At 44.1% G+C, this 48,242-nt stretch carries 38 protein-coding genes and 1 pseudogene; 19 read left to right on the top strand and 20 right to left on the bottom strand.

What is annotated here, in order from left to right; translation table 11 throughout:
- Nucleotides 1–130: 130 nt before the first annotated feature.
- The 7 genes from AB6E52_RS13765 to AB6E52_RS13795 form a co-directional block, all read right to left on the bottom strand.
- The gene (locus AB6E52_RS13765; RefSeq protein ID WP_017060433.1) at nucleotides 131–604 is read right to left on the bottom strand and encodes a DUF2947 domain-containing protein; all 474 of its coding nucleotides are present in this window, start codon (nucleotides 602–604) and stop codon (nucleotides 131–133) included.
- 152 nt (nucleotides 605–756) lie between these two features.
- The gene (rimJ, locus tag AB6E52_RS13770; RefSeq protein ID WP_065584184.1) at nucleotides 757–1,344 is read right to left on the bottom strand and encodes a ribosomal protein S5-alanine N-acetyltransferase; all 588 of its coding nucleotides are present in this window, start codon (nucleotides 1,342–1,344) and stop codon (nucleotides 757–759) included.
- Nucleotides 1,345–1,362: 18 nt separating this feature from the next.
- The gene (tyrR, locus tag AB6E52_RS13775; RefSeq protein WP_017067720.1) at nucleotides 1,363–2,907 is read right to left on the bottom strand and encodes a transcriptional regulator TyrR; all 1,545 of its coding nucleotides are present in this window, start codon (nucleotides 2,905–2,907) and stop codon (nucleotides 1,363–1,365) included.
- Nucleotides 2,908–3,030: 123 nt separating this feature from the next.
- Complete coding sequence (locus AB6E52_RS13780) at nucleotides 3,031–4,083, bottom strand: YcjF family protein (RefSeq protein ID WP_102320446.1); 1,053 nt, start codon at nucleotides 4,081–4,083, stop codon at nucleotides 3,031–3,033.
- Nucleotides 4,084–4,097: 14 nt separating this feature from the next.
- Nucleotides 4,098–5,471, bottom strand: a complete 1,374-nt coding sequence (locus AB6E52_RS13785; protein WP_102320447.1) for a YcjX family protein — start codon at nucleotides 5,469–5,471, stop codon at nucleotides 4,098–4,100.
- A 217-nt stretch (nucleotides 5,472–5,688) separates the two neighbouring features.
- Nucleotides 5,689–5,874: a hypothetical protein gene (locus tag AB6E52_RS13790; RefSeq protein WP_004734731.1), complete on the bottom strand. Its 186-nt coding sequence runs from the start codon at nucleotides 5,872–5,874 to the stop codon at nucleotides 5,689–5,691.
- Nucleotides 5,875–6,038: 164 nt separating this feature from the next.
- Nucleotides 6,039–7,556: a fumarate hydratase gene (locus AB6E52_RS13795; RefSeq protein WP_102320448.1), complete on the bottom strand. Its 1,518-nt coding sequence runs from the start codon at nucleotides 7,554–7,556 to the stop codon at nucleotides 6,039–6,041.
- 254 nt (nucleotides 7,557–7,810) lie between these two features.
- Between AB6E52_RS13795 and pabB the strand changes: the two genes are divergently transcribed.
- Nucleotides 7,811–9,190 (top strand): aminodeoxychorismate synthase component I, encoded by a 1,380-nt coding sequence (pabB, locus tag AB6E52_RS13800; protein WP_102320449.1) that lies wholly within the window; start codon nucleotides 7,811–7,813, stop codon nucleotides 9,188–9,190.
- 142 nt (nucleotides 9,191–9,332) lie between these two features.
- Here the strand turns inward: pabB and AB6E52_RS13805 are convergent, their stop codons facing one another.
- Nucleotides 9,333–11,051: an ATP-binding protein gene (locus AB6E52_RS13805; protein WP_102320450.1), complete on the bottom strand. Its 1,719-nt coding sequence runs from the start codon at nucleotides 11,049–11,051 to the stop codon at nucleotides 9,333–9,335.
- Nucleotide 11,052: 1 nt separating this feature from the next.
- Nucleotides 11,053–11,595 (bottom strand): heme NO-binding domain-containing protein, encoded by a 543-nt coding sequence (locus tag AB6E52_RS13810; RefSeq protein ID WP_065584176.1) that lies wholly within the window; start codon nucleotides 11,593–11,595, stop codon nucleotides 11,053–11,055.
- 303 nt (nucleotides 11,596–11,898) lie between these two features.
- On the opposite strand from AB6E52_RS13810, the gene AB6E52_RS13815 reads away from it, so the two are divergent.
- From AB6E52_RS13815 to AB6E52_RS13825, 3 genes are all read left to right on the top strand, one after another.
- On the top strand, nucleotides 11,899–12,498 hold the full coding sequence (locus AB6E52_RS13815) for a CoA pyrophosphatase (RefSeq protein WP_102320451.1): 600 nt from the start codon (nucleotides 11,899–11,901) through the stop codon (nucleotides 12,496–12,498).
- Nucleotides 12,499–12,807: 309 nt separating this feature from the next.
- The gene (locus AB6E52_RS13820; protein ID WP_102320452.1) at nucleotides 12,808–14,061 is read left to right on the top strand and encodes an aromatic amino acid transport family protein; all 1,254 of its coding nucleotides are present in this window, start codon (nucleotides 12,808–12,810) and stop codon (nucleotides 14,059–14,061) included.
- Nucleotides 14,062–14,181: 120 nt separating this feature from the next.
- Nucleotides 14,182–15,543, top strand: coding sequence for an L-serine ammonia-lyase (locus tag AB6E52_RS13825; RefSeq protein WP_017060420.1), 1,362 nt, complete (start codon nucleotides 14,182–14,184; stop codon nucleotides 15,541–15,543).
- A 119-nt stretch (nucleotides 15,544–15,662) separates the two neighbouring features.
- On the opposite strand, the gene AB6E52_RS13830 is transcribed toward AB6E52_RS13825, so the two are convergent.
- Nucleotides 15,663–16,805 (bottom strand): amino acid permease, encoded by a 1,143-nt coding sequence (locus AB6E52_RS13830; protein ID WP_017060419.1) that lies wholly within the window; start codon nucleotides 16,803–16,805, stop codon nucleotides 15,663–15,665.
- An 81-nt stretch (nucleotides 16,806–16,886) separates the two neighbouring features.
- Nucleotides 16,887–17,084: a hypothetical protein gene (locus AB6E52_RS13835; protein WP_048611631.1), complete on the bottom strand. Its 198-nt coding sequence runs from the start codon at nucleotides 17,082–17,084 to the stop codon at nucleotides 16,887–16,889.
- 501 nt (nucleotides 17,085–17,585) lie between these two features.
- Here AB6E52_RS13835 and AB6E52_RS13840 point away from each other — a divergent pair.
- Nucleotides 17,586–19,221 (top strand): annotated as a pseudogene (locus AB6E52_RS13840) (methyl-accepting chemotaxis protein).
- Nucleotides 19,222–19,331: 110 nt separating this feature from the next.
- On the opposite strand, the gene AB6E52_RS13845 reads toward AB6E52_RS13840, so the two are convergent.
- A complete protein-coding gene (locus tag AB6E52_RS13845) occupies nucleotides 19,332–20,822 on the bottom strand; it encodes a SulP family inorganic anion transporter (RefSeq protein ID WP_102320454.1) in 1,491 nt (496 codons plus the stop codon).
- A gap of 557 nt (nucleotides 20,823–21,379) precedes the next feature.
- Here AB6E52_RS13845 and asnS point away from each other — a divergent pair.
- Complete coding sequence (gene asnS, locus AB6E52_RS13850) at nucleotides 21,380–22,780, top strand: asparagine--tRNA ligase (protein ID WP_017060416.1); 1,401 nt, start codon at nucleotides 21,380–21,382, stop codon at nucleotides 22,778–22,780.
- 133 nt (nucleotides 22,781–22,913) lie between these two features.
- On the opposite strand, the gene AB6E52_RS13855 is transcribed toward asnS, so the two are convergent.
- Complete coding sequence (locus AB6E52_RS13855; RefSeq protein ID WP_004734707.1) at nucleotides 22,914–23,120, bottom strand: hypothetical protein; 207 nt, start codon at nucleotides 23,118–23,120, stop codon at nucleotides 22,914–22,916.
- Between the two features lie 127 nt (nucleotides 23,121–23,247).
- Nucleotides 23,248–24,651 (bottom strand): PLP-dependent aminotransferase family protein, encoded by a 1,404-nt coding sequence (locus tag AB6E52_RS13860; RefSeq protein ID WP_017065418.1) that lies wholly within the window; start codon nucleotides 24,649–24,651, stop codon nucleotides 23,248–23,250.
- 218 nt (nucleotides 24,652–24,869) lie between these two features.
- On the opposite strand from AB6E52_RS13860, the gene AB6E52_RS13865 reads away from it, so the two are divergent.
- The 3 genes from AB6E52_RS13865 to AB6E52_RS13875 all read left to right on the top strand — a co-directional run bounded on the left by AB6E52_RS13865 (nucleotide 24,870) and on the right by AB6E52_RS13875 (nucleotide 28,353).
- Complete coding sequence (locus AB6E52_RS13865) at nucleotides 24,870–25,169, top strand: hypothetical protein (RefSeq protein WP_017060414.1); 300 nt, start codon at nucleotides 24,870–24,872, stop codon at nucleotides 25,167–25,169.
- Nucleotides 25,170–25,418: 249 nt separating this feature from the next.
- On the top strand, nucleotides 25,419–26,960 hold the full coding sequence (locus AB6E52_RS13870) for an HD-GYP domain-containing protein (protein WP_102320455.1): 1,542 nt from the start codon (nucleotides 25,419–25,421) through the stop codon (nucleotides 26,958–26,960).
- A gap of 202 nt (nucleotides 26,961–27,162) precedes the next feature.
- Nucleotides 27,163–28,353 carry an amino acid aminotransferase gene (locus AB6E52_RS13875; protein WP_102320456.1) on the top strand — a complete coding sequence of 397 codons (1,191 nt, stop codon included), beginning with the start codon at nucleotides 27,163–27,165 and terminating at the stop codon, nucleotides 28,351–28,353.
- A 124-nt stretch (nucleotides 28,354–28,477) separates the two neighbouring features.
- On the opposite strand, the gene AB6E52_RS13880 is transcribed toward AB6E52_RS13875, so the two are convergent.
- A complete protein-coding gene (locus tag AB6E52_RS13880; protein WP_102320457.1) occupies nucleotides 28,478–29,119 on the bottom strand; it encodes an outer membrane beta-barrel protein in 642 nt (213 codons plus the stop codon).
- 150 nt (nucleotides 29,120–29,269) lie between these two features.
- Here AB6E52_RS13880 and AB6E52_RS13885 point away from each other — a divergent pair, with 150 nt between their 5' ends.
- Complete coding sequence (locus AB6E52_RS13885; RefSeq protein WP_017060410.1) at nucleotides 29,270–31,159, top strand: DUF294 nucleotidyltransferase-like domain-containing protein; 1,890 nt, start codon at nucleotides 29,270–29,272, stop codon at nucleotides 31,157–31,159.
- 5 nt (nucleotides 31,160–31,164) lie between these two features.
- Nucleotides 31,165–31,881 (top strand): 3'-5' exonuclease, encoded by a 717-nt coding sequence (locus AB6E52_RS13890; RefSeq protein WP_102320458.1) that lies wholly within the window; start codon nucleotides 31,165–31,167, stop codon nucleotides 31,879–31,881.
- 210 nt (nucleotides 31,882–32,091) lie between these two features.
- On the opposite strand, the gene AB6E52_RS13895 is transcribed toward AB6E52_RS13890, so the two are convergent.
- The 4 genes from AB6E52_RS13895 to AB6E52_RS13910 all read right to left on the bottom strand — a co-directional run bounded on the left by AB6E52_RS13895 (nucleotide 32,092) and on the right by AB6E52_RS13910 (nucleotide 38,022).
- Nucleotides 32,092–33,981: a GGDEF domain-containing protein gene (locus tag AB6E52_RS13895; protein ID WP_102320459.1), complete on the bottom strand. Its 1,890-nt coding sequence runs from the start codon at nucleotides 33,979–33,981 to the stop codon at nucleotides 32,092–32,094.
- Nucleotides 33,982–34,001: 20 nt separating this feature from the next.
- A complete protein-coding gene (locus AB6E52_RS13900; RefSeq protein WP_372055821.1) occupies nucleotides 34,002–35,150 on the bottom strand; it encodes an extracellular solute-binding protein in 1,149 nt (382 codons plus the stop codon).
- Between the two features lie 351 nt (nucleotides 35,151–35,501).
- A complete protein-coding gene (gene serC, locus AB6E52_RS13905) occupies nucleotides 35,502–36,596 on the bottom strand; it encodes a 3-phosphoserine/phosphohydroxythreonine transaminase (protein WP_017065411.1) in 1,095 nt (364 codons plus the stop codon).
- 163 nt (nucleotides 36,597–36,759) lie between these two features.
- Complete coding sequence (locus AB6E52_RS13910) at nucleotides 36,760–38,022, bottom strand: DUF945 family protein (protein WP_017068763.1); 1,263 nt, start codon at nucleotides 38,020–38,022, stop codon at nucleotides 36,760–36,762.
- Nucleotides 38,023–38,205: 183 nt separating this feature from the next.
- Between AB6E52_RS13910 and AB6E52_RS13915 the strand changes: the two genes are divergently transcribed.
- The 3 genes from AB6E52_RS13915 to AB6E52_RS13925 all read left to right on the top strand — a co-directional run bounded on the left by AB6E52_RS13915 (nucleotide 38,206) and on the right by AB6E52_RS13925 (nucleotide 41,468).
- Entirely contained in the window at nucleotides 38,206–40,149 is a 1,944-nt protein-coding gene (locus AB6E52_RS13915; RefSeq protein ID WP_102320461.1) for an ATP-binding protein, read from the top strand.
- Nucleotides 40,142–40,639 carry a response regulator gene (locus AB6E52_RS13920; RefSeq protein WP_017065410.1) on the top strand — a complete coding sequence of 166 codons (498 nt, stop codon included), beginning with the start codon at nucleotides 40,142–40,144 and terminating at the stop codon, nucleotides 40,637–40,639. Before AB6E52_RS13915 ends, AB6E52_RS13920 begins: the two co-directional genes overlap by 8 nt.
- 286 nt (nucleotides 40,640–40,925) lie before the next feature.
- The gene (locus AB6E52_RS13925) at nucleotides 40,926–41,468 is read left to right on the top strand and encodes a hypothetical protein (RefSeq protein WP_017065409.1); all 543 of its coding nucleotides are present in this window, start codon (nucleotides 40,926–40,928) and stop codon (nucleotides 41,466–41,468) included.
- 150 nt (nucleotides 41,469–41,618) lie between these two features.
- Here AB6E52_RS13925 and AB6E52_RS13930 read toward each other — a convergent pair whose 3' ends face one another.
- Nucleotides 41,619–42,200 (bottom strand): TfoX/Sxy family DNA transformation protein, encoded by a 582-nt coding sequence (locus AB6E52_RS13930; RefSeq protein ID WP_017060401.1) that lies wholly within the window; start codon nucleotides 42,198–42,200, stop codon nucleotides 41,619–41,621.
- A 358-nt stretch (nucleotides 42,201–42,558) separates the two neighbouring features.
- Here AB6E52_RS13930 and AB6E52_RS13935 point away from each other — a divergent pair, with 358 nt between their 5' ends.
- The 5 genes from AB6E52_RS13935 (at nucleotide 42,559) to AB6E52_RS13955 (ending at nucleotide 48,117) form a co-directional block, all read left to right on the top strand.
- Nucleotides 42,559–43,479 (top strand): HDOD domain-containing protein, encoded by a 921-nt coding sequence (locus AB6E52_RS13935; protein WP_102320462.1) that lies wholly within the window; start codon nucleotides 42,559–42,561, stop codon nucleotides 43,477–43,479.
- 54 nt (nucleotides 43,480–43,533) lie between these two features.
- The gene (locus tag AB6E52_RS13940; RefSeq protein ID WP_017071961.1) at nucleotides 43,534–44,439 is read left to right on the top strand and encodes a lysine exporter LysO family protein; all 906 of its coding nucleotides are present in this window, start codon (nucleotides 43,534–43,536) and stop codon (nucleotides 44,437–44,439) included.
- 174 nt (nucleotides 44,440–44,613) lie between these two features.
- The gene (locus AB6E52_RS13945; protein WP_017066066.1) at nucleotides 44,614–45,141 is read left to right on the top strand and encodes a hypothetical protein; all 528 of its coding nucleotides are present in this window, start codon (nucleotides 44,614–44,616) and stop codon (nucleotides 45,139–45,141) included.
- A 118-nt stretch (nucleotides 45,142–45,259) separates the two neighbouring features.
- Nucleotides 45,260–46,903: a pyridoxal-dependent aspartate 1-decarboxylase PanP gene (gene panP, locus AB6E52_RS13950; protein ID WP_102320463.1), complete on the top strand. Its 1,644-nt coding sequence runs from the start codon at nucleotides 45,260–45,262 to the stop codon at nucleotides 46,901–46,903.
- A gap of 359 nt (nucleotides 46,904–47,262) precedes the next feature.
- Entirely contained in the window at nucleotides 47,263–48,117 is an 855-nt protein-coding gene (locus AB6E52_RS13955; protein ID WP_004734686.1) for a MurR/RpiR family transcriptional regulator, read from the top strand.
- The last annotated feature ends 125 nt before the right edge of the window (nucleotides 48,118–48,242 follow it).

A 48,242-nucleotide genomic window follows, 5' to 3' on the forward strand; every position in this document is an offset into this window, starting at 1 on the left:
GACAGCTCTGAAGGATCCTTCAACCGATCGCTTTGGCTTTAACTGATCGGCATTAAGCTCGATGCTCGCTTTTTGTTTTTCTATCTGTTGATCGAAACACCAACACTCACTCGATTAAATCACACCGAGATTAAGCACGGTTACCGATTTTCACCTTGCCATTGGTAGCAAACCAAAGGGCTTCTGAACGACGACGACCGATTAAAATCGGGCCATCATCGTAGAACAAAAAGTTCTTCCAATGCTTCTTGAAAATCGCCCATTTGGTTTCAAGAACATTGTACTTTTCATAACAAAAATAAACAGTTACGTCATCTTGCCAATCAATAAAGTTAAGAATCTCTTCTGGCATTTCAGGCTCATCCGCTTCCCAATGCGCCATCCAGCTGATCTCTTCATTCCAGTTCGATGCTTTGCTTGGCCAGTCTTGCGAGCTCAGTCGTTCTGCGTCTGGGCTTTGAGGGCTCACGTTCTCTTTCCAGAACTGAGAAGCTCTCGCCTGTGTCATTGGCTTAATCTTTTCCAAGTCCTCTGCCGGCAGCGGCATTGACTGGTGTGTGAAAATCCATTTTCTTTGGTATTCGTCCAAAGTTGTGTATGACATCAAAATTCCTCAAATATCTTCTCAGGCTGATGGATTTACCATGCCTATCTGTTCTTTTTGATGCAGTGACGGTTTCATTTTATCTATGTCGTCACTGCCTCTAAATCTGTATTTACGCTTAATTGGTACTTACGCCTAATGACTATTGATCTCTATACAGCGCGTCTATCTTCCCAGTTTGGGTTAACTAATGCCGTCAGTATATGGTCTTCCCATTTACCGTTAATCTGTAGGTAGTCTTTAGCAAAACCTTCTCGGACAAAACCAAGATGTTCTAATACGCCAGCACTGCGTTCGTTGTGAGGCATGTAGCCCGCCATTAAGCGGTGCATGTTCTGCACATCAAACATGTAGTCTTTGGCCATGTTCAAACCTCTGCGCATGTAACCGTGGCCCTGTGCACTTTGCGCCAATGAGTAACCGACATTACAAGCGTAGAACGGGAAACGAGACAAATTACTGAACGATATGGTGCCTAACATTTCATTAGAGTCAGCGTTAATCAGTAAACAGTAATAGCCTAGCCCCATTTTATGAAGCTCGTTTAACTTGATCAGTCGCTGCGCCCAACTCGCTCTATCAAAGAACGCGTCTTCGCGAATCGGTTCCCAAGGTTTCAGATACTCTCTGTTAACCTGAAAGTACTCGCTGATCATGCCAGCATCATCGATTTCAGCCGTGCGTAGAATCAGATTACCATCATGCTTATAAATGCGCTCTGGTGTACTCAAATCTTCCATAATCTTGTTCTTATTCGATCAGTTCTTTCTGATACCGTAATCACGAAGCTTATTCGCAATTGAGGTATGAGAAACATTCAAACGTTTTGCTAGCTTACGGCTTGATGGGAAAGACTGATAAAGCTTCTCTAGAATCTGAGATTCATAGTCTTTCATGATCTCATCGAGCGAGCCGTCTAAGCTCAGGTTCGCCATTCCAGCCGTCATTGTTTCAAGCTGTGGCAAGTGGAATTGCTCAACCGTTAGCGTGTCTGAATCCAACTCTGTTAGTGCGCGTAGAACCATGTTGTCTAACTGACGAATGTTGCCCGGCCATTGGTAATTACCAAGCTGGTCGACTAACTCTTGAGTCAGTTTTGGTTTTAACATACCTAACTGCTGCGCGTACTTTGCAACGAACAGTTCCAACAGTGGCGCTACGTCGTTTGAGCGTTCACGCAATGCTGGAATAGACAGAGTCAGTACATTCAAGCGGTAGAACAAATCTTCACGGAACGAACCCGAGTCGGCTAATTCAGAAAGACGGTGGCGCGTTGATGCAATAATACGAACATCCGCGTGCATCTCTTCTTCTTCACCAACACGACGGAATGAACCATCTTGTAGGAAACGCAGCAGCTTGATTTGAAGATGCGGGCTCATCTCGCCAATTTCATCTAAAAATACCGTACCGCCATTCGCTTGTTCGAAAATACCTTTATGACCTTGCTCATGGTTGAATGAACCCGGTGCATGACCAAACAATTCCGTTTCCGCTACGTCATCAGGCATCGATGCACAGCTTAGAATCAAGAATGGGAAAGACGATCGATTTGAACGGTTATGACACGCTTTTGCCAACATCTCTTTGCCTGTCCCTGTATCGCCTTCAATTAATAGAGGCTGATCCAGCATAGCCAATTTCTTAGCTTGGCTGATCAAGGCTTTATGGCGATTAGAGACACCAACAAAGTGTTCGAAACCTAGGTTGTTCTGTTCTGGGATTGAATCTGGCGAGTTCATCTCTTGATTACAAGAGCGAATCGTCATTACTGCGCTTGCCAGTACCGCTTCGTTGACATCACCACCAAGGTAAATCGGCAGGATCTCAATAGAGAAATCTAAACCATCTAACACGACAACTTCACGATGACGCGTTACATCGCCTTCGATCCAGCGAGCAAAGTTAAAGCTAGGAACAAACGTCGCTAGCGGTTCACCGATGACTGCGTCTTCTTGCTTATTAAAAAGGTTCAATGCAGCGTGGTTAGCCATATCGACTGAGCCTTTAAGGTCAATCGCAATCACAGGATCAGGTAGGTTTGCCAGCAGAGCAATCAGCTCTGTGTTATGCCTTTCGCTTGGCATAAATTGGATTTTACGTACATCCTTCACACCTGAAATTCGGCGAATTTCAGCCATAAGTTCACTAAAAGCATCAAAATCAATATCAGGGCAGTTTAGATAAATAATACCTTTAACATCAATTTCGATTCCTCTTAAATCAATGCTTTTTGAGGCCAAGATATCGAGCAACTCACGCGTTAAGCCGAGTCTGTCTTCACACAATACTTCAAGACGCACAAATAGTCCTATTATAGGTGTCAGGATAAGTTGACAGTAGTGTGGATTAAGCTCTGAGTTCAGTCAAGAAGAAGAGTAAACATATGTTTACTCTTCTTCTCAAACTATTGAGCTTCAAATGCTTTATTTAAGAGTGATACGCTTTATTTCAGATAGGACGGCTTTGCGGAGGTCTGCCAATTTTACTTTTCGTTCGTTATGCCAAGGCATAGGACGCAGTAATGTCATGGCTTTTAAGCCCAATCTTGCAGTAAGGATACCGACACCTAGACCCTGCCCTGCTCGAGCTGAAACCTTGCCTGCAAGATCCATCGAGACGAGGTCCATACTCGCGTCTATCGCAAGTTCACTGGCACCCGCTGCTGCCATGTTGATTAACACCAATTTAAATAGCTTAATCCTAGACCAGTAGCCAAGCTCAATGCCATACACATCAGCAAGCTTGTCGATCATGGTGAAATTTCGCCAAGCCACCAGCAACATATCAGCCGCCGCCAATGGACTCACTGCAACCAAAGCCGCCGATTCGGTCGAAAACTTAGTGACGATTTGAGTCGCTACTTTGTCTTGTTGACTCACGACTAACGCATCGTACATATCCAACACTTCTGCATCACTGTGTGCTGGGTTAATGCTGTTTCGCCACTTATCGTGAGAAGGAGACTCAGCGATAATGCCACCTTGCTTGGCGATGTTTTCACAGAACGCTTTGCCCTTGCCGACACTTTGACTTTGGAGTAGCTCTTCACTCTGCTCTTGGACACTAAAGTGATCTTTAAGTGAACGCAGTTTCCACAGCTCTTTGCCTATCGCGCCTGAACCCAATGAAGCAATGGCAGCAATAAAGCCTGCCCAACCTAACGCAAGCCAGTCAGCGGTTTGAATAGCAGTAATGACCGATTCAATTGCTTGCCATCCAACTAGGCCAGAAAAAGCGACCAATAAACCCGTTCCAAACCACTTCTTCTTTTTGCTCGGTCGAATCACTTGTTCCAATTGCTGCTCAGCTTCACCATCAAGTTCGGCTTCCACTTGCGGTGCGACAGGGACAAATTTCTCTTGCTCTGTGAACAGTTGTTGAGCACCTAAATCCGGGCCAACGTCGGTCTTGTCTTGCTCATCAAAAGAGGTCTTCAACGGTTCATTAAAGACCTGCTTTGTTTTTAATTCACTCATTTTGATTGCCTCAATTACTTCAACTTGTCGCCAATGAGATACTCTAAAACCTTGTCGACTCTTAGATGTTGGCAAGGCTCATCGGAATGTTGCTCCATCGGTCTAAAGCTCGTGAAATCAAACTGGTTGGTTTCCCAATACTGTTTGTTGGGCAACTTACGCGGCACCTCTCCCGGATACATGGTTTGAGGGACATTATCCAAAGTCACACCTTGCAACGCCGGAACATTGTCTGAGCCAGACGAGATATAACCCGCGCTGGTCGCTTGAATAGACGCGATACTCATACAACTCATGTCGATGTGTTCAAACGCCGCCTGCTGCCAAGCCGGATGTACCATCTGTTGTAACAGTGACACCAAGTTCGGATGTTGATCCGGTGTCACGTGGTCAGCCTTGGTGGCTGCAAACAAGATCTTGTCGATCTTCGGCGCAAATAAACGTCTTAAGATATTGCTTCGACCGTACTTAAAGCTCTTAAGTAACTGTTCTAACGCGCCACGCATATCCATGAAAGAGTCATAGCCCGCATTAAGTGGCTGTAAGCAATCCACCAACACGATTTGTCTGTCGAACGTCGCGAAGTGATTCTTGTAGAACGCTTTCACGACCTTCTGTTGATACTCTTCATAACGCGCTTTCAGTACCGCATAGTTACTTGTTTTTGAGAACTTACCCTCAGGTGCGAGACACGGGAAGAATTGCAACACAGGCGCGCCTTCAAGCTCACCCGGTAATACGAATCGACCCGGTTGTACCCAATGCAGTCCGTTACTTTTACAAGTATGAAGGTACTTGGTGTAACTATCGGCAATCGCGACCAGTTTTTTTTCGTCTGCTTCTGCTAGCAAATCGATATCACCACGCATGGCGTTCCAATGTTGCGAGTAGGTTTCTCTGTCACCTTTCAATGCGGCAAACTGAGATTGGCTCCAGGTATCGAAGTCCATGTCCAGTAACGGCAAATCAAGCAGCCATTCACCTGGATAATCGACAATATCGAGGTAAAGGGTGCTGTTTTTACTCAGCAGCTTTTTCGCGCCCTTCGCAGGCTTATATTTGATGGCTAGACGAATCTCACTGACATCACGCGTTGGCACTGGCCATTCTGGTGGCTGTGCATTCAACGACTCCATCGCTTCATCGTAAGAGAAGCGTGGAATCATCATGTTGTGTTGCGGGATGCGCTTTGCGCCAATAATTCTTCCATCTCTCGCAGATGCAAGCAGTGGCAAGTTTTTGTGGGTAGACGTATGAAGAAGCTGATTAACCAGCGAAGTAATGAATGCTGTCTTACCCGCACGAGAGAGCCCCGTGACCGCTACTCGAATATGAGAATCCGTTCCTCTGCTTATAAAGTCACTCATTTCTTGAGTTAGGTGTTTCATTTGAACGACTCCGTGATAGTTAGGCTAGCTGGTTATGATAATAGAAAGGCAAGCCTATGTTCTTTCCCAATTGGGATAGTTTGTATGCTTTTGCTTATGTTGATGTTGATGTTGATGTTGATGAGTATGCAATACACATTCTTAATGCTAGATGAATAAAAGCCCCTGACTACATTCATAATCAGGGGCTTTAGAATTTTTGCACGATATCCGACGTCTAATCGTCTTCAATCAACTTGTAGATAACAAACAGTGCAATCTCTGCAATTAGCCAAAGCGCACATGTAATCGTCACGTATTTATTATCAAAGATACTGATCCCTTTCAAGATCAGGTCGTAGCCAACAAAAGCACCAATCACCACTGCCAAGATAATCTGTAGGATCTGAATAAAACGAGGCATTCCTCTCTCCTATGTTCTTATATCAAACTATGTGTTTATCACTATATCATTGATAATAAGACAAAAGTGCAGATAATGCTGCACTTTTGTCTTTAACTTTCTGTCAAAAATTGCAATTCAAACGCTGAAGTTAGCGACAATTACGATTTTTTGGCATCGATTAATTACGCTTTCTCAGCTTCAGCAATCTTCACTTTCCACGTGTCAGGGCCGATCTGGTGTGCGTTCACGCCGTTAGAGTCAACCGCTACCGTTACAGGCATATCTTCAACTTCAAACTCGTAAATCGCTTCCATACCGAGATCTTCAAACGCAACAACGCGTGCTTTTTTAATTGCTTTTGCGACTAAATAAGCTGCACCACCAACCGCCATTAGGTAAACCGCTTTGTGCTCTTTGATTGATTCAACCGTTGCAGGGCCACGTTCCGCTTTACCGATCATGCCCATAATGCCAGTTTCGTTCAGCATCATGTCAGTGAACTTATCCATACGTGTTGAAGTTGTTGGGCCCGCAGGACCTACCGCTTCATCACCTACAGCATCAACAGGACCCACGTAGTAAATGAACTTGCCTTTGAAATCAACGCCGGCTGGTAAGCCTTCGCCGCTTTCTAGCATGCCTTGAATACGTTTATGAGCAGCATCACGACCGGTTAAGATCTTACCTGACAGAAGAACCGTTTCGCCGGTCTTCCACTCTTGTACGTCTTCTTTAGTCACTTCATCAAGGTTAACACGGCGTGTATTTGCGCCCGCTTCCCAAGTGATGTCTGGCCACTCTTCTAACTTAGGTGGCGTTAGCTCTGCTGGGCCGCTGCCATCTAGCGTGAAGTGAACGTGACGCGTTGCTGCACAGTTCGGGATCAAGCAAACTGGCTTAGATGCTGCGTGTGTTGGTGCTGTTTTGATTTTTACGTCAACCACAGTCGTTAGACCGCCAAGACCTTGTGCACCAATACCTAGCTTGTTTACACGGTTGAAGATGTCTAGGCGAAGCTCTTCTTCTGCGTTCTCAGGGCCTTTTTCGATAAGCTCTTGAATATCGATGTGTTCCATCAAAGATTCTTTCGCTAGCACAGCTGCTTTCTCAGCCGTACCGCCAATGCCTATACCTAGCATACCCGGTGGACACCAGCCTGCACCCATTGTTGGTAACGTCTTCTCTACCCATTCTGCAATATCATCAGAAGGGTTCAGCATAACCATCTTGGTTTTGTTCTCAGAACCGCCGCCCTTAGCCGCGATTTGAATTTCAACTTTGTTGCCTGGAATCATATTAATGTGGACAACCGCTGGTGTGTTGTCTTTGGTATTAATACGCTTACCTGCAGGGTCCATTAGGACAGATGCACGCAATGGGTTATCTGGGTTGTTGTAAGCTTGACGAACGCCTTCATCAACCATCTGTTGTACTGTTTGATCCGTTTCCCACCTAACATCCATACCGATGTTCACGAAACAAGTAACAATACCCGTATCCTGACAAATTGGACGATGGCCTTCCGCAGACATGCGCGAGTTGATAAGAATCTGAGCGATCGCATCTTTAGCTGCTTGGCTCTCTTCTTTCTCGTACGCTTTTTCTAGGGCTTGGACAAAGTCTAAAGGGTGATAATAAGAAATGTACTGAAGTGCGTCAGCGACACTGCTGATCACATCTTGCTTACGAATAACCGTCATTGCATGCCTCTTTATTGTTCTGGTTCCATGTGGGTTCACAGTTTGACTATATGTGCCAAATCGAATTAGGTGGTTTAGCTTTTTATTGTGTTGAGCTGTATTTAGTTGCTTTAGCAATCACTTGCATAGCTTTAAACTAAACCACTTGGATTACTCCGTTCTAATCAAGAACCCATTTTATTTTCAATTTATGATACTCTTGCTTCCTCTCACACGCCATGCAGTGATCGAACTCTTTGTCACAAATTAAACAAATGAATAACAACGAATTTCGCTCTATCCAAATCAAGCCGCTTGAATATCAATCAACTTTAGCTAAACAGCTGTTTTCCCATATTGAAAACCTGCCGTGGGCAATGCTATTACGCTCCGCTTCAGAAAGCCACGTTGATAGTCGATACGATATTTTAGTTGCTCAACCCATCGCCACCTTCGAGACAATCGGTGCAGAAACGACCGTTAATGTTAATGAGACGTGCGAGGTTTCAGACTCTGATCCTTTCGAACTACTCGACCAATATCAGCAACAATTATTGCCTGCGACTAAAGAGCACACTCAGTTGCCATTCGTTGGCGGCGCTTTAGGCTATTTTAGCTATGATTTAGGGCGCAGAGTCGAGACACTTCCATCACTCGCAAAGCGTGATATTGAAGCACCTGACATGGCAGTTGGCTTGTATGAATGGGCTGTTATCGTTGACCACCAATTGAAAACGGCGTGTATTGTCGGTAGCAATATCGATGAACATCATGATTGGCTAATGCAGCAGATGGCTCAATCACACCTATCACATGCGCCCTTTGGGTTAACCACACCGTGGCAATCCAATATGAGCGAAGAGAGCTACGCCACTAAGTTCGATAGTGTTCAAGAGTACCTGTTATCCGGGGACTGCTATCAGATTAACTTAGCTCAGCGCTTCAATGCCCAATACCAAGGTAGTGAATGGCTGGCTTATGACAAGTTAGAACAGTACAACTCAGCGCCCTTTTCGGGTTTTATCCGTTTGGCCGACTGCGCAATCATCAGTGTTTCGCCAGAGCGTTTCTTAGAACTCAAAGACAACGTCATTGAAACCAAGCCAATCAAAGGCACACGACCTCGTTCTGAGGACCCGATGATTGATAATGCCAACGCGCAAGACCTAGCAAGCGCCGATAAAGATCAGGCGGAAAACTTGATGATCGTCGACCTACTTCGTAATGACATTGGCCGAGTAGCAAAACCGGGCACAGTGCATGTACCAAAGCTCTTCGATATTGAAAGCTTCCCTGCCGTGCACCACTTAGTGAGCACGATACGAGCGGACCTTGATGACCAATACTCTGCAACTGACCTTCTGAGAGCCTGTTTCCCTGGAGGATCGATTACTGGCGCACCAAAAGTTCGCGCGATGCAGATCATTGAAGAGTTAGAACCGCATCGACGTTCAGCGTACTGCGGCAGTATTGGCTACATCAGCCGAAATGGCAGAATGGATACCAGTATTACCATTCGTACATTAGTCGCCGAGAACAACACGCTTTATGCTTGGGCTGGCGGTGGTGTGGTATTTGATAGTGATTGTGCTTCTGAATACCAAGAAACACTGGATAAGCTGAGTCGAATTCTACCGATACTTGAAGATTGCTAAACCTAGTGTCATTAACTGCGAGTTCCGTAGCTTAACGGCTAGCAAAAGTTCGATATAAAAAGAAACCGAAGGATCGTAAGATCACTTCGGTTTTTTAGTCTGTAAGTTAGAGTACATAACTCACAACGCTTTATTCGCGTGTTTAAGCGACCTTCACCGCAGATACACCCCACTTCTTAAGCATCTCTTTCAGATCGTTGGCGGTGTAAGGTTTACTCAAGATGTCATCCATCCCACACTGAATACAACGTTCGCGTTCTTCCAATGTCGTTCCGGCGGTCAGTGCCACAATAGATTTAACGTAACCCTTCTCTCTTAGCTTCTCTGTTGCTTCAAACCCGTCCATAACAGGCATTCTGCAATCCATGAATACAATATCGTATTCATTGTCTGACGCGAGTTCAAACCCTTCGACACCATTGCTTGCGATAGCAGGTTCAATCTCATGTTTACGAAGCATTTGCTGGATGATGATCTGGTTCATCTTAATATCATCAACCACCAGCACTTTAAGTAGTGACAATTCCGCCTCATACTCAAAGCCCTTGGCGACACTATCACTCTCTGCCGGAACATCGACAACTTGAAGAGGAATCGAGATGGTAAAGGTCGTGCCTGAACCAACGACACTGGTCACCCCAATATCACCATTCATCAGAGCCACCAGTTTGCGACAAATCGCTAACCCAAGTCCTGTACCCTCATAGTTCCGACTACTTGAGTTATCTGCCTGCGTAAAAGGTTCAAACAGCGTCTTATGTGCTGATTCAGCAATTCCGACTCCAGTATCTTCTACAGAGAAAACAAATTGGTTTTTGTCCCATTCGATATCGACATTCACATGTCCTTCTTCTGTAAATTTAATCGCATTACCGATTAAGTTCACAAACAGCTGAGTGATGCGCTCTAAATCACCTTGGAAATGGGAGGGAACATTTGACGCAACACTGATATTAAATTCAAGCTGCTTCTCGATTGCTCGATTGACGAAAATACTATCAATCGTGTTTCGCAAGTCATTCAGGGCAAATTTCTTTGGAATAAGCTCTAACATCCCTGCGTTAATTTTGCTGTAATCCAATAGATCATTAATGATGGTTCGGAGAAACTCTCCAGATTGGCTCAGGTTGTTCACTATCTCACGCTGAGAGCTATTCAGTTCGGTATCACTGATCAACTCGGCACTGCCTAGTAAGCCATTAAGTGGAGTTCTTAACTCATGATTAATCATGGCCACAAAGTCACGCGTTGCCCTTTCGGACTCTTCCGCTCGTTTACGTGATTCAATATTTCGGTTGATTGCTAGTTGATGGGTTAAGGCACTGCAGATAAGGTCCGTGACCAACAACAGTTGGCTTTGGATAAACTCGTAGTCTTGGTCTAACAACCTGACTCTGACGATTAACGCACCAACTATGACTTTTTCAACCTCTAAGGGCACGGTCAGTAGGTTGTCTTGCCAATGAGGTTCTTGAATGTCTTGCTCTAACACCTCGACAGTCTCATCGCCATAATCATAGGTCTGTAACTGAGGGATGAGCTTGGGAGGTAGAATCAAACGACTGGCTTCGATTAAGTAACTGTTAGTCACGTTGGTCGTTAGTTCAGATAGCATGACATCATCGAGATCATTTCTTAGAAACGCGCGCCCAAAATCAATCAACAGGTTGTCGATTTGTTCTTGGAATTCAATGCGGCGTATATTCGCGTTGGAGCGCTTTTCTAACTGACGCAAAGCAAGCTCAAGCTGTTGGTTAGCCTCGAACAGTTCGAGGCTCTTCTGTTCCAACAATCCTTCAGCCGCTTTCCTTGCCGCGATTTGACGCTTAAGCTTCTTCTCTAGGGCAGATGCCAGATCCATATTACTTTTCTACTTTGAGATTAAACCTAACCACGCTTTGGTCATCATTTTGTGGCGTCATCTCCACCGCGATAGATTCACCGTGGTATTCAGCACATCCTTCAATAAGCCCTAAGCAAACATGAGACATACACCTTGCGCTTTTGTAGTCAAAAACAAGTTGTGCTTCGTTCGTGGTGATAAAACTGAATTCAGGTGGCTCAGCATCTGGATAGAGCTTCTTCACTTCAACATGAATGTAACGCTCTACGTGCTGAATAAATTGAAAGGTGGTATTGCTGTGAGCAAGGCTCGCTTTATTCGGTAATGAGGCCAGTAAGTTCTTAAATACAGACTGCCCAAACACGCGTTGCAAGCTTGCCGCATCAATATCGGTTTTCTTACTCAAGTTGATAATCAACCTGACAAGGTCTTTGTGGTCGTAACTGCCGACCGACGTATAGATCCCTTCATCTTCTGACATTTCTAGAACTTCTTCCAAAAGCTCTAGCCCAAACTTGTCTTCAACAAGCTCTAAAAATTCGGTGAATATGATTCCTTTCATCTCATACCTTTTCTTCTATTTCTTTTTAGAATGGTCCACTAAGTTATTGTTATCAAATTCTTAAACAAAAAATCTACGTTTCGTCACCCAATTTTATGACATGGGTAACGCTTACTCGCCTGTATGCACATATTGAATATAGCAAAAATCGTCATTTTGAGGAGATTCATCGGTAAACAGCCTCTCATGACGCCCAATTGATAACTAAAAGAGGGAAAGTGAATGAAGAAAAACTCGATATTGGTAATCAACCCACGGTTATGTCTATACTTAAAATCATAATAATCAATATATTGGCTTGATATGAATAAAGAAAACTTCCTTCAGCAATTCCAACTTAACCCTACCGTTGGCTATCATCCTGAGTCAGTAGAGCGTGTTTCGCACATCAGTGGCGAGCAATTACGTAAAGCGGCAGTGGTGGTAGGTTTAGTTGAAAGAGAAGATGGTTTACATGTCATTTTTACTAAAAGAGCGGCTCATTTAAAGCATCACCCCGGCCAAGTCAGCTTTCCTGGTGGTAAACACGAACTTTCTGACCCTTCTATGCAATTCACTGCACTCAGAGAGCTCCATGAGGAGGTGGGAATTCGATCGGATCAAGTTAAAATTATTGGGCAATTACCAGCATTGAGTACTATTAGTAAATTTTCTGTGACGCCGATTATTGCCATGGTCGATCCTGACTATGAAGCCATCATTGATGAGAACGAAGTTGCCTCAATTTTTGAGGTACCCGCTACCTATGTTTTAGACCAAGCCAAGTTACACAGCCACACTGTTAACTTTAAACAAATCAAGCATCGGGTTTTTGCGATGCCTTTCCAAGAGCACCTAATTTGGGGCGTTACGGCGCAAATTATCCAATCGCTGCAGCAACACGTACTGCAACGAATCACATAGCAACTACGTTTTGTTTAATCTCTGTTAACAAAATCCAGACTTTCTATGGAACAGATTTATTAATGCAATTTTACGCAAACGTTTCCCTGGTATAAATCTATACAACCCCGCCTTTCGCATAAATAAAACTAATACCAGGCATAAACATAAATCACATGTAGCACGCTATTTTCGTGATCAAAAATTCGTTTTTCGCATATCATGTGACACGCCGTTTCATTACATGATTTAGATCTATTTTTTGCAGAAGAAAATTCTGCAGAATTAGCCCCGACTTATTTCCTGTTCCCAAAAAATGAGTAATTTAACATGAACACAACAACTTCTTCGGCAAATGCCGTTAAAGATTCAAGCAAGTTTAACTATAAAGATTTTACCTGGTGTTTATCACTATTCGGTACAGCAGTTGGTGCTGGCGTACTATTCCTTCCAATCAAAGCTGGTGCGGGTGGTTTTTGGCCATTAGTTATCCTAGCTCTAATTGCGGCACCAATGACTTGGTTCGCACACAAATCTCTAGCTCGTTTCGTACTGTCTGCTAAAAACCCTGAAGCTGATATTACAGACACAGTTGAAGAGCACTTCGGTAAGACTGGCGCAAACATTATTACTTTTGCTTACTTCTTCGCTATCTACCCGATCGTTCTTATCTACGGTGTTGGTATCACAAACACAGTTGATTCTTTCCTAGTAAACCAAATGGGTATGGAATCTATTCCTCGTCCTCTTCTTTCTGGTGCACTTATCCTTGCTATGACAGCAGGTGTTGTATTCGGTAAAGAGCTGATGCTTAAAGCAACTTCAGCAATGGTTTACCCACTAGTATTCATCCTACTAGCGCTATCTTTTTACCTAGTTCCTGATTGGAACACTTCAATGATGGACGTAAGCCCAGAATGGTCAACAATGCCTTCTATTATCTGGCTTGCTATTCCAATCATCGTGTTCTCTTTCAACCACAGCCCAATCATTTCACAGTTCTCTAAAGAGCAACGTCGTGTATACGGTGATGACGCAGTTAAGAAAACTGACGCGATCACTGGTGGCGCAGCAATGATGCTGATGGGTTTTGTAATGTTCTTCGTATTCTCTGTAGTGCTTTCTCTATCTCCAGAGCAACTAGCAACAGCACAAGCACAGAACATCTCTGTTCTTTCTTACCTAGCAAACGTACATGAGTCTCCACTTATCTCTTACATGGGTCCTCTAGTAGCGTTCGCAGCGATTACTTCTAGCTACTTCGGTCACTTCCTAGGTGCTCACGAAGGTCTTGTTGGTCTAATCAAGTCTCGCTCTGGTTCTTCAGTAAGCACTATCGAAAAAGCATCTCTAGCGTTCATCGTTGTTACTACTTGGATTGTTGCGGTAGTTAACCCAAGTATCCTAGGTATGATTGAAACAATGGGTGCTCCAATGATTGCAGCTATCCTGTTCCTAATGCCTGTATTCGCGATGCAAAAAGTACCAGCAATGGCTAAGTACAAAACTTCAGCACCTGTACAAATCTTTACAGCTTTATGTGGTCTAGCGGCTATTAGTTCTGTAATCTACGGCGCTCTTTAATCTCAAGCCCTTTTTATAAGATGGCATCCATCTTATATCACGAGATTAGACAAAAAATATAATGATAATAAATGAGCCTCCCTACTCCCCTTGGGAGGCTCTCTTTTTGAGGTAATCGCTATGATTAGTGTATTTGATATCTATAAAATCGGTGTTGGTCCATCGAGCTCACACACAGTTGGACCAATGAAAGCGGGTAAAGAATTTATTGATGACCTACGTTCAATGGGAAAATTGCGCGACATCACTAAAATCACCGTGGACGTATATGGATCACTATCACTGACAGGGAAAGGTCACCACACAGATATCGCAATCATCATGGGTCTTGCTGGCAATACTCCTGAGCGTGTTGATATCGATTCTATTGCTGGCTTCATTGCTCGCGTAGAAGAAACTGAGCGCCTTCCTGTTGGCATGCACTGTCATACAGTATCGTTCCCACGCGATGGCGGTATGAACTTCCACACTAGCAACCTTTCTCTACACGAGAACGGCATGAGCATTCATGCATGGGTTGGTGACGAAGTTGCATACTCAAAAACGTACTACTCAATTGGTGGCGGTTTCATCGTTGACGAAGAGAACTTCGGCAAAGAAGAAGAAAACCCAATCAAAGCACCTTACGAATTCACAACAGCTGAAGAGCTGGTTAATCAGTGCAAAGAAAGCGGTCTTTCTATCAGTACACTGGTTATGAAAAACCAAGCAGCGTTCCACTCAGACGAAGAGTCTCGCACTTACTTCGCTAACATCTGGAAAACTATGCGTGAGTGTATGGATCGCGGTATGAATACTGAAGGTATCCTGCCTGGTCCACTACGTGTTCCTCGCCGTGCAGCAGCACTTCGCCAACAGCTAATGACTTCAGAAAAAACAACCAATGATCCAATGTCGGTTGTTGACTGGGTAAACATGTTTGCTTTCGCAGTAAACGAAGAAAATGCAGCTGGCGGCCGTGTAGTAACGGCACCAACAAACGGCGCATGTGGCATCATCCCTGCTGTATTGGCTTACTACGATAAGTTCATCCAAACAGTGACAGAGAAAGATTACATCCGTTACTTCGCAGCTTCTGGCGCGATCGGTGGTCTTTACAAGCGTAACGCTTCAATCTCTGGTGCTGAAGTTGGCTGTCAGGGTGAAGTTGGTGTGGCATGCTCTATGGCTGCTGCTGGTCTTGCTGAGCTTATGGGTGGTAGCCCTGAGCAAGTATGTATGGCTGCAGAAATCGGCATGGAGCACAACCTAGGTCTAACATGTGACCCAGTTGCTGGCCAAGTACAAGTACCATGTATCGAGCGTAACGGTATTGCTGCAGTTAAAGCAATCAACTCGACTCGTATGGCGCTTCGTCGCTCTTCTGCTCCTACTGTTTCTCTAGATAAAGTTATCGAAACAATGCTAGAAACAGGTAAAGACATGAACGCTAAATACCGTGAGACATCTCAAGGTGGTTTGGCTGTTAAGGTTGTTTGTTAATCATTCTGAATTAATAAACCGATAATAAAAAAGGAACGCCGCGGCGTTCCTTTTTTGTATCTGAAGCTTTTGGAGCTAAAGCTTGGTGACTGATTGATTCAACCGACCAAATTGTTTTGTTAAATCACTTGCGAGATAAGCAGGAAACAACCAAACAGCAGTGAGAACAACATCATTGCGCTGCCACCTTCTGCTCGGTATCGGTCATCAGCAACTTTCATGAAGCGCTGCTTGTGAACCATAACCAGAGGAACAAACACCGCTAGGAACACCAAGATGATGCCTGCGTAATTCAGCACTTGTAGGAACTTGTCTGCAGCAAGCAATGAACCCGCCAACGGCAAGATAAAGCTAATGCAGTACGTTACCGCTGTATTTTGGTTGAACATGTCTTTGTTCTGGTTGAACAACGCCATTGCTACGCCAAAGAAAGAAGTCAACAACGCCAAGCCAGTGAAGGTAGACAAGACGTTACCCACCCAAGGAGACTGAGCCTCAAACGCCGCCATCAAATCTGATACGTTCTCAAAGCTACGGAATTGCTCTTCACTCAAGTTACCCACTACCGCAAACAACCAACACAAGTAACACACTAATGGGATCAGAGAACCGATGATCACCATGTTACGCAGCTGTTTGTCTGTCGCTTCGTGGTTGTAAGAAACCAAGGTTGGAATCACCACCATAAAGCCAAAGCTCGTAAACAGGATGGCACTGGTTTTGATTAGGTCAACGTGGTCATGGCTGGTTACCTGCATCAAGTTTTCTTGAGTCATGCTCGGCGCTAAGAAGGCCATGGTTGCAAACAAACTAGCAAGCATCACGAAGAACAATGCTCGATTGAGCTTATCAATCACACCAGTACCACTTGCGACTACTGCGCCAGCAAGCAAGGTAAACACGGTTTGGCTGGTAGTCGCGGTAATTTCGACGCCAAAGTTAGACAGTAACTTACTCAGCAAGTCACCTGCGCCCAGAATGTAAGCCATTAATAGGCAAATCAACAACGCGTATAGCAAGCCGTTGGTAAGCAACTGACCTTGTTTACCCAAGGTTTTTCGGGCAATAGAGTTTAATCCTAGACCGCCACCCGCTTTGATGGTCGCTTCTAGAAGTAGTAATGCTGCGTAAGTCGTACCGAAACAGATCAGTACCATAAGCAGTGTGCCGTAAAGCAATCCGAATTGAGCTAATACCATTGGGATCGCAAGCATACCAGCACCGAGAGCGGTACCAGCGATAATTAGGGAGCTACCCATCATTTTAATATTCATTGTTTTTAACTTATTTGTTTAGTTTTTATAGATGTGAGTCTTCGTTCATCGAGCGGATGACAAAGGAGTTCAGATAGAAATAAAGTTATAAAACGAATAACAATAGGAGCGATAAGCGGTAAAGAAGCGTGCAGAGACGTTGTCGAACAGGGCGTTCAAAGGGGAGCTTGTCTTAAAAGAGGTAAAACGAGAAGCGTGAGTAAGCATTAACTGATGTGGTGAACCTTCCGTAGGTTCAATAATCGGTGATGTAATCTTGAATTTCATGTATGTGTCCAATAAGTCACATTCCATAGTATTTGAAGCAGCGTATCCGTTGCTGCCCTACCTCTATCATAGAGGTCTTTTCATCTTATCGAATGAGCCTCGAAACACAACGCTATAACCACAATTTTTGCTATTAAATTGAACAAAACAACCATTTGGATATAAATTGACCACTAAGTCGTCTAAAACAATAGTCTTTATTGATAAAAGACAAGCGGACAAATACATCGAGCTAATTAACAACCTAGGCTTTTCTAATTATCAGCACAATCAAAACTCGATGCTGCACTTCAATTTTCCCAAAACAACAGTCTGTTTTAAGAACAGCGAGGAGCTTGAAGCGCGTTCCATTTCAACATCAGGTTCCGCACAAACTTGCTACATCACAGAAGCATAACCACAACCGGAGTGTGGTCACACAATTCGTTATACCCCATAGGTGGTAGGAATTCTTACTAGTACAGTATTTGCGTCATTATAATTAATAAAAACAAACACCTTATGCGCTCAACAATCACCTTTAAAATCCTAGTGGCCCTCGCCATCGTGTTCACCTTTTTGCTGGCAATATCGACCTATTTCCAATATTCGCAACAAAAGCAACTTGTAAACTCAGTGTTAAGTGAGCAGCTTCACGACAAAGCAAGTAACTACTTCGATAGCCTCAATATGATGATGCTCACCGGCACCATGGCACAAAAAGAGACCCTTCGTCAGAAAGCACTGGCTCAAGAAGGCATTGAAGACGTTCGTGTTTTACGCGCCGACGCTGTCAGCAAGTTATATGGCCCAGGTAATGACAACCAAACACCGGTTGACGATATTGATAAACGAGCGCTAGCGGGCGAAACCGTTATCGAACCTTTTTCTGCTGATTGGGGCAAAGGCTTGGTTATTGCTCTGCCAATGAAGTCGAGTGAAGATTACCGAGGAACCAATTGTGTCGCCTGTCATATGGCACCAGAAGGTGAAGTCTTGGGTGCGATTCGTCTCGAATATAACCTTAACCATGTTAACTCGCTGATTAACACTCAAACCATGGCTGCTATTGGCATTATGGCAGTGATCTCGTTTGCCGGATTTGTCCTTACGATGGGATTAATTCGTAAGATTATCGTGCGCCCGCTGCAACAGACTTCTCGCTTTATGACCCAAGTCAGCAACGATAAAAACCTATCCACTCGCCTGCCGGAACAAAGCAAGGATGAGATTGGCACGCTGGCTAACTCCATCAACTCGTTCATGGGAACCGTATCTGACAGCTTAGAAAAGGTACAAAGCACCTCGCACAAGTTAAATGCGTCTGCCAACCAACTGACTAGTGTCGCGCAAATTACCGAGCAAGCCGCCAGCGACCAGCAAAGCGAAACCGCAGAAGTGCAACACAATGTCGAAGGAATACAGGCACAGCAAGTCAATGTAGAACAAGCGACTTTAACAGCTTCAGAGCTTATCAATCACACCGCTGATGTGGCGTGTAAGAGTGCCAACCAAGCACACGAAGCAAGCACACGAAGCAAGCAGTGAGATAAAAAACCTCGTTAGCAGCATAGAAGAAGTGAAACACAAAATACTGACACTCAATGAGCAAACCGGAGAGGTCTCTTCAATATTGAGTGTGATTCGTGGCATTGCTGACCAAACCAATCTTCTGGCCTTGAATGCAGCAATTGAAGCGGCACGTGCGGGAGAACAAGGTCGTGGGTTTGCGGTGGTGGCTGATGAAGTTCGCCATCTTGCATCACGAACCGCTGAAGCAACAGGCAGTATTGAGTCAATCATTCATCAGTTCCAGCAAGGCAGCGAAGAGTCGCTGACTTCTGCCGATCGCGTTTGCGAACAAGCCCATCAAAGCTCAACCGATATCGACGCACTTTCAATTGAAATGAATGGTGTGGTCGAAGAGATGAAACAGGTGCTGGCTCACGCACAGAATATTCAGCAGCAAACGCAATCCACCACACAAGCGACTCAAGATGTTCAACAAAAGGTTGAAACCATCACCTCTCACGCCAACAACACATCGCAATCCGCGGCTGAAACTCGCAACATCAGCAATGACTTAGAAGAGCTATCTGATCATCTTGAATCGCTGATTAATCAGTTTACTTTGTCGAGTACAAAGAAGAAGTCATAGATCGCCAACAAAAAAGCGCTCAACAATGAGCGCTTTATCTTCATAGCAACGTCTAATTCAGGCTTTCAGGCTTTCAGGCTTTCAGGCTTTAAAAGAACCGTAAACCAAGATTAGTGCGTAATGGAAACCGCGGTTAAGTCTTTATGCTTGTGATACATCGCGTGTTTGACTATCAGGTTCGCACTCACGCTATCCATTCCTGACACTTCAACGTAAGCCCCTTTTTTACGGAACTTGAACACAACCTTATCAAGCGCCTCGACCGAGGTATTATCTAAGAATGACGCATCCGATATATCGATGGTCACTAAAGAGGTCGCGTTGTCATAATCAAATAAGTCGACAAACGCATCTGACGAAGCAAAGAAGACATGGCCTTTTACTCGGTGAATGGTGTGCATTTCGTTTGTCACGACTTCATCGGATATAAACACCATGGATTTGCTGGCATGTGCATAAAACAGAGCCGACAGCACCACGCCAACCGCAACACCTATTGCTAAATTATGAGTAAACACCACCACCGCCACGGTTGCTAGCATGGTTACATTGGTTGGCAGTGTGTGATCTTTAAGCTCAACAATGGAACGCCATGAGAATGTGCCGATAGAAACCATGATCATCACAGACACTAAAGCGGCCATCGGTATCAGCTTCAACCAATCAGAAACAAACACCACCATTAGCAACAAAACCACCCCAGCGATCATGCTGGACAATCGGGTTAAGCCACCTGATTTGATGTTAATGATCGACTGACCGATCATTGCGCAGCCCGCCATTCCACCAAAAAGGGAAGCCACGATGTTCGCAACGCCCTGCCCTTTACACTCATTGTTTTTATTGCTTTCAGTATCAGTCAGGTCATCGACTATGGTCGCTGTCATCAAGGATTCCAACAAGCCAACCAGAGACAGAGCAATCGAATATGGCAGGATGGTTGCAAGCGTCTCAAACGTGAATGGAATATTAGGAATCAAGAACACAGGCAGTGAATCGGGAAGCTTTCCCATATCGCCAATCGTTCTCACATCTAAGCCGAAGAGCAAACTAATGATTGTCAGAGCAACAATCGCGACCAGTGGGGAAGGTATTGCACGACCAAACTTGGGAAAATAAGGAAGCAGATAAATGATCGCCAAACCCAAAGCGACTAACACGTAAACGCTTGACGGGAAGTTGATTAATTCAGGAAGTTGAGCCATGAAAATTAGAATGGCGAGCGCGTTAACAAATCCAGTAATCACCGATTTGGAAACGAAATTCATCAGGTTACCAAGCTTGAGATACCCAGCTGCGATCTGAATGACGCCAGCTAGAAATGAAGCGGCGAGTAGATATTCTAGTCCGTGCTCTCTCACTAAAGTGACCATTAGTAGCGCCATAGCGCCTGTTGCACCGGAAATCATTCCCGGACGACTGCCAACCAAAGCAGTGACGACACAAATACAGAACGAGGCATAGAGCCCTACTTTAGGGTCAACGCCTGCAATAATTGAAAATGCGATGGCTTCAGGGATCAATGCGAGTGCAACCACAATCCCAGATAATGAATCTCCTTTAACGTTTGATAAGCAATGTTTTTTTAAATAATTAAGCATGTAATTCTCTTTTACTTGTACAGCCAGTCCTGCCTTGTTGAGACATAATTTGATCGACTGTTTTTCTTGAATGAGCGAGCGCTCGAAAAGTGCGGGTGTAGAGAGAATGCAGGGGTTAAGGCGGCGTAATTAACACGTAGATATTAAACTCCTCTTGTACTTTAGTGGGAAATTAAGAAGGTGATCAAGTCCAAAATGACTGAATCCGCGCCAATATAGAGTGAGTCTCAACACAATCACACTCCCATTATTGAAAACAAAGGTTTCGATTACCCCATGCTCGTTCAGCAGCTCACATAGGGTGAAAGGTAAGGCTGACGCTAAGATCGAACAAAAAACACACCCTCAAACCTATTTATCGTCAGTAGACACAATATTTCTTTCACCAAGCAAGAATAAAGGTTGAAGCTGTCGGTATGACAGGTAATATGTTCAATCGATTTAAAAAGTTTATACAACTTAATGTTTCGGCTAATTATTGTGCAAATGTATATTTATTTGCAGCAATGCCAGAGACTTTGAGTTGAATTTGTCCCTCAATGGAGAATGAAATCAACATGACTTACGCGCCTGTAACAGACGTACTTGGCGGCAAGCTAGCGGTAGACAGTGAAGTAACTGTTCGCGGCTGGATCCGTTCACGTCGTGATTCCAAAGCTGGAATCTCTTTCCTTGCCATTTATGACGGCTCTTGTTTCGACCCGATTCAGGCCGTGGTTCCTAATAATCTTAATAATTACGAAAACGAAGTATTAAAGCTAACAACTGGCTGCTCTGTTGAAGTAACGGGTAAGATTGTTGAGTCTCCTGCGAAAGGTCAAGACTTCGAACTAGCAGCAACTGACGTTAAAGTTGTAGGCTGGGTTGAAGACGCTGACACTTACCCAATGGCTAAGACGCGTCACTCTATCGAGTACCTTCGTGAAGTTGCTCACCTACGTCCACGTACAAACGTGATTGGCGCAGTAGCACGTGTACGTAACTGTCTATCTCAAGCGATTCACCGTTTCTACCACGAGCAAGGTTTCTTCTGGACTTCTGCTCCGCTTATTACTGCATCTGATGCAGAAGGCGCTGGTGAAATGTTCCGTGTTTCTACGCTAGACATGGAAAACCTACCACGCACTGAAAAAGGCGACGTAGACTTCAACGAAGATTTTTTCGGTAAAGAGACGTTCCTAACAGTATCTGGCCAACTTAATGCTGAAGCTTATGCTTGTGCACTAAGCAAGGTTTACACGTTCGGTCCTACGTTCCGTGCTGAAAACTCAAACACAAGCCGCCACCTAGCTGAGTTCTGGATGGTTGAGCCTGAAGTTGCGTTTGCAGACCTTAACGATGTAGCGAAACTGGCTGAAGACATGCTTAAGTACGTTTTCGCTGCTGTTCTTGAAGAGCGCCGCGACGACCTTGAGTTCTTCGCTTCTCGCATCGACAAGCAAGCAATTACTCGTCTAGAGCAATTCGTAGACGCTGATTTCGCACAAGTTGACTACACTGACGCAATCCAAATCCTACTAGACTCTGGTAAGAAATTTGAGTTTGACGTTGAGTGGGGCATCGACATGTCTTCTGAGCATGAGCGTTACCTAGCTGAAGAGCACTTCAAAGCACCTGTTATTGTTAAGAACTACCCGAAAGACATCAAAGCTTTCTACATGCGCTTAAACGACGACGGCAAAACAGTTGCAGCAATGGACGTACTTGCACCAGGCATCGGTGAAATCATCGGTGGTGCACAACGTGAAGAGCGTCTAGACATTCTAGACGAGCGTATGATTGCTATGGGTATCGACCCTGAGCACATGAGCTGGTACCGCGACCTACGTAAATACGGTACAGTGCCACACGCTGGTTTCGGTCTTGGTTTCGAGCGTCTAGTATCTTACGTAACAGGTATGGGTAACGTTCGTGACGTGATTCCATTCCCACGTACACCACGCTCTGCAAACTTCTAATTCGAAACCTATTCGATATTAAAAGTTAAGAACAAACAAAAACCTCCGCACTTGCGGAGGTTTTTTTATGTTCGGAATAAAACGAGTCCAGATGCTTCTGCGTGCCACTATCTGAGACTCATTATTTCAAAAGCTAATCCACATCTTGGTCGATAGCGTATTTTATTGCAAGACCGCAAATTGCCATCATAACGAATGGGATCGCGGCAGTGGTGTATTCCGCCCACGCCATATCAGCGAATGCTTTTGCCAGCAGTACGTGGCCGAGAATAAGCAGAAGCGCACACACAATAGCGACAATAATCAGCTTAACTTCATTTCCCATAGTCATTTTCAACATAACGGTATCTCCAATATTTGGTCTACCGTTATTGAATCACAACTCTTTGGTCAATTAGGCGTACAGTTACCCCACAAACAACCCGTACAGTTGGAATGATTGTCTTTTTTATGAGGGACTTAAGGTTTTACGAATGCGTAAGTTGATGTGCCAGTTTGCCAAGCCAGATGAGCGCCTGTTCTTTCTCTTCTGTCAGTTCATAAGAGAAGTTCAATCGTATCGCGTTATCCACTCTGCCATGCTCACTAAACAGATCGCCAGATGCAACGCTAATACCTTGTTCGATAGCCAGTTGATGAAACTGTTGGCTGTCGAATTTTTCAGAAAAGCGAATCCATATCAAGTAACCACCAGCCGGCTCTTCAATCTCGATTGAATGCGGAAAGTACTGCTTAATGACATCGATAAATCGCTCTTTCCTGACGACAAGGTTTTTACGCAGTTTACGAAGGTGATTGTCGTAGCTTTCATGCGTTAAGAAATGAGCGACACCAAGTTGAACAGGAGCGCTACTCGATAACGTAGAAAGAAGCTGTAACTTTTGAATCGCGTCGTTAAAACGCGTGTTCACAACCCACCCTACTCGATAACCAGGACACAAACTTTTTGAATACGACCCACAAAGCAAGACGGAATCGGTCTTATCGAAGGCCTTTAGTGGCTTCGGCTTATGCCCTTCGTAATAAAGATCGCCATACACGTCATCTTCAATAATGTAGGTTCCATGCTGTTCTGCAATCTCTACCACACGGCGCTTTGCCTGTTCCGACAAACTGGTTCCCGTTGGGTTTTGAAAAGTCGTCATCAGCCAACACGCTTTAACATCTTGGTTTTGTAGCGCGTTTTCAAACTGCTCTATATTCAACCCATTGATTGGGCAAACGTCCACTTCGATAGGGTTAAGCCCGAGCCTCTCGACAGCCTGCAGAGCACCATAGAAGGCGGGAGACTCAATCACGACGTTATCACCCGACTTGGTGACCGTTTGCAGGCTCAAGTTGAGCGCTTCCATAGCACCCGACGTAATCACGATGTCTTGATGATTAACCGTAATCCCTTGCTGCAGATAACGCTGTGCGATTTGCCTTCTCAAGGACTCACTGCCCGGTGGTAAATTATTTATCACACTCGCGCCAGTCATCTTCCTACCCGCGCTGGCAAGGTTTCGAGTCAAGGTAGGTAACGGGAAAAGGTCGGGATCTGGGAATGCAGAGCCGAAAGGAATCACACCTTCGGCTGAACTCGACTTCAAGAAATCAAATAAGCGGTCATTAATGGCTTTCTTTTCACTAACGAGTGGCTGTGCGTAGTCAACGCCGTCCAGCCTTGGCGCTACAAAGTAGCCCGACTGAGGTTTAGCGATGATCCACCCTTCGCTTTCTAGCAACTGGTAGGCTTGTAAGACAGTACTATTGCTGACGTTGTAATTTCGACAACTCATGCGTACCGAAGGGATCTTCTCTCCGGATCGCCACGTATTGTTGGCTATCTGAGTTCGAATATCCTTTGCAAGCTCTTCATAACGCGCCATCTAATTGTACTACCTAGAGAAATTCTGTGAGCCGGTGATTTTATCACTTACGCCAACAACTATTGCTGCTATCCATATGATCGCACCTAATTTCCACAATAGTGTGAATTGGTTCACAGATAACTTTGTAAGCTTTGCTAAGTTTGTACCCAAGGTAGGAGCTAAGTTGGCTTTCTACCTCAATAATTTGATGTAACCCAAAAACATGCGAGATAACAATGAAAAAAATAGAAGCAGACCAATTAAGTTATAAAGGAGAGTCAAACGGTGTTCACAGTTGGACAACACCAAGCGGTCAGCCATATTACTGGCACCCAGATTGGCTCCATATTGCTGAAGATGCGACAGGCTCACATCCAAAGCAAAAGATCGATGTCGAACAAGACCAAGCACCAACGGAAAAACACGCGGTGTCTGCTATTCTGAAACACATCAACCAATGGGCTGCAGACAAACTAGCGTCTCACCCTGAGATTGAAACCGGCTCAATCGAAGCTGAAATCAATCTCAAAAAGTAACGGGGTAAAGTAGATAGCAAACTCAATCACTCGCGATTCTAACCAGTACACAGACTGAATAGCCTCGAACCTCGACCGAGGCTATTCAAGTATCTTCATAAAAATGCTGCAATAACCCCCACCTAGCTAACAAATCTCTAACACAAACCAGTTTCTTGTATCAATCCACGAAAGCTATCGATAGAATTTCCGGTCTTATTCACGTCAGTTATGCTAATCATTCGCAATTCTAAAGTCGTGAATCAATGAATGCGTGAATCTAATAAGAATGAGAACAAAGGCTTATCGATGGATACTTCAAATTACAATCAATCGCTAACGACTAAGTTATACGTCATTGCTGGCGTGCTGTTTGGCACCTATGGCAGTCGGGTGTGTCCTATGCTCGAGAGCTTAACTACGTTAGAGATTTTCACACAGGTCGGTATTGTGTTTGTCTTATTATGGCTCGCGCGTCGTTACCTATTGGCGCAACATACCTTGGTCAAGCAAGGCCGATTCGCGCAACTCGATACCCTGCTATTTTTTGCTGCAAGTGTGCCTTTCGCGCTCTACTACAACTTAAGCTATGAATTCACCATCGATAGCAATTTGAAGGTGCTGTTTGGCATGAGTCTATTCGGCTTCTTTACCGGAACCATTCTTCAATTGAACGCTAAGCTCAGCCAAATGGATAAAATGGAGACGACTGGGCAATTTGACTTCCAACTGGTTGGTGAAAGGAGTTCGCTGGTTAAGCAAATGATTGGTTTGGTTATCGTGCTTCTGGTAACACTGACGACTATGTTGACGATGATTGCCGTTAAAGACATCTTTTGGCTAGAACACAACCCTAACCGCTTATTGGATGGCACCGGCAAGATCAGCGTGATCAAAGAGTTCATTTATTTGGCTGTGGTACTGGGTGGCTACGCGATAACAATCATGACGCTTTGGAGCAAGCTAATTAAGCGCATTCTCCTAAGCCAAGAGCACGCATTAAACAAAGTGACCAATGGCGAGCAAGGCGTTCGCTTACCCATTTTCGGCTACAACGAGCTTGGCTCAATGGCATCTATGACCAATACCATGCTTGATAGCCTCGAAACCGCGCAAAACGAAGTGAAAACCACACGTGACGTGGCCATTGTGAGCTTATCGGCATTGGCTGAATCTCGAGACAATGAAACAGGCGCACATATCCTCAGAACTCAAGAGTACGTCAAAGTTCTCGCACAGGAGCTCAGCAAGTCAGAGACCCACTCAAGCTTGTTAACACCAAACTACATCGAGTTGCTCTACAAATCTGCACCTTTGCACGACGTGGGCAAAGTCGGTGTGCCTGATAGCGTATTATTGAAACCGGGTAAATTGACGGACGAAGAGTTTGAGATAATGAAAGGTCACCCCGCGATCGGTGCTGAAGCGTTATCTATTGCAGAAAAGCAGTTAGGAAGTAGCTCTTTCTTAAGAGTCGCAAAGGAGATATCTCTGACTCACCACGAGAAATGGAATGGCAGCGGTTATCCTAATCAGTTGTCTGGTGAAGATATCCCGTTATCTGGCCGCTTGATGGCATTGGCCGATGTTTATGATGCGCTCATCTCGAAGCGAGTCTACAAGCCAGCCTTTACTCATGAACAAGCTAAACAGATCATCTTAGAGGGCAATGGGACGCATTTTGATCCGCAAGTTGTCCAAGCTTTTCTAGCGGTTGAACAAGCATTTGTTTCAATTGCCGCGACCTACAAAGATGGCAAAAATGTAGCGAGTGAACTCGAGCGCGAAAGCTTTATTGCTCAACCAGCGTAATCTATTCAAAATCCACTAACTTCTTGCACCCTATAGGTTAATCCGTAGGGTGTTTTGTTATCAAATACCCTCTTTAGTCAATAAATCTGATTGAAATGGATTTTTTTTAGCCTTTCTGTTCACTTCGTATTGTCTTAAAAATTCCATACAGGTATAACTACCCATAGATACTATCCCCTCTCAATTGACATGGATGAAGATTATGTTTGAAAAAGTGTTAGCTGCTCCCGCCGATCCTATCCTCGGCCTTACTGAAGAGTTTAAAAAAGACTCTCGTGCAGAGAAAATCAACCTTGGTGTTGGCATCTACAAAAATGAAGATGGTCAAACGCCTGTACTTAAAACAGTAAAGAAAGCAGAAGCTGCACTTCTTGAAAACGAAAAAACCAAATCTTACCTAACGATTGAAGGTACGGCTGAATACGGTCTAGCGGTACAGAAACTTCTTTTCGGTTCAGACGCAGAGATCGTTGCATCTCAGCGCGCTAAAACAGCACAAGCTCCAGGTGGTACAGGTGCACTTCGCGTAGCGGGTGAATTCATCAAGCGCCAACTGGGCGACGTAAAAATCTGGATCAGTAACCCAACTTGGGCTAACCACAACGGCGTTTTCGCTGCTGCGGGTATCGAAACTGCTCAATACAGCTACTACAACGCTGAAACTAAAGACAAAGACTTCGCTGGCATGGTTGCTGACCTAGAGAAAGCTTCTGAAGGCGATATCGTTCTTCTTCACGGCTGCTGTCACAACCCAACAGGTATCGACCCAACAACTGAAGAGTGGGAATTTCTTGCTAAACTGGTTGCTGAGAAGAAACTGCTTCCTCTATTCGATTTTGCTTACCAAGGTTTTGCAAAAGGCGTTGAAGAAGATGCTGCTGGCCTACGTATTTTTGCTCAATACAACAAAGAGATCCTTGTTGCTAGCTCGTTCTCTAAGAACTTCGGCTTGTACAACGAGCGTGTTGGTGCATTCACTCTGGTTGCTGAATCAGCAGACGTAGCAACGACAGCATTCTCTCAAGTTAAGAGCATTATCCGCTCTATCTACTCTAACCCACCAGCCCACGGCAGTGCTGTCGTTACTCACATCCTTGGTGATGCTGATCTACGTGCTGAATGGGAAGCAGAAGTGGCAGAAATGCGTGACCGTATCCAAGAGATGCGTGAACTATTCGTAACGACACTGAAATCAGAAGGTGTTGATGCAGACTTCACATTCATCGAACGTCAAAACGGCATGTTCTCGTTCTCAGGTCTAAGCAAAGAGCAAGTAACTCGCCTAAAAGACGAATTCGCAATCTACATTGTTGGTTCTGGCCGTATCAGTGTTGCTGGTATGACTAAGTCAAACATGGGTCCTCTATGTAAAGGTATCGCTGCGGTTCTTTAATCGAAAAGCGAAACCTGTATTTGCAGACCAATAGATGTGTAAAAGCCAGCAATTAAGCTGGCTTTTTTGTGTCTGTCTCTTTGTATATAAGAGCTATTAGTGCACTTAGCCTTTTCGTTACTGGCTAATACTCTAGGAAAAATTCCACTCCTAGCTCGTGAGTACGCTCGCTACGAATTTTACCTTCACCATCTCGATGTTGATATGACCCACCAATCGCAAACTTATTGGTCACTAGATAACGTAAACCTAAGTGATAGACCTCTTCATCAAACAGGTCACTTCGATTCACTTGCACACTCCCGTTAGCTATCCAACGTTTCGCAAAGCCATAGTTAAGCTCAGCTTTTACCCCTTGGATGAACTCAGTGTCTGAAGATTCAGTTCGGTTGGTGTCATTATCTTCAACCTTACCTTTTGTGATACCAAGCAGGTAGTAAGCCACTATATCTAAATCTTTCTTAATGCTGTAACGGTAACCAACACCTGGCATCAGCGTATCAATTCGAGTTGTGGTGTCATCAGGGTGAATAAAGCGTGCGCTGTAGTCTCCCAGCAACGACCAATCATCCGTCATCGCGTAACTGACGCCTAATCCATACGACGAGGCGTTATTATTACTGCCTGCATCTTCATTTAAACTGCCCGAATGCGCCGTGGCATAAATATGGTCGTAATCTAAAATATCCACCGCGTTAGTGTCCGCCCACAAACTTGGAGAAAACATAAAAACCGCAGATACAAAACTAAGCTTCCACTTCGACATTCCTATCATCCTTAAACTGTCACTCCATTAATTGAAAGGTTAGTCTATCCATAAGACTTTAAAAAGGTTTTAGCTCACAGATTGATTTGTGACGGCAAAATATTATCAAATGTTGTACCATGAAATCATACAAACCAATGGATGATCATTATGGATGCTGAGTTATTAGAGATTCAAAACTTTCTGGCACAATACCCCCCTTTCACAGAACTCCCTGAGGAGATGTTGGCGAAAGTGACCAGTAGCGTGGAAATTTCTTATTACCGCCAAGATACCCCTATCATTCACTTTGGTGATCAAATTCATGACTTATACATCGTTCGAAGTGGCGAAGTCGAAGTCTACCGCCGTAAAGGCGAACTCTATAACCGCCTGGATGAAGGCCACTTGTTCGGTCAAATGGGCCTACTGACCAACAACAAGGTGCGTTTCCCAGTTAAAGCCACCGAAGATACCCTGCTTTACTGTATTCCTGAGCCTATCTTCCAAGAGCTCTACGACAACTACGACTCCTTTGCCGATTTCGTAGAAGTAGAAGATAACGCGCGACTGCGCCAAGCCAACTCAGACAGCAACGACGCTAACGACTTAACGACATCCAAGGTTAAAACGCTGCTGACCAGCGAAGCACCAATGATCGAAAAAACGCGCACGATTCAGCAAGCTGCGACCATGATGGCACAGGATAATGTTTCCTCTTTGTTGATCATCGACCCAGAAATCGTTGAAGATGATGAAGATGACTCAACACCCGTGATTGGCATCATCACCGACCGAGATTTATGTACTCGCGTTTTAGCTGAAGGGCTTGACCCATCGGATGAAGTCTCTAGCGTAATGACACCTGAGGTTATCTCTCTCGATCACAATGCTTACGTATACGAAGCTATGATGACCATGCTTCGCTATAACGTGCATCATTTACCAGTGCTTAAAGATAAGAAGCCGATTGGTATTATCGAAGCGACCGATATTGTTCGTTATGAGTCTCAAAACTCGCTGTTATTGGTAAGTAGTATCTTCCAGCAACAAAGTATCGAAGATCTGAAGGTGCTTTCCGAGCAAGTAAAAGACAGCTTTGTGCGCTTAGTTAACGAAGATGCCAACGCCCACATGGTGGGTACTGCAATGTCGGTAATTGGTCGTAGCTTTAAGCAGCGAATTATCGAACTGGGCGAAGAGAAATTGGGCAAGTCGCCTATTCCTTACTGTTTCCTCGCACTGGGCTCTATGGGGCGTGATGAGCAGCTGCTGGTTACCGACCAAGATAACGCAATCATTCTTGATGATACCTACGACGAGAAAAAGCACGGTAAATACTTTGAGGAGCTGTCGACCTTTATTTGTGATGGCTTAGATCAGTGTGGCTATGTGTATTGTACTGGCGATATCATGGCGACTAACCCAACGTGGCGTATGACTCGTCGACAATGGGAAGAGTGCTTTGCCGATTGGATTGATGATCCAAACCCGAAAGCACTGTTAAATGCTTCAATCTTCTTCGACTTAGATGGCGTTTATGGTCGTCTGAAATGGGCCGAGCAATTGAACAGCTTTATTGTTCGACGCGCACGTAAGAACAATCGCTTCTTGGCGTGTCTTGCACGTAACGCACTCAACCGTACACCTCCGCTCGGCTTCTTCAAAGATTTCGTGATGGAGAAAGATGGCCGTCACAACAACTCTATCAACCTTAAGCGTCGTGGTACTGCGCCACTCGCCGATTTGATTCGTGTTCACTCGCTCGCGGTAGCGTCTCGCTCTAAGAACTCGTTCGAACGCTTAGATGACATTATTGACGCCGGTATTCTGCCAAAAGGCCGAGCTCAAGATCTGAAAGATGCGATGGAGTTTATCTCTCTGGTTCGTATTCGCCACCAAGCACACGATGTCGACAACAACATCGAGCCTGATAACAACATCGAGCCAGAGAACCTGTCTGACTTCGAACGACGTAACCTAAAGGATGCATTCCAAATATTAAGTAATGCGCAAAACTTCCTTAAGTTCCGTTATCAAGCCAGCAACAAGTTTAAGTAGGGCCTATGAACAAACTATTCAGATCACCTGCGGTCGATTGGCCATTTAAGTTTGCTCAGAAGCTTGAACGAGCGAGAGACGAGCGCTTAAAGCACTTTTATAGCCAGCCTCTTCCTGCGCCTGATACGCCACTTTCAGAAGTGATGTTTTTGGCTGTCGACTTTGAGACAACGGGGTTAAACCCAAACAAAGACGGCATCATTACCATTGGTTTAGTGCCATTTACGCTCAATCGCATCTACTTGCGACAAGCCAAACACTGGACTCTAAGACCAAAACAGAAACTTGAAGAAGAGTCTGTCGTGATTCATGGCATCACTCACAATGACATCATTGATGCGCCAGACCTTAGCGAAGTGTTGGGCGAGATCTTAGAATCAATGGCGGGACATATCCCTGTGGTTCACTATCGTCGTATCGAACGTGACTTTTTGGACAATGCATTGAAAGTGCGACTCGGTGAAGGCATTGAGTTCCCAGTCCTCGACACGCTGGAGATTGAATCTCAGATCCAAAATAAACTGGCTGGCGGCTTGTGGAACAAGCTGAAAGGTAAGAAGCCAGCTTCAGTGAGACTGGGTCAGAGTCGTCGTCGATACCATCTGCCCGACTACACGCCGCATCATGCATTAACTGACGCTATTGCGACCGCTGAGCTACTCCAAGCGCAAATTGCTCATCACTTTGACTCTGAGATGCCTCTGAAGAGTTTCTGGATCTAGCTGAGTTACGTAAGCTAAATACAAACACAAAGCCCATCAACTTCCATTGGTCGGCTTTTTCATTTTTATCGTCTGTGTTTAAGCAACGGTTGGCCCGACTAAGCGCATTTCCCATAAGCGTTTAAACATATTATAACGTCACACCCCAGCAGTTCCGCTCTAATGGGCGTCGAAAATCGTGATCGCTATTTGTCAGCGCGATTGGCATTATTACTTCCCAACCACAGACAACGTTTGGTAATAAAGACGCTTTTGCTGATACATATTCTCATCAGCGACTGAGAACAATTGCTCAACGTCTGTTGAATCACTAGAGGCTGCACCAATCGAGAATCTGACAGGAATAGAGATACCCGCTTTAGTCTCGATTGCCTGTTGCTCCTGAGCAATGTACAACTGCTCAGTCATCTTTGCGACATTGAGCGAACTCGACTCACCAGACGTTAAGGTAAGCACCGCAAATTCATCTCCACCCAAACGGTATAGATTACTGGCAGGTGTCAATTCGTGGCTGATTACGTCTACGCAGCGCTGTATCAGCTCATCCCCGATCTCATGCCCATGAACATCATTGGTCGTTTTCAAGCCATTGATATCAATAATGATCAAAGAAATCTGATTTTGATTGTCGTTAATGCTGCGTTTACTGAATTCGAGATCTTCATTAAAAGCTTTACGATTCAAACAGCCAGTCGGCATGTTAATCCGTGTAATATTTTCGAGCTCTAGCCAACCAGCTAACTGTTTTTGGTACATGTCAAAAATCAGAAGATCTTCTTCACTGAGGACATCAAATGAACTTGAACAAAAATACCCGATCGCCGTCCCCTGTGAGTCACAGAGTATCAGGTCAGCCTCGCCAGTCCGGTTAAAATGAAACTGAATCGAATGTTGAACAAGTAATGTCTTTAACTCTTGATCGACCATTTGAGGAATCAACCGATATTCAGCCGCGTGTCTTGATGATGCAAACTGAACGATCTTCAAAATACGATGCTTCTGGGATTCTTCACGCGCGAGCGAATTAGTTAACTTGCTGGTTTTCTCTTCGACTAAGTCCTCTAGCTGAACATTAAATCTTTCGAGTTTATCGTTACTTTCGGTAAGCTCACGGACTTGGTATTGTATGCGACCCCACAAGGTTTCCAATAAACGACTCAGCGTGACGAACTCTGTAAAACGATGTTCATCCACACTATGAGTCGGTGACTGGTTATGCGAATACGACGTAACAGATTCAGCCAACAAGTTTAACTGCCCTGAGAACCAGCGGCTTAGGAACAGAGCAAACACAATCGAGATGGCAAGCGTCGCCACCAATATTCTGACAAAGACCACCTGAGCTTGTTGCATCTCTAATAAACGCTCACTGTCGGAAATATGATGTTTGACGTTCAGTACCAATTTGTCGGTAAAGAATGTGCTGTCGATAGAGATAATGTTCGCACTTTGTTCAGAAGATTGAGCATCCGTTGAATCAATATAGTTAAACTCAACCGACTCATTTTGATAAAGGAAAGGCGTCACTTTAGTCTTAAGTCTGTCATACCCCATAAGAACCACAAGATAACCCTGCGGCGTGTATGTAGAACCTTCTATCAAACGATAAGGTAAAATCGGCGCGACAAAAACGATACCTGTAGCGGCATTATCCGCCACTTCAGTTTCGGTAAACTCGGTGTGGAACAATTTCCCTTGCCCATAAACCGATTGAGGACGCTTCAAGCTTTCTAATAACTGGCTCTGCTCAAAATGGTACAAGCTGCCTTTGCTGTCATAAATGGGCTTCCAGTTTTGGTCCAGAATATAAGTCGCGGACACACTCTCCGCTAGCGCATTGAAGCTATCCATCTTGTCCCAAATAACACTCGAGAAAAAGATATTACCACCCGCTTTAATCAATGATCGGTCATGCGAATACCATTGAGTTAGGCTCGCCGTCAGCTTAATTTGCTCTTGTACGGTTTGACGAATACCGGTCGTAGAGTTGTCCAGCTTGGTTTCTTTTTGCTCTAAAGAACTTTGGTTTTGTTTATTGAGAATCAACTGTCCCGCTAGGTAAACAGGAAGCATTGAGCAAGCCAGCAACACCAAGCCCATGGTGTATTTTAATGATAGCTTCAATCTCTTACCCTCATATTCGCCGAGTAATATTGAACAAAATCATTGTAAAATTTATGCAGTTCACTCTTTGGCATCCCTGACTTGTAACGCTGATACGCCCGAGCCGATGCCTCCCAAACGATCGCCATCTTGTAGTCACTCGACATCATTTGCGATGCTTGAAACTCATCGTACATATTTGAAAGTGTCTGGTTACCTTCCTCAACACGGCGTTGATTAACCTCATAAAACGGCGAAACCATGGCACTCGAGTGAGCTAAAGAGGTGAAACTGTTTGATTGCAGGTATTGAACGACTTCTTTCAAAGCCAATTTCTTATCTGGGTTTTGCATGCCTTTTTCCGTGACAGCAAAAACCTTTGCGCCACTAAATGAAGACATACTTTCACCACGATAGGTCGGCAACGAATTGATGTACAAATCTCGACCAAAGGCGGCATCGAGTTCGCTGAACGCCCAATCACCGTCAATCAAAAACTCGACTTCCCCATTGATGAACCTCTGCCTCGCGCAAATATCGCTGCACGATGATTCGATGACTTTTTTCTGCTGCAACATGTCGATGAAATCAAAGATAGCAACTAACCCTTCACCATTAACATTCTTCGACGATAATAAGTCTTCAGAAAAAAGCTGATAGAAAGCTAGATAGAAGTACATGTTTGGATTGGGAAAAAGCACGCTCACTTGATCGGACTGAGCAGAGCGTTCAATTAGGCTCTCCCATGTCACGACTTGCGCTTGAGGCTTGCTCGAATACAGAACGACTTGGTTTCCAATACCAACCGGTAACGCCTTAAGCTCACCGTTGATGACCACTGCATCGAGCGCTTTTTTCTCATAGCGTTGGGTATCGACCCAAGCATCAGGAAGCGTCGCTAAATCGATATATTCAGTTAGACCTAAGAAGTCAGAAGGAACCCAGATGGCGTCGGGAAAGGTATTGTCTCTAGGATCAGCAACAAGCAGTTCAGAACGAATACTGTTGACGTCAAACGAACGAATTTCTACACGATGATCAGTCATCGCTTCGATATGTTCTTTTACATAATCGGCCGTTTCATAATTAATACCAGCCCATATTTCAAGTGTGGACGAACAAGCAACGGCCGGAAATAGCATCGCAAATAGACTCAATAACCTCACACTTGGTTCCTTGTGGTAAAAATTAGACGTTGGATTTTAATCGCCCATCAATAAACCGGGCGATGCGGCTTATCGCTCACTGCTCATGATTAGAGACCTAGCTTTGGGCGACACGTTATATAGTAAAAAGTGCCTAAATAACAGTTGATACTCTCGCTTTAAGAGAAAGGTCTGCTCATTCTGATACATCCGTCATATCTCTGGATGACTGTTCTTACAATAAATCAACATACCATACCCTTTATTATTAACGACAAAAAAAATGCCGCAAAAGCGGCATCTATCTCGTTCGGTGCATTCGACACAATAAAAATCAAATAAGCAATTTATCAGTCAAAGCCCTATCATCGATTAAGCGTATTTCTCTTCGAAATCTTTCATGAAGCTAACCAGCGCTTGAACGCCTTCCAGAGACATTGCGTTGTAAAGTGAAGCTCTCATTCCACCTACTGCTCTATGGCCTTTCAGTGATTTCAGACCTGCAGCATCAGCCAATTCTAGGAACTTGCCATCTAACTCAGGTTTCGCCAGTTGGAACGGCACGTTCATTCTAGAACGGTTTGCAGTGTGAACATCGTTTTTGTAGAAAGCTGAGCTATCGATTGCATCGTAAAGCAGCGCTGCTTTCTCTTTGTTCACCAACTCCATCGCTTCAACGCCACCTTGAGCTTTCAGCCACTTGAACACAAGGCCTGATAGGTACCAAGCGTAGGTTGGTGGTGTGTTGAACATTGAGTCTTTTTCAGCAAGTACTTTGTAGTTCAGAATACTCGGCAACACGTCGTTTGCGAGTTCGAGTAGATCATCACGTACGATTGCAATGCAGATACCCGCAGGGCCGATATTCTTTTGCGCGCCCGCGTAGATAACACCGTACTGAGACACATCAATCTTACGAGACAGAATGTTAGATGACATATCCGCTACGATTGGCTTATCCGTTTGAGGAAGCTCGCTGATTTCAATACCATCGATGGTTTCATTCGGACAGAAATGTACATACGCAGCTTCCGGGTCAATTTTCCAATCTTTAGCTGGAACAACCGCTGCTTTACCATCAATTGACGTCTTCGCGTTGAATACATCGATTTCGCAATATTTGCTCGCTTCAGTCACTGCACTTTCTGCCCAGTAACCCGCATCAATGTAAGTCGCTTTCGTCGCATCACCTAAAAGGTTTAGAGGAACAGCAGCGAATTGAGCACGAGCGCCCCCCTGACAGAAAAGAACTTTGTAGTTGTCTGGGATGTTCAGAAGATCACGTAGGTCCTGTTCGGACTCGTCAGCAACTTGAATAAATTCCTTGCTGCGATGGCTGATTTCCATCACGGAAGTCCCTAAACCATTCCAATCAATAAAGTCCGCTTGCGCTTGTTTCATTACCGGTTTAGGCAGTGCAGCTGGGCCAGCACTGAAGTTGAATACGTTATCTAATGTAAGTTCCATGGGGATGATTGCTCCTGCTAAATAATAACTATGCAAGTAATACCATGTTTTACCCAACATAAAAACAACAAAAGAGGTCTTAAGACCTCTTTTGTTTTGTACCGTATAAAATGTTTAAGCTTAACCTGCTAAATCACCCTATCAGTATTCACGCCTGCTCTGTTTATTGAACCAAAACCGGCATAAGTAGAGCGATTAATGGAATTTCTTGTCCATTTTCGAACACTAGGTTTCCATTTTCTAAGTCAGCGCTGATTTCATAACCACTGTCTGTTTCCTTGATCATTTCCATCACAAGCAATTCATCGATACCTTCACGGATGAATGGATACTCTTCAACAAGTTCATTTGAGAAGCTAGAGTGAACGTTGCCCGTTAATGCAGGCATGATCATCGAAGGGTTGCTGCTGATGTTTTCGGTCCCTTCCGGCACGCTCACCAACCACTTAGATTCGAACTGTCCCTTACCTAACTCTAACGACATGTTGTTCATTGAAAGGTCGAAACCTTTAGCAAACAGGATATCGATAAATGGAATGATCTCTGCAACGTCTTCTTGCGTCATCACAGGATTAGATTGGTAAATCTCAAAGATTTTCTCAAACGACTCGCTATCCAACTTCGACATTTCAAAATCGACGTTTAGGTTGTTCAACTGGCCTTCACTGGTCTCGATGTTTGCGATATCCAGCTTGAGGTTGCTGCGCAGACGCTTAGTTGCTTCATCTAGATGTGATTCAAAATCGTACTTAGAATTTTCAATGGTCATGAAAGGCTGCATTGCAGAATCTGAAACCAAGAAGCTATCGATAGTAAAATTCTGAGTACCTAACCAGTAGCCTTTCGCTTGTTGGCCTGAACCCACACCTTTCAGATTAGACAGCGTTACCTCTTCACCGGTTTCAAAATCAATTTGAACTGAAGGGATTGAAAGCTCGTAATCAACTTGGCCTAAAACAGTCGCATGGCCAGAAAGATTCGATTTAGTGATCGAGACCGAAGTCCCATTCTCATCAGAACCTTGGTGATTGAACTGGCTTAACTCAAAGTTAAAGTCAGTGTTGCCGTTTAGCTCAGTACTAGTGGTCAGAGTTAAAGGCAGAATATCGGTATTCTCAAACGTCGACAGTGCATTTAGACTCACCAAACCATGGCTAACCGCACTATTTATGACAAACTCACTCGGCAACCCATCAATCGCAAGTTGCTCTTTCAGGTTTTCATCCGTCACAGTTAAACGAGTGGTTACGTTGGAAGACAAGTAACCTCTATCGTATTCCACGATCTCAGCTTGAATGCTTGAATTGTTAAGCTTTGCAACACCGTCAGTAATAGCATTTTGTCCAATTTGGCCAACCGCTAAAGGCCAACATAGTGCCAATGAGATTGCTCCGCCAATTGCACCAATTTTTCTTAACTGTTCCATGAGTTCTCTTTCTACACGTGTCTGTTTTTTTTAGTCTACCCCATCAGTAGCAAACAAGAAACATTGAGTTAAATCAGTCTATTGCTCGATACTTCGATTGCCTCAATAAATTAACGGCTAGCTCTCATCCTTATTCGGCGGTTCTTGCTAGGCTAGAGACGTCGCTACTATTAAGGTTGAGCTGTGAATCAATACGCTGTTATCTGTTTGGACAATAATCCGGTTAGCATTGAAAGAATACGTTCGGAGCTGGCTCCGTTGGCTTCTGTATTCGATATTTATACTGCCGAGAACATAGAAGATGCACATCACGCATTAGAAGATATTCATGATCACAACCAAACCGTAGCCTTGGTGATCACTCATCATCATTCTGAATTTAATGGCGTGCAATTTCTGATTGAACTTGAGCAGCTGCCCCATAGTAGTACCGCAAGAACGATATTAGTCAGCGCTTCGTCAGACATTCAATCCATTCTAACCGCTGTAAATGAAGGCAGGCTCAACCACTGTCTAACCAAACCGGTTCAAGATCAGGTTCTATTCAAATCAGCGCAAAAAGAGCTGACCTCTTTTGTCATCCAATACGACTCAGAAAACCTGCTCTCTTACAGTGATGCATTGGATCAACAACGCTTACTCAGAGCGCACATTGAACAAAAGATTCACTCTTTCCAATCGGGTTTCATTCACGACTACCACCAGCTTTCTGATAATGCCCTTGCAGAACGTGTCGTCAGTGCTCTGCAGGATGTCTTCTCAAAAGATGATAAAACTAAGGCCATTCGTGACTACTCCCCTGAGCATCTGCTCACTGTGGAAGGCGAAGACAATCGCTTTTTATGGCTGATCATTGAGGGTGAAGCGGCTCTATATAAGAAAGATGAACTCGGGCAACAGAGGGAAGTGGTACGTCACTCCAAAGGGAATATTGTCGGCGGGATGTCATTTGTGACAGGCGAGCCTTCGTTTTCTACCGCGATCACCCTAACGCAAACACGCGTTATCAAGCTGGATAAAGATAGCTTTGCTCAGGTGATGCATTCAAACAATACCCTGCTGCCTTTATTTACCAATCTATTGCTCCGTCATTTTAATCGACGTTTGCAACGCAGCATCACCAATAAGATCAAACTGCAGCAAACACTAGAATCATTAGAGTCTGCACATCAACAACTGATCGAAAAAGAGAAAATGGCGATGCTCGGACAGCTTGTCGCGGGAGTCGCACATGAGCTGAATAACCCGATTGCTGCCATATTAAGAAGCATCGAAACTCTGTCAGACCATCTCGACCAAATATTGGCAAACCTATCCGTTCCAGAGTCCAATAAAGGGACTGACGTACTGGCACATTCAAAGTTAGCTAAGCCACTATCAACAGCCCAAGAAAGACAGCTCGTAAAGCATCTTACGTCGACGATTAATGACCGTGCTTTAGCAAAAAAAGCCGTGAGACTAAACCTAAGCCAAGACTCTACGGTTCTAAACACATTAAAGGCGTCCCCTGTCGCAGGCAAAGAGCTGCTCAATGACTTAGAGCATTACCATTATGTTGGAAACTCTATCCGCTCAATTCAAGTGTGCAGCAAGCGTATTGCCGATATGGTCAAAAGCTTAAAAAGCTATGCTAGAGAAGATGAAGAAGTTCGCCACTACACAGATATCCACGAAGGGCTTGAAGATACCTTAGTGATCTTCGAAAACAGGCTTAAACACCACCAACTCGAAAAGCATTACGATACCGACTTACCGCCTTTATTGTGCCAGTCGCTCTCGCTGCAACAAGTGTGGACCAACCTTATCTCCAATGCGCTCGATGCCCTATCTGAACGAGGAAAAGTGACCATCACCACTTCTCAACAGACAAAAGGCGACGACGCGTTTCTTGTGGTGCAAATCTCCGATACTGGCCACGGCATTGCCAAAGAAGACATCAACACCATTTTCAACCCAAATTTCACGACTAAAAAAGAAGGCAACTTTGGTTTAGGGATTGGGTTATCCATTTCTCAACAAATCGTTTCGGCTCATCAAGGGTTTATTTTGGTGGAGTCAGAGGTAGGCAGCCATACAAACATGCAAGTGTGGCTTCCATTCAAACAAGAAGGAGCACCTCATGAATAAGTACCTAATTTTATGTGTCGATGATGAACCTGAAGTTCTCAATAGTGTCCTTCAGGACTTGGCGATATTTGAAGAGAACTTTCTGGTTGAAGGTGCAGAGTCGGTCGATGAAGCCAAGCAAGTAATCAAAGAAATGGGACAAGATGGTATTAAGCTCGCGTTAATCTTATGCGACCACATCATGCCAGAAGAAACCGGCATTGATTTTCTGATCGAACTCAACCAACACGACGCTACTAAACCAACGCGTAAGCTGTTGCTCACCGGGCAAGCTGGGCTAGAAGATACCGTCACAGCCATTAACAACGCAGCACTTGATTTCTATATTTCAAAACCTTGGCAAGGCGACCAACTGAGAGACACGATTACTCAACAATTGACTGACTATGTCATTGCCAACGACAAGCAATTGCTAAACTGGACTTCCATCTTAGATACCGAGCGCATACTGACTTCAATGGCGGATAAACGCACCAGTTTTGGTGAATAGCACTGATTGGTTAATGGATACTGAGAATAGCGTCATCCGATATAAAAACCTTCCGAATGTATACAAATTTTGGATAATTCGCTCGTCTATTTTTCTCATTCGCCCTAAACATGAGATCTCCGTTACATACTGATCCTTAATTTGCTTGTTTTTTAACTAAATGAGTAAGGTTTTACATTTTAAAGGATTACTTTTCCGTGAGTTAGATTAAACTGTCTCAATGTTTATGGTTTGCCGATTTGTCTCAAACCAAAGGAATTAACACTAATATAGGTTTACGGTCGTTATGCGCAAAATTCTACTTACTACCGCTATGCTATTGGCTTCTGGTCAAGCACTAGCTGTTGATGAACAACCACAGGTAATGAGCAACTTTAACTATGATTACTTTGAAGCACGTATCGGTGCTAGCCCAGTAACATTTGGTGGTGCGTTCAGTAAGTCCATTCACCCGAACGCTCACGCTATAGCACGTATCGATTCAGAATTTGAAAGCGATTACGACTCAGCTGTAGGTCTTGGTTTCCACGCTCCATTAAACAACTGGGCAGACCTAACAGGTGAAATGCTAGCTCGTATCGTTCAACCTGAGAACTCAAGCTCTACTGATATCGGTATGGAAATCAACATTGGTGTTCGCCAATGGCTTGGTCCACAACTAGAAGTTGGTGGTAAAGGTGGTTACGTTTCTATCGATGACAACGATGATTGGACAGGTTCTGTTTACGCGCGTTTCCACTCTACAGAGCTTTTCTCTTTAGGTGCTGAAGCTCGTATTAACGACTTCTACGGTGACCAACTTATGTTCACTGCTCGCTTCAAGTACTAATACTTAAAGCCAAGCTAGCTCTTAACGAGCACTTAGCCTTTTGATACTTAGTCTTTTAAGAAATCCGGCTAAGACAGAAACAAAAAAACCGAGGACATTCCTCGGTTTTTATTTATTAACAGTAATCTTAAGCATATAAGGCAAACTTCTTTAGTGGCAGCTCTTTAGTAATTGCTGCTTGCGTGGCTCTTGTAATAGTTTCCAGTGAATACCATCAATTGCACCCGCAAATTTCCAAAGTAGTTTTAGGTCAACATCGTTTCCGTACGCTTCGCGAACCTTATTAAACACTTCAGGCGCGCCCAACTGCATAAACATTGAAACATCATCCACACCCGCCTTTTTAACCATGCGCTCTAACGTAAGCTGCATGTTTGGTAGATCTCTTAATCTACGGCTAGCTGATGATTTCTTGAAGCTACGCTGCTGAATTGAATTATCGATTGAAGTACGAATAATGCTATCCAATTCAGGATGTTCACAGGTAAACAGATCCGTAATGTCGTAATAGTTTACAGTTGCTGTTGTCTGCTTCTTTACATGACGATACTTTTCACAATCAAGATCGGTCAGTTTTTTATCTAGTGATTTTCCACCTCTAATGAATAAACAACCTTCACTCAATAAAGCGAACATAGCGTCATTTTGAAAGAGGCCAATACCTCCGAACATAGAACGTTTTTGATGCTCACCAAATTGATTCACGTAATTAATAAATGCTGTCTCGGTCATATCCGTTGATCCTTAATCAAATTACCCCGATTAGGTTGATCACCAGACAAGCAGCTTGTTATGCGAAAAATTTTAAATCTATTTTTTTATTCTATAGGTGAATATTATGGTTTCGTTTTCCACCTTTAAATAAATGATACTTCGAAAAGAAAAATAAGTCTGGACTTAGTTCACATCAATCAATTGAGTATTCCGGTTTTTCATGATTGACTTCACAGTAAACTATCAAACCATGCTTGAATTTGGGCACCTAGTGATACACCGGTTCAAATTATTAAAGGTTATGTAGACGGGTGAGTATTGCCTCGCAGCATCGTGGCTTGTAAAATGGCAGGACAGACCTGTTTTTACTTTTTATATGAATCATTTATCGTTTTTCTGGCTACCTCAAAATAAGGCTCTTCTCTTAAAGGGTCTAGAATCAGAGTTTGCCCAACTTGTTGGACATTCTATCTCAGCGGGAAAAATAACACTTCCTCCTATCCCTAACGTTGTACTGAAGATTCAATCGCTTTGTACCCTTGAATCAACTGGGATTGCTGACGTTGCCGAGTGCTTACTCGAAGACCCAGGCCTCGCTGCTATTGTCATTCGTGTGGCTAACTCTGTCGTCTTTAACCGACGCAATATTACTTGTGTTGATATTATGACGGCTGTGTCGCGCCTTGGCATATTAAGAGTCCGTGACATCGTGACGGCTCAGGCTATTGAGCAACTCAAACACTCAGTCAACCTCAGTAAAGAGTGTAATAAGGTATTGGTTCAGAGCGCCTCTGTATCAAAAGAGCTGGGCGCTACTATGGTGCTTGTTACCAACAGCTTCAAAGAGATCTCCCCTACTGAATACCGTTACCTTGAGCATGAAAAATCGCTGCTTGTCGGATTACTGGCTGACATTGGTTTGTTCTGTTTGGTTAGCGAATACCACCTCTACCTCGAAAATGGCAATTACCTAGATCACGACATCGCTCTACAAATCTTCCAAGGCCAATGTTCTGCTACCAGTAAATTAGTGCTTAACCGTTGGGGCTTCGACAGCGACTTTATTGATGTGTGCAGTAATACCATCAATAATCACGAACAGCGTGAAGTGTCTTACTTAGATATCGCTCGAATCGCTAATCACCTGCTGATGTTCAGAAACAAGGATGAGAACATCGATGATCACGAAGTTGAACTTAACGTGACTGGTGCAGAGGTGCTTTATAAATTAAGCAACTTGAGCAAACATGATTTTAATGCAAAGCTAAGCGACGTGATCAATACTAGCGGCTTCTAAGTCACTGTTAAATTACAAGTAAGTGTAATATGAAGTAAATGCAATGGGGAAAGCATGTTTACAGGGATGATCTTTATATTTGCGCCACTCGTCGTGGGGTATCTTTTTGCAATTTCGAACGCTCAGACATTAGAATTTATCAACCGCTCAACATCGCGGTTGATCTACGTGATTCTGGCGTTAATGGGACTAAGCTTAGCCGCCCTCGATAACCTAGGCAGTAACCTGCAGACAATCCTTCTATATACCGTCACTTTCTTTGTCTGCTTAAGCGTATGTAACCTAATGGCACTGCCCGCTATTGATAAGTTATTGCCACTCAAAACCGACAGTAGCAAGAAGAAGCTTCCCCTCTCTTCTATGGCGATGGAATCTGCAAAACTCATCTTAGTGGTAGGTTCAGGGCTAATCGCTGGCTTAGTGCTGCCTATTGGCCTTGATTGGGTTGATACCGCAAGCGAATGGATTCTGTTTGTTCTTCTATTCTTTATCGGCATTCAGCTGCGTAATAGCGGACTCACACTTCGTCAGATCTTACTCAACAAGCACGGTATGGTTATCGCAATCACCATTATCATCACCTCAATGTTAGGTGGTGTAATCGCGGCTTACATCCTAGATATCCCTCTGTTCAAAGCCTTGGCAATGTCTTCTGGATTTGGTTGGTACTCTCTGGCTGGTATCTTAATGGGTGACGCCTTTGGTCCTGTCTATGGTGGCGCTTCTTTCATGCTTGAGCTGTTAAGAGAGTTAGTTGCCTTGGTACTGATTCCAGTGCTAATTCGCAGCTACCCATGCACTTCCATTGGTTATGCTGGTGCGACTGCGATGGACTTCACCTTACCGGTCATTCAAACAACAGGCGGCGTTAGATGTGTGCCTATCGCTATCGTCAGTGGCTTTATCCTCAGCTTGCTTGTTCCGATATTGATGTTGTTCTTTGTATCTCTTGCTAACTAGATCGCAGGAATAGCGTTTGTTTTAGATTAGAATGCAACTCGAATACCAATGCCCAAGACACCGATACAGTTACCGAAATAAAAAGACACTAAGTGTCATTGCTCAACAAATAACGATCACGGTAACCTGTAACGACAAAGTTATAAAAAGAATAAACTTACAAAAGGAACCACTATGAAACGCCTTTGCGTCGCATTACTGCTAGCTTCAACTTCTACTTTCTCTTTTGCAGCAGATTCAATGTCTGAGACAAACCAGTGCCAAGCAAAAAAATATGATGCGTACATCGACGCTTCTTTGAATTGGTATGCCGACCTTGCTGCATTAACCTCTGAGCAATATCCAGAGCTAACAGAAGTGAGTGAGTGGTTCCTAGAAGGTCGTAAGCACCACTTTGAGCTTAACCGTGCTGCGGTTCACTACTACTTAGTAAACGACTCAAGCAAAGTGGCAACAGAGCAACCTGTAGAAGGTTGGTTGCAACTTGAGCAACACGACATTAAAACGCTATCAACACGTGATGATGAGCTTGGTAAAATCGCGAAAACAACATTCGATGACCGCCAATCAACGCCTCACGCTCAAAACTACGAACTACGTTCTGCCTTTGCAGAGCTGCTTAGTCACCCTAAGCAAATCGACTCAGCGCTGCAGCGTTACAACCAGTCGATCAGTAAACTTGAAGCGATTAAGTGTAAATAACCCCGCATTTAATATGCTTTTTTGAGAAGTTGGATTTCATAATTAAGACGGGACATTGTTCCCGTTTTCGTTTAGATTGTCCCGCTCGCGTCAATATTAGAAAAATAACTCGCTTGCTATGGTTACGGAACAAAAAACAGCAGATGTTAGCTTCGACAGTCTTCTACGTATCTTCACGGTACCTGAAGGCCCAGATTCAACACTCACTCAAATTGAAGACAAACTTTCACGAAACCTGAATCAATTCTTACGTGAACATATTGTGGCTGAAGAAAAGCCGCTACGTGAAATTGAGAAAGATTTTTCAAATGCTCATATCCCAGAGCAGCCTGAGTTTGTTTCTGAACATACTGAGCATCTCCTCGATTCTCTTGTGTCTCATTCGGTTCACACGTCTTCGCCAAGTTTTATTGGCCATATGACCTCTGCGTTGCCGTACTTCCTGATGCCGCTTTCAAAAATCATGATTGCGTTGAATCAAAATCTAGTAAAAATCGAGACCTCAAAAGCTTTCACTCCCCTAGAACGTCAAGTTCTGGGCATGTTACATCGCCTGATTTATCAAGATAGCGACCAGTTTTATTCTCGTTGGATGCACAGTGCAAACCACTCTTTAGGTGCGTTTTGTTCTGGTGGTACCATCGCGAACATTACTGCGCTTTGGGTTGCACGTAACAACGCTCTAAAAGCGCAAGGTTCGTTCAAAGGTGTGGAAAAAGAGGGCTTGTTTAAAGCCATGAAGCACTACGACTACGAAGGCCTTGCCATCTTAGTCTCTGAACGTGGTCACTACTCTCTGAAAAAAGCTGCGGATGTCCTTGGTATTGGTCAAGAAGGTCTAGTGTCTGTTAAAACGGATAACGACAACCGTATTTGTACTGATGATCTAAAGCTCAAGATCGAGCAACTCAAGCAGAACAAGATCAAACCTTTTGCCGTCATTGGTGTGGCTGGTACAACCGAAACCGGGAATATCGACCCACTAAGAGACATTGCTGAGGTGTGTGCCGAATCCGATTGTCATTTCCATGTTGATGCTGCTTGGGGTGGTGCGACTCTGATGTCTAACAATCATCGTCACCTGCTTGATGGTATTGAACTGGCGGATTCAGTCACGATTGATGCGCACAAACAGCTTTATATCCCTATGGGTGCGGGCATGGTTCTGTTTAAGAAGCCAGATGCGATGACAGCGATTGAACATCATGCTCAATACATTCTTCGCAAAGGCTCAAAAGATTTAGGTAGCCATACGTTAGAAGGTTCTCGTTCAGGCATGGCAATGTTGGTTTACGCCGCAATGCACATCATTAGCCGTCCTGGTTATGAACTGCTGATCGACCAAAGTATCAACAAAGCACGCTACTTTGCCGACCTGATTAAAGATCAGAGCGACTTCGAACTGGTTTCAGAACCTGAGCTCTGCCTACTGACTTATCGCTATTTACCTGAATCAGTCAAAGCGGCACTGCTTAAAGCTGAGCCTGAACATCGTGTCGAACTGAATGAGTTGCTCAATGAACTGACTAAGTTTATTCAGAAGAAGCAGCGTGAGACAGGCAAATCTTTCGTGTCGCGTACACGCTTAAACCCTGAAGCATGGGCACATCAGCCAATCATCGTTTTCCGGGTGGTGTTAGCAAACCCACTAACAGGCAATGATATTCTTTCGTCAGTGCTTGAAGAACAGCGTGAGATCTCTAAACTAGCACCAAACTTGATGGGAAAAATCAACAAACTGGTTACGCAAATCAACGCATAGTCATTCAATTTTAGTTGCATCAAATTGAAAATTTCTTTCTTTTTGATGTAACTAAGCTGTCAGTTTATACTCATTTTGCATTCTTTTTGCTCAAACTCTCTTCCAATTCTGTAGTTTTCTAAAATTTTGTTGAGGTTTGTCATATTCTTAAGCATTCATGCCCTGTTTTTGTATTAGTAAATAGTATGTTGGGTTTATACTGACTCTATGGTGCTAGTTAGCTTGATATCTATTTGACGCAGCAGTATTTACGATACCAAGTATAGATTTGGCTTTGTGTTTACTGATATTTGCTTCAGCCATACCCCCTGGTAAAAGATATTAACTAGCAAGTTGTTCTCTATACCCTTGTGAACACTATGAATACATTAGAAAAAATACAAAAAAACCTGGAAAATTTCAGCAAGTCTGAGCGTAAGGTAGCCGAAGTAATTATGGCTTCCCCTCAAACTGCAATTCATTCTAGCATTGCTACCTTAGCTAAAATGGCTGACGTGAGTGAGCCTACAGTTAACCGCTTCTGTCGTCGATTAGACACAAAGGGCTTCCCTGACTTCAAACTTCACCTAGCTCAAAGCTTGGCAAACGGTACACCTTACGTGAACCGTAATGTTGAAGAAGATGATGGTCCAGATGCTTATACGCATAAGATTTTCGAATCAACTATGGCTTGTCTAGACGTTGCTAAAAACAGTCTAGACGCGATGCAAGTAAACCGTGCTGTTGACTTGCTGACTCAAGCAAAACGCATTTCGTTCTTCGGACTGGGTGCCTCTTCTGCTGTCGCCAAAGATGCTCAAAACAAGTTTATTCGTTTTAATATCCCAATCACATGTTTCGAAGACATCGTGATGCAACGAATGAGCTGCATTAACTGCAGTGATAACGACGTTATTGTTCTTATCTCTCATACTGGCCGCACTAAAAGCCAAGTTGAGATTGCAAACTTAGCGCGTGAAAACGGTGCGACAGTTATTGCTATCACAGCAAAAGATTCTCCACTGGATAAAGCGAGCTCGTTGTCTATTTCTCTGGATGTTCCAGAAGACACTGACGTTTACATGCCAATGGCAAGTCGCGTTGTTCAGATGACGGTTATCGATGTGCTAGCGACAGGCTTTACGCTACGTCGTGGTTCTGGTTTCAGAGAGAACCTAAAGCGCGTCAAAGAGTCACTTCGTGATTCACGTTACGAGAAGTACTCTCAGTTCTAATCTGCTTAGTCATGAACTGAAAACAGATGACCAGAGAACAAGTTGAATTAAAAAAACGGAGCCTAGAGCTCTAATGCCGTTCACTTAAGAGTGAACGGCATTTTTGTTCTTAGCATACCGTTGTG

It is taken from the genome of Vibrio sp. 10N.247.311.13, assembly GCF_041467595.1.
GTDB lineage: Bacteria > Pseudomonadota > Gammaproteobacteria > Enterobacterales > Vibrionaceae > Vibrio > Vibrio crassostreae_C.

Excerpts from the sequence above, each read along its gene's own strand:
- AB6E52_RS13765 (WP_017060433.1), bottom strand. The coding sequence starts at position 604 with ATGTCATACACAACTTTGGACGAATACCAAAGAAAATGGATTTTCACA.
- rimJ (WP_065584184.1), bottom strand. The coding sequence starts at position 1,344 with ATGGAAGATTTGAGTACACCAGAGCGCATTTATAAGCATGATGGTAAT.
- AB6E52_RS13780 (WP_102320446.1), bottom strand. The coding sequence starts at position 4,083 with ATGAGTGAATTAAAAACAAAGCAGGTCTTTAATGAACCGTTGAAGACC.
- AB6E52_RS13785 (WP_102320447.1), bottom strand. The coding sequence starts at position 5,471 with ATGAAACACCTAACTCAAGAAATGAGTGACTTTATAAGCAGAGGAACG.
- AB6E52_RS13790 (WP_004734731.1), bottom strand. The coding sequence starts at position 5,874 with ATGCCTCGTTTTATTCAGATCCTACAGATTATCTTGGCAGTGGTGATT.
- AB6E52_RS13795 (WP_102320448.1), bottom strand. The coding sequence starts at position 7,556 with ATGACGGTTATTCGTAAGCAAGATGTGATCAGCAGTGTCGCTGACGCA.
- pabB (WP_102320449.1), top strand. The coding sequence starts at position 7,811 with ATGAATAACAACGAATTTCGCTCTATCCAAATCAAGCCGCTTGAATAT.
- AB6E52_RS13805 (WP_102320450.1), bottom strand. The coding sequence starts at position 11,051 with ATGGATCTGGCATCTGCCCTAGAGAAGAAGCTTAAGCGTCAAATCGCG.
- AB6E52_RS13810 (WP_065584176.1), bottom strand. The coding sequence starts at position 11,595 with ATGAAAGGAATCATATTCACCGAATTTTTAGAGCTTGTTGAAGACAAG.
- AB6E52_RS13815 (WP_102320451.1), top strand. The coding sequence starts at position 11,899 with ATGAATAAAGAAAACTTCCTTCAGCAATTCCAACTTAACCCTACCGTT.
- AB6E52_RS13820 (WP_102320452.1), top strand. The coding sequence starts at position 12,808 with ATGAACACAACAACTTCTTCGGCAAATGCCGTTAAAGATTCAAGCAAG.
- AB6E52_RS13825 (WP_017060420.1), top strand. The coding sequence starts at position 14,182 with ATGATTAGTGTATTTGATATCTATAAAATCGGTGTTGGTCCATCGAGC.
- AB6E52_RS13830 (WP_017060419.1), bottom strand. The coding sequence starts at position 16,805 with ATGATGGGTAGCTCCCTAATTATCGCTGGTACCGCTCTCGGTGCTGGT.
- AB6E52_RS13835 (WP_048611631.1), bottom strand. The coding sequence starts at position 17,084 with ATGAAATTCAAGATTACATCACCGATTATTGAACCTACGGAAGGTTCA.
- AB6E52_RS13845 (WP_102320454.1), bottom strand. The coding sequence starts at position 20,822 with ATGCTTAATTATTTAAAAAAACATTGCTTATCAAACGTTAAAGGAGAT.
- asnS (WP_017060416.1), top strand. The coding sequence starts at position 21,380 with ATGACTTACGCGCCTGTAACAGACGTACTTGGCGGCAAGCTAGCGGTA.
- AB6E52_RS13855 (WP_004734707.1), bottom strand. The coding sequence starts at position 23,120 with ATGTTGAAAATGACTATGGGAAATGAAGTTAAGCTGATTATTGTCGCT.
- AB6E52_RS13860 (WP_017065418.1), bottom strand. The coding sequence starts at position 24,651 with ATGGCGCGTTATGAAGAGCTTGCAAAGGATATTCGAACTCAGATAGCC.
- AB6E52_RS13865 (WP_017060414.1), top strand. The coding sequence starts at position 24,870 with ATGAAAAAAATAGAAGCAGACCAATTAAGTTATAAAGGAGAGTCAAAC.
- AB6E52_RS13870 (WP_102320455.1), top strand. The coding sequence starts at position 25,419 with ATGCGTGAATCTAATAAGAATGAGAACAAAGGCTTATCGATGGATACT.
- AB6E52_RS13875 (WP_102320456.1), top strand. The coding sequence starts at position 27,163 with ATGTTTGAAAAAGTGTTAGCTGCTCCCGCCGATCCTATCCTCGGCCTT.
- AB6E52_RS13880 (WP_102320457.1), bottom strand. The coding sequence starts at position 29,119 with ATGTCGAAGTGGAAGCTTAGTTTTGTATCTGCGGTTTTTATGTTTTCT.
- AB6E52_RS13885 (WP_017060410.1), top strand. The coding sequence starts at position 29,270 with ATGGATGCTGAGTTATTAGAGATTCAAAACTTTCTGGCACAATACCCC.
- AB6E52_RS13890 (WP_102320458.1), top strand. The coding sequence starts at position 31,165 with ATGAACAAACTATTCAGATCACCTGCGGTCGATTGGCCATTTAAGTTT.
- AB6E52_RS13895 (WP_102320459.1), bottom strand. The coding sequence starts at position 33,981 with ATGGGCTTGGTGTTGCTGGCTTGCTCAATGCTTCCTGTTTACCTAGCG.
- serC (WP_017065411.1), bottom strand. The coding sequence starts at position 36,596 with ATGGAACTTACATTAGATAACGTATTCAACTTCAGTGCTGGCCCAGCT.
- AB6E52_RS13910 (WP_017068763.1), bottom strand. The coding sequence starts at position 38,022 with ATGGAACAGTTAAGAAAAATTGGTGCAATTGGCGGAGCAATCTCATTG.
- AB6E52_RS13920 (WP_017065410.1), top strand. The coding sequence starts at position 40,142 with ATGAATAAGTACCTAATTTTATGTGTCGATGATGAACCTGAAGTTCTC.
- AB6E52_RS13925 (WP_017065409.1), top strand. The coding sequence starts at position 40,926 with ATGCGCAAAATTCTACTTACTACCGCTATGCTATTGGCTTCTGGTCAA.
- AB6E52_RS13930 (WP_017060401.1), bottom strand. The coding sequence starts at position 42,200 with ATGACCGAGACAGCATTTATTAATTACGTGAATCAATTTGGTGAGCAT.
- AB6E52_RS13935 (WP_102320462.1), top strand. The coding sequence starts at position 42,559 with ATGAATCATTTATCGTTTTTCTGGCTACCTCAAAATAAGGCTCTTCTC.
- AB6E52_RS13940 (WP_017071961.1), top strand. The coding sequence starts at position 43,534 with ATGTTTACAGGGATGATCTTTATATTTGCGCCACTCGTCGTGGGGTAT.
- AB6E52_RS13945 (WP_017066066.1), top strand. The coding sequence starts at position 44,614 with ATGAAACGCCTTTGCGTCGCATTACTGCTAGCTTCAACTTCTACTTTC.
- panP (WP_102320463.1), top strand. The coding sequence starts at position 45,260 with ATGGTTACGGAACAAAAAACAGCAGATGTTAGCTTCGACAGTCTTCTA.
- AB6E52_RS13955 (WP_004734686.1), top strand. The coding sequence starts at position 47,263 with ATGAATACATTAGAAAAAATACAAAAAAACCTGGAAAATTTCAGCAAG.